The organism is Streptococcus sp. NPS 308, assembly GCF_002355895.1.
GTDB lineage: Bacteria > Bacillota > Bacilli > Lactobacillales > Streptococcaceae > Streptococcus.
Map to the genome: position 1 here is coordinate 1,555,791 of NZ_AP017652.1, position 57,671 is coordinate 1,613,461.

At 40.5% G+C, this 57,671-nt stretch carries 30 protein-coding genes, 1 other RNA gene and 1 pseudogene (1 of these 32 only partly in view); 6 read left to right on the forward strand and 26 right to left on the reverse strand.

The features are described 5' to 3' along the window. Positions 1 to 9 precede the first annotated feature (9 nt). The 4 genes from SNAG_RS08065 to SNAG_RS08080 all read right to left on the reverse strand — a co-directional run bounded on the left by SNAG_RS08065 (position 10) and on the right by SNAG_RS08080 (position 2,588). On the reverse strand, positions 10 to 1,167 hold the full coding sequence (locus SNAG_RS08065; RefSeq protein ID WP_096408278.1) for a THUMP domain-containing class I SAM-dependent RNA methyltransferase: 1,158 nt from the start codon (positions 1,165 to 1,167) through the stop codon (positions 10 to 12). Between the two features lie 84 nt (positions 1,168 to 1,251). Next, positions 1,252 to 1,633, reverse strand: an RNA gene (rnpB, locus tag SNAG_RS08070) — RNase P RNA component class B. A gap of 28 nt (positions 1,634 to 1,661) precedes the next feature. Then, positions 1,662 to 1,991 carry a cell division regulator GpsB gene (gpsB, locus tag SNAG_RS08075; protein WP_000146521.1) on the reverse strand — a complete coding sequence of 110 codons (330 nt, stop codon included), beginning with the start codon at positions 1,989 to 1,991 and terminating at the stop codon, positions 1,662 to 1,664. A 69-nt stretch (positions 1,992 to 2,060) separates the two neighbouring features. Next, the gene (locus SNAG_RS08080) at positions 2,061 to 2,588 is read right to left on the reverse strand and encodes a DUF1273 domain-containing protein (protein ID WP_096408281.1); all 528 of its coding nucleotides are present in this window, start codon (positions 2,586 to 2,588) and stop codon (positions 2,061 to 2,063) included. Positions 2,589 to 2,655: 67 nt separating this feature from the next. Between SNAG_RS08080 and recU the strand changes: the two genes are divergently transcribed. Beyond that, complete coding sequence (recU, locus tag SNAG_RS08085) at positions 2,656 to 3,252, forward strand: Holliday junction resolvase RecU (RefSeq protein WP_000248765.1); 597 nt, start codon at positions 2,656 to 2,658, stop codon at positions 3,250 to 3,252. Further along, the gene (pbp1a, locus tag SNAG_RS08090) at positions 3,249 to 5,402 is read left to right on the forward strand and encodes a penicillin-binding protein PBP1A (protein ID WP_096408283.1); all 2,154 of its coding nucleotides are present in this window, start codon (positions 3,249 to 3,251) and stop codon (positions 5,400 to 5,402) included. The genes recU and pbp1a overlap by 4 nt, the downstream gene beginning before the upstream one ends. Positions 5,403 to 5,572: 170 nt before the next feature. On the opposite strand, the gene SNAG_RS08095 is transcribed toward pbp1a, so the two are convergent. The 3 genes from SNAG_RS08095 to SNAG_RS08105 all read right to left on the reverse strand — a co-directional run bounded on the left by SNAG_RS08095 (position 5,573) and on the right by SNAG_RS08105 (position 22,652). Continuing rightward, a complete protein-coding gene (locus SNAG_RS08095; protein ID WP_096408286.1) occupies positions 5,573 to 13,828 on the reverse strand; it encodes an SIALI-17 repeat-containing surface protein in 8,256 nt (2,751 codons plus the stop codon). Positions 13,829 to 13,968: 140 nt separating this feature from the next. Beyond that, the gene (locus SNAG_RS08100) at positions 13,969 to 20,394 is read right to left on the reverse strand and encodes a SpGH101 family endo-alpha-N-acetylgalactosaminidase (RefSeq protein WP_096408288.1); all 6,426 of its coding nucleotides are present in this window, start codon (positions 20,392 to 20,394) and stop codon (positions 13,969 to 13,971) included. A 275-nt stretch (positions 20,395 to 20,669) separates the two neighbouring features. Further along, on the reverse strand, positions 20,670 to 22,652 hold the full coding sequence (locus SNAG_RS08105; protein ID WP_096408291.1) for a peptide ABC transporter substrate-binding protein: 1,983 nt from the start codon (positions 22,650 to 22,652) through the stop codon (positions 20,670 to 20,672). Positions 22,653 to 22,902: 250 nt separating this feature from the next. Between SNAG_RS08105 and rfbD the strand changes: the two genes are divergently transcribed. Continuing rightward, the gene (rfbD, locus tag SNAG_RS08110; protein ID WP_096408293.1) at positions 22,903 to 23,757 is read left to right on the forward strand and encodes a dTDP-4-dehydrorhamnose reductase; all 855 of its coding nucleotides are present in this window, start codon (positions 22,903 to 22,905) and stop codon (positions 23,755 to 23,757) included. Between the two features lie 60 nt (positions 23,758 to 23,817). Here rfbD and SNAG_RS08115 read toward each other — a convergent pair. From SNAG_RS08115 to SNAG_RS08200, 17 genes and pseudogenes are all read right to left on the reverse strand, one after another. After that, positions 23,818 to 24,048, reverse strand: a pseudogene (locus tag SNAG_RS08115) (dTDP-glucose 4,6-dehydratase); the annotation flags it as partial. Between the two features lie 112 nt (positions 24,049 to 24,160). Next, positions 24,161 to 25,213: a galactofuranosyltransferase gene (locus SNAG_RS08120; RefSeq protein WP_096408296.1), complete on the reverse strand. Its 1,053-nt coding sequence runs from the start codon at positions 25,211 to 25,213 to the stop codon at positions 24,161 to 24,163. A 27-nt stretch (positions 25,214 to 25,240) separates the two neighbouring features. Beyond that, positions 25,241 to 26,344, reverse strand: a complete 1,104-nt coding sequence (gene glf / locus SNAG_RS08125; protein WP_096408298.1) for a UDP-galactopyranose mutase — start codon at positions 26,342 to 26,344, stop codon at positions 25,241 to 25,243. An 11-nt stretch (positions 26,345 to 26,355) separates the two neighbouring features. Next, on the reverse strand, positions 26,356 to 27,768 hold the full coding sequence (locus tag SNAG_RS08130) for a flippase (RefSeq protein ID WP_096408301.1): 1,413 nt from the start codon (positions 27,766 to 27,768) through the stop codon (positions 26,356 to 26,358). A 154-nt stretch (positions 27,769 to 27,922) separates the two neighbouring features. After that, positions 27,923 to 28,876: a glycosyltransferase family 2 protein gene (locus SNAG_RS08135; RefSeq protein WP_096408303.1), complete on the reverse strand. Its 954-nt coding sequence runs from the start codon at positions 28,874 to 28,876 to the stop codon at positions 27,923 to 27,925. 334 nt (positions 28,877 to 29,210) lie between these two features. Further along, entirely contained in the window at positions 29,211 to 30,293 is a 1,083-nt protein-coding gene (locus SNAG_RS08145; protein WP_096408306.1) for a glycosyltransferase family 4 protein, read from the reverse strand. 7 nt (positions 30,294 to 30,300) lie between these two features. Further along, positions 30,301 to 31,137 carry a LicD family protein gene (locus SNAG_RS08150; RefSeq protein ID WP_096408309.1) on the reverse strand — a complete coding sequence of 279 codons (837 nt, stop codon included), beginning with the start codon at positions 31,135 to 31,137 and terminating at the stop codon, positions 30,301 to 30,303. Positions 31,138 to 31,222: 85 nt separating this feature from the next. Further along, the gene (locus tag SNAG_RS08155; protein ID WP_096408311.1) at positions 31,223 to 32,440 is read right to left on the reverse strand and encodes a polymerase; all 1,218 of its coding nucleotides are present in this window, start codon (positions 32,438 to 32,440) and stop codon (positions 31,223 to 31,225) included. 19 nt (positions 32,441 to 32,459) lie between these two features. Next, entirely contained in the window at positions 32,460 to 33,254 is a 795-nt protein-coding gene (locus SNAG_RS08160) for a DUF4422 domain-containing protein (protein WP_096408314.1), read from the reverse strand. Between the two features lie 214 nt (positions 33,255 to 33,468). Next, complete coding sequence (locus SNAG_RS08165; protein WP_096408892.1) at positions 33,469 to 34,062, reverse strand: sugar transferase; 594 nt, start codon at positions 34,060 to 34,062, stop codon at positions 33,469 to 33,471. A 96-nt stretch (positions 34,063 to 34,158) separates the two neighbouring features. Further along, entirely contained in the window at positions 34,159 to 34,851 is a 693-nt protein-coding gene (locus SNAG_RS08170; protein ID WP_061408034.1) for a tyrosine-protein kinase, read from the reverse strand. 9 nt (positions 34,852 to 34,860) lie between these two features. Continuing rightward, the gene (gene cpsC, locus SNAG_RS08175) at positions 34,861 to 35,553 is read right to left on the reverse strand and encodes a capsular polysaccharide biosynthesis protein CpsC (RefSeq protein WP_096408316.1); all 693 of its coding nucleotides are present in this window, start codon (positions 35,551 to 35,553) and stop codon (positions 34,861 to 34,863) included. A gap of 8 nt (positions 35,554 to 35,561) precedes the next feature. Next, positions 35,562 to 36,293 (reverse strand): capsular polysaccharide biosynthesis protein Cps4B, encoded by a 732-nt coding sequence (cps4B, locus tag SNAG_RS08180; protein ID WP_096408319.1) that lies wholly within the window; start codon positions 36,291 to 36,293, stop codon positions 35,562 to 35,564. A gap of 1 nt (position 36,294) precedes the next feature. Next, complete coding sequence (cpsA, locus tag SNAG_RS08185) at positions 36,295 to 37,740, reverse strand: LCP family glycopolymer transferase CpsA (protein ID WP_096408321.1); 1,446 nt, start codon at positions 37,738 to 37,740, stop codon at positions 36,295 to 36,297. Between the two features lie 193 nt (positions 37,741 to 37,933). Next, a complete protein-coding gene (locus tag SNAG_RS08190; RefSeq protein ID WP_096408324.1) occupies positions 37,934 to 39,892 on the reverse strand; it encodes a peptide ABC transporter substrate-binding protein in 1,959 nt (652 codons plus the stop codon). A 155-nt stretch (positions 39,893 to 40,047) separates the two neighbouring features. Then, positions 40,048 to 42,015, reverse strand: a complete 1,968-nt coding sequence (locus tag SNAG_RS08195) for a peptide ABC transporter substrate-binding protein (RefSeq protein ID WP_096408326.1) — start codon at positions 42,013 to 42,015, stop codon at positions 40,048 to 40,050. A gap of 168 nt (positions 42,016 to 42,183) precedes the next feature. After that, a complete protein-coding gene (locus SNAG_RS08200) occupies positions 42,184 to 43,794 on the reverse strand; it encodes a glycoside hydrolase family 13 protein (protein WP_096408329.1) in 1,611 nt (536 codons plus the stop codon). Between the two features lie 152 nt (positions 43,795 to 43,946). Here SNAG_RS08200 and SNAG_RS08205 point away from each other — a divergent pair, with 152 nt between their 5' ends. After that, positions 43,947 to 45,431: a DUF1846 domain-containing protein gene (locus tag SNAG_RS08205; RefSeq protein ID WP_096408331.1), complete on the forward strand. Its 1,485-nt coding sequence runs from the start codon at positions 43,947 to 43,949 to the stop codon at positions 45,429 to 45,431. Positions 45,432 to 45,525: 94 nt separating this feature from the next. Further along, positions 45,526 to 46,008: an S-ribosylhomocysteine lyase gene (locus SNAG_RS08210; protein ID WP_000032557.1), complete on the forward strand. Its 483-nt coding sequence runs from the start codon at positions 45,526 to 45,528 to the stop codon at positions 46,006 to 46,008. A gap of 54 nt (positions 46,009 to 46,062) precedes the next feature. Here the strand turns inward: SNAG_RS08210 and SNAG_RS08215 are convergent, their stop codons facing one another. Further along, positions 46,063 to 48,168 (reverse strand): ATP-dependent Clp protease ATP-binding subunit, encoded by a 2,106-nt coding sequence (locus SNAG_RS08215; protein ID WP_096408334.1) that lies wholly within the window; start codon positions 48,166 to 48,168, stop codon positions 46,063 to 46,065. Between the two features lie 449 nt (positions 48,169 to 48,617). Next, positions 48,618 to 55,091, reverse strand: a complete 6,474-nt coding sequence (locus SNAG_RS09925) for a Spy0128 family protein (protein ID WP_157740124.1) — start codon at positions 55,089 to 55,091, stop codon at positions 48,618 to 48,620. A gap of 429 nt (positions 55,092 to 55,520) precedes the next feature. Between SNAG_RS09925 and SNAG_RS08230 the strand changes: the two genes are divergently transcribed. After that, positions 55,521 to 57,671: the 5' portion of a G5 domain-containing protein gene (locus SNAG_RS08230; RefSeq protein ID WP_096408336.1), read on the forward strand. 3,435 nt of this gene lie beyond the right edge of the window; the window shows 2,151 of its 5,586 coding nt (coding positions 1-2,151); its start codon is at positions 55,521 to 55,523; its stop codon lies off the right edge, out of view.

Below are 57,671 nucleotides of genomic sequence, written 5' to 3' on the forward strand. Positions count from 1 at the left end.
TTCACCTTTCTATTTTAACTCCTGACGTTTCACACGCTGACCAAAGTATTGATACAAATCCACTTTTAAGGTCCCGTTATACAGTTTTCGTTTTTTATCAGCTGGGCTTCCGTACTTACTTTCAAATGCTTCATCACTGGTCAGGATAAATTTACTCCAGGTTTTCAGTGGCTCAAACACCTGTCCCATCTCAGCATAGAGCTTGGTAACTCCTGCATCATCAGACAAACGCTCACCATATGGCGGATTGGAGATGATGACACCATTTACCTTGTCCGAGCGCAAGTCTTGTACCCGCATTTGCTTAAAGGTGATATCACCTGCCACACCTGCTGCTTGAGCATTTGCTTTGGCAATTTCAACCATACGAGCATCTATATCACAGCCCATGATATCCAGTTCCAGTTCACGGTCAATTTTCTTGGCAGCATCCGTACGCACTTCTTGAATTAACCGATCGCTGACCCAGTTCCATTCTTCAAAAGCAAAGGAACGGCGAAGACCAGGGGCCATCTTCTTAGCTATCATAGCAGCCTCGATGCAGAAGGTTCCTGATCCGCAGGTCGGATCAATCAAGGGCTTGTCTGGATACCAGTTAGAGAGTTGTAAAATGGCTGCTGCCATGTTTTCTTTGATAGGCGCTCCACCCTTTTCCGTACGATAACCACGTTTAAAAAGGCTAGAACCTGTCGTGTCAATCATGACAGTTGCCATATCTTTCAGGATAGATACCTCAATCTTAAACTCGGGACCAGTTTCCATCAAGGGAACCCCTTCTGGACGGGCATAATGTTTTTGTAATTTCTTTACAACAGCCTTCTTGGAAATAGCCTGAACACTGGGCTCGTTATGGAGTTTAGACTTCACACATTTTGCCTTTGATATCGGAAAACGTGCTCCTAGCGGGAGATAGTTTTCCCAATCTAGAGCAAAAACGCCTTGAAAAAGTTCTTCAAAAGTCTTAGCTGGAAAACTTCCGACTACAATCTTAATGCGATCCGCTGCACGAAGCCAAAGGTTGGTCTCGATGATTGCCTTCACATCTCCTTGAAAGCGGACACGCCCATTTTCAACCTGGCAATCATAGCCTAGTTCTCGCACCTCACGTCCAACGACAGCCTCAAGACCCGCTGCAGCAGTTGCGATTAAATTAAATTCTTTTTTCATTTTACAGTCTTGTAAGACCTTTCTTTTGTTCACTTTAAAAAATGAGGTTGAGAAAGATTTCTCAGCCCCAACCTATATGCAATTTTCTATAAGCCATGTTTTGTTCCAGAAGTGACTAGGACCACTTCCTTCGATAATCATCTGTCTACCACTAACAGCATCTTGCTACTAGCAGTCAGAGTACTACGTTCGTTTCCGTGCACTCCATGCCCCGACCAAAATTTGGGTTGCTAGCTTGAGGGGTTTACCGCGTTCCACTCTCTCTGTTTCCAGAAAGACTCCGTCACTGTGGCACTTTCAAGCCTAATCTGACCTATCCGAAGACTTAGCCATTTCGACTGCCGTAACGATCTCTCGTCCCTAGGCTTATGGTTTCGCCTAGCACAAACACTACAGGCATCACAGCCTGTGCTAGCATGGACTTTCCTCATGAAAAGAGAATCTCTTCACGCGATTATCCAAAAATTGCATTTATGCACTTGATAGACACTCAATTATACATCTTCATTGTCTAAAATTTGTTTACCAAACACTTCTTTTTCAAGTCGATTCAATCGTTTCAAGATATCAAAGTTTGTCATCGAGGTAGAAGCGGTAACTTCGATAGAATCAGGCTGAGTTGGAACTGACTGTGGTTTACGAGACAATTCGTCCTTCAAATCCGCTATCTCTTGACGAAGAGATTTGACCAAAGCCGCATAAGTCTCATAATCCTTAATCACATCATCAAGGAATTCATCCACTTCTGCTTTGCTATATCCACGAACTTCACGTCCAAAGTCTTGTTCAAAAATATCTTTTGCTGAAAATATAATACTTGCCATGTCTCTCTCCATTCTGGGTTACTAGTATTATTATATAAAAAAAGATAAGTAAAAATCAAGGTCAAAGCCTTACTTTTCGGAAAAATTTTCTACTATTTCATTCAAGTCCTCAAATGTTAATCGTCTTGTAACATAGTCCGCTTGATTTTTCATCATTTGGTAAAAATATCGTAACTTGGTTTCCTTTTCTTCATCGTAAAAAAGATAACAAGTATCTGTATTCTCCAGCAGAAATTTCTGATAATCACGCAGTTGCCCCTTGTGCTCATATTGTGGATAGGCATATTTGACAAAGTCAACCTGCTTGAACTCACTCAATTTGGCTTGATTTGCTTCATTCCAATTACTGCCATGGGTTTCAAAATCAAAAATGGTCGCCAATTGAAATCCATAGTCTTCTTTCATTTCTTTAGCTACTTGAAGCACCCAGTATTCAAAGCCCAGAGTCCCTGTAAAGACAAGCCAGGTCACCCCTTCCTCTGCTAGACCTTCCAAGTCTCTACCAATGGCTTTTTTGATAATGTCAATACGAATATCCTTGTCATTAAAGAGACCAAGGTCGAAGGCGGAATAGCCTAAAATCAAGGCTGTATGCATTTTTTCATCCTTTCTGTATACTTTTATGGTATAATAGAGTGATGTTATTGTACCAATAAGGAGAATTATGGTCAACTATCCACATAAAATTTCATCACAAAAAAGACAACCATCCCTTTCAAAAACTAAAAATTTCGCAAATCGGGGGATGTCCTTTGAAAAGATGATCAATGCTACGAACGACTACTACTTGTCGCATGGGCTGGCTGTTATCCACAAGAAACCGACTCCCATCCAAATCGTACGTGTCGATTATCCCCAAAGAAGTCGAGCCAAGATCGTTGAAGCCTACTTCAGACAGGCCTCAACAACAGACTATTCGGGGGTTTATGATGGATACTACATCGACTTTGAAGCAAAGGAAACTAGGCAGAAACATGCGATCCCGATGAAGAATTTTCATCTCCATCAGATCCAACACATGGAACAAGTCCTTGCCCAACAAGGGATCTGCTTTGTACTCCTTCACTTTTCTTCTCAGCAAGAAACCTACTTATTGCCGGCCATTGACTTGATTCGTTTCTATCATCAAGATATGGGACAAAAGTCAATGCCACTTGGATATATTCAAGAAAATGGATATAGAATTGAGCCTGGTGCCTTTCCTCAGATTCCCTATCTCGATATTATCAAAGAACATTTACTGGGTGGTAAAACAAGATGAACAAACAAATTTTCCTGCGAATAGCTAAGTATGTCAGCATCTGTCTCTTAACTGTATTTATCGCAGCAGTTGTGCTAGGCGGGGGACTCTTCCTCTACTATGTCAGCAAGGCTCCGGCCCTATCTGAAAGTAAATTAGTCGCTACAACGTCTAGCAAGATCTATGACAAAAACGATGAACTCATTGCCGATCTTGGATCAGAACGTCGGGTAAATGCGCAAGCAAATGAAATCCCTACTGAGTTGGTTAATGCCATCGTATCAATTGAAGACCATCGTTTCTTTAATCACCGTGGGGTTGATACTATTCGTATCCTCGGTGCCACTCTACGAAATCTTCGTGGTGGTGGAGGCCTTCAGGGAGCTTCAACCTTAACGCAGCAGCTGATTAAATTAACTTATTTCTCTACATCAACGTCGGACCAGACCCTTTCACGTAAGGCTCAAGAAGCTTGGCTAGCCGTTCAACTTGAACAGAAAGCAACCAAGCAAGAAATCCTGACCTACTACATCAACAAGGTCTACATGTCAAACGGTAACTACGGTATGCAAACTGCTGCCCAAAATTACTATGGCAAGGACCTCAAAGATTTGAGTATCCCTCAGTTGGCTCTCCTTGCCGGAATGCCTCAGGCTCCAAATCAGTATGATCCATACTCACATCCAGAAGCGGCTCAAGAACGACGCAATCTCGTCCTCTCTGAGATGAAGGGACAAGGTTACATTTCAGCTGAGCAATATGAAAAAGCAATCAATACTCCAATTACGGACGGACTTCAAAGTCTAAAATCGGCTAATAGTTATCCTCCACACATGGACAACTATCTCAAAGAGGTAATCGATCAAGTCGAACAAGAAACAGGCTACAATCTCTTAACGACTGGTATGGATGTCTACACCAACGTTGATCCTAAAGTTCAACAACATCTCTGGGATATCTACAATACTGACGAGTATGTCAACTATCCAGATGATGAAATGCAAGTGGCATCAACAATCGTTGATGTGACAAACGGGAAAGTCATTGCCCAATTAGGTTCTCGTCACCAATCAAGCAATGTTTCCTTCGGAATCAACCAAGCTGTTGAAACCAATCGTGACTGGGGTTCTACCATGAAACCAATCACAGACTATGCTCCTGCCTTGGAGTACGGTATCTATGATTCAACTGCTTCAATTGTTCACGATGTTCCTTACAATTATCCTGGAACAGATACTCCTGTTTACAACTGGGATAGAAGTTACTTTGGAAATATTACATTACAGTACGCCCTACAACAGTCACGAAACGTGCCAGCTGTAGAAGCCTTGAACAAAGTCGGCCTGGATAAAGCCAAGACCTTCCTAAATGGACTTGGTATTGATTACCCAGATATGCACTATGCCAACGCGATTTCAAGTAACACAACTGAATCAAACAAAAAGTATGGAGCAAGTAGTGAGAAAATGGCTGCTGCTTACGCTGCCTTTGCTAACGGTGGTATCTACCGCAAGCCAATGTATATCAACAAAATTGTCTTCAGTGATGGCAGTTCAAAAGAATTCTCTGATCCTGGTACTCGTGCCATGAAAGAGACAACAGCCTATATGATGACGGATATGATGAAAACTGTCCTGGCATATGGAACTGGTCGAGGAGCCTACCTCCCATGGTTGCCACAAGCTGGTAAAACTGGTACATCAAACTACACAGATGATGAGATTGAAAACTACGTCAAGAACACTGGTTATGTAGCTCCTGACGAATTGTTCGTTGGCTATACTCGTAAATATTCAATGGCCGTTTGGACTGGTTACTCGAACCGCCTGACTCCTATTGTTGGTGATGGCTTCTATGTTGCTGCTAAGGTTTACCGTTCGATGATGACTTATCTATCTGAAGATGATCATCCTGGCGACTGGACTATGCCAGAAGGACTCTACAGAGGTGGAGAATTTGTCTTTAAAAAAGGTGCACGTCCTGCCTGGACTGCTCCTGCTCCTCAGCAAAGTCCAACACCTGAAAGCTCTAGCTCAACTTCAGAGAGTTCTAGTACACAAGCAAGTACAACAACTCCAAATTCAGGTACAAGCGAGAACAATACGCAACAACCAAATACCACTCCTGGTCAACAAAACCAAAACCAGAACCCGCAACCAGCACAACCTTAAAATATGATCCACCCAAAATTGGGTGGATTTTTTCATACTATACAAACTTTCTTTTTTATTAAATTCGAAAAACCTGAGAAGAAATCTTCTCAGGTTTTTCTATTCTATGAACCTCACTATTATTGATTTAGAGAATATACTCTTAGTCAATCTTAGAAGGTTTTATAATCCTAATCTTTCTTCGTTTTTGCTACAAAGAGAGCAGATAGTGCTAGGCTAACTCCTGCTAGGAAGAGGGCTGTGTCAGATTGACTCTCACCTGTTGCTGGCAAGCTTTGTTCAGCTGTTTCTCGGTTCGTCACTTCTTGTTTTAGATCCGGTGCCGGTTTCTTACCTTCATCTGAAGCAAGTGAGCTAAGTTTAAACTCAGGTTTCTCTACTGTTGGAGCAGCTTGGTCGCCTACCGTTGCTACTGGGCCTGTGTATTCTGGAAGCTCATGTACCAGAGCCATAACAGCATTGACACCGCCCTTGAACTCAGGTTTCTCTACTGTTGGAGCGGCTTGGTCGCCTACTGTTGCTACTGGGCCTGTGTATTCTGGAAGCTCATGTACCAGAGCCATAACAGCATTGACACCGCCCTTGAACTCAGGTTTCTCTACTGTTGGAGCGGCTTGGTCGCCTACCGTTGCTACTGGGCCTGTGTACTCTGGAAGTTCATGTACCAAGGCTTCAATTGCATTGACACCGCCTGTGAATTCAGGAACCTCAAGAACAGGTGCTGGCTCTTCGCCCTTACTTGATTGAACAGGTTCTTCTGTTAATTCTTGATGGAAGCTCGCCAATTCATAAAACTCGGCCTTGCCACCTTCCCAGGCTAATTTGACGTCTAGAAGAGAGCCGCCATTTCGGATAGCGAAGGTTTGGAGACTAGATGTAATGGCACCGAGGTCTGTCCAACTGTCTTGACCATCCTTGAGTGTTCTAGCAAGAACACGTGCCTTAGCTCCTTCAGGAAGACTGGAAACGAGACGAAGGTGGTTAGCATTGGTCGGCTCAGACAAGTGATAAACCAACTCGCCCTTCTCTTTTTCAGACTTGTAGCTGGTCAAGACTTTTCCGTCTACAAGATTATTGTAGAGGTTGCCTTGGCTTTCTCCACCGTTTCCTTCTACTGTTGGATCATTGATTGGTTTGACAAACTCACCATCGTTGATGACCAATTCTGTAAATCCTACAAAGCGGGCATCATAATCCGCTGTATAGAGGACACGGAGATAGTTGGCTTTGACTGGTGTCGTCAATTCACCTTCGATGTAGCGATTTCCTGGCATCTTAGAATCATGTGTCCAACCATCTGTCAGAGAATCATCGTGTGTACTATTAGCTACACCATCTCCAACTGTTACCACATCTGTCCAAGTTTTACCGTCTTGGCTGACTTGGATCTTACCATCACGAAGGTAGTTTTGCGTTCCGTCTTGGATATAGGCTCTGATCTTCTTGATGGTACGTTCGCTACCAAGTTTCAAGGTCACATGACCATCTTTACGAGCATAGTCTGAAAACTCAACGAAGTTGTTGTAAACACCATCAAATAATTGATCTAGGTTGTTCAGTTTACGAACATCATTGCTTCCATATGCTGGGTGAATTCCCATAGTTGTAGATTCTAGTTTGGTTGGTTGCACTTCTTTAGTCGTCACAAGGAGAGAAGTCGCTGTAATAGCTTGCTCCTGATCTGTTTTGTTGACCAGACGCACATAACGTACTAAGTGGCTTGCTACAGATCTGTCTGTCAACTGGCTCGCTGGCAGCCATTCTTGCGCATTTGCAGAGTACTCAAGGCTAAGAGCTGGGTTGGCTTGGCCTTGGAGCTGGATGCTCTTGACCTGATGGATACGGTCAAGTTTCATACCTAGATAGCTATGGGCAGGGAGTTTGGTTCCAGCTGGAATTTGGAGCTCATAATGTCCCAAGCTATCCACTACCGGCGTTTCCTTCAAGGCATCGACGTTGGTGTCCGTTAACTCACTGTTTCCAGAGCGTGTCTCAACAGAGAAGTCTTGGATACGCCACCAGAGGTCGAGGGCCTTGGTATTGCGTACTCGGATATAACGAGCATTGATTGCTCTAGTCACTTCCTTGGTTTGCTCACCTGACAAGCGATCGAGTTCCTGCCAAGTAGTACCATCTGTAGAATACTCAAGCACACCTGCGGCAAGTTTATCACCTGTTCCTTGGCGAAGACGAACTTTAGTGACTGACTTGACTTCACCGAGGTCAAGCTGTGCCCAGGCATCTACTGGAGTGGTATTGCTACCGTCGGCGTTCGCCATCATGGCTTCTGTATTGTCCTTGCCATCAGTGATTTGACGAGCTGAGGTATTTAGTTTGTAAACTAAGTTTGAGCTTAGACTAACTGTCGTTGCTTGTTGGCTACGAGCTTTTTCAACTGGACGGTTGACTGCAATTTCCTGAACTGCAAACCAGGTATTTTCACGATCTGCTGTCGCAATCATGCGAACTGCCTTGGCCTTGATATTGAGATTCTCAAACTTAAGAAGGGATTCATTTCCGACATAGCTTGGCTCTTTCAAAGTTACCCAGTTGTCATTTTCATCTTGATACTGCACTTCTGCCTTACTAAAGGTATCACGTGGATTTGCCTGCGTTCCCATTGCAAAGGTCAAGGTTTGGATCGCTACCGGCTTGTTGAACTTCATACCGATATAATCACCTGTCTTGATGCTGTTTGGTGATTTAATAATCGCATGAGTTGCCAAGTCGCCATCCGTTACTTCTGCCAAACCACCTTCTACACCTGTTCGATTGGTAATAAAGGTACTGATGATTTGATCTGGATGCAAGACTTTTTGAACTTCAGACGCTAGAACTTCTTTCAAGGATAGGATAAATGGACGAATATGTTGAACACCCAATTCAGCTTTTTCCATATGGTCTACATAATGGAAGGTATGAGTTTGAGACTGTTCGTACAATTTCAAACCTTTATAGTAGCTATCCCAGAGTTTGGCTGCATCGTTTGTAGCCATGGCTTCAGTTCCTGTAAGGAAGGCATCGAGAGCATTCATTTGGTCGATTGCATTATCCAACCAATAGTGGATTTGGGCGACCATTTTTTTATCGCCTGATGCTTTATAGAGTTCGGCTGCTTCTTTAATCTTGGCAAATTCTGCACGCAAGGCTGCACGTTCTGCAGTCACATCCTGACCTGCTTTGAGCTTAGTCATGAAGTCTGTCAATTTTGGAGCCAAGTCTACAGATTCTTCTAGTTTGACGACACGATTATCCATGTTTTGGTTGATCATGTGCTTACCAAGTTCGCGGAAGGCTGCTGATACCTTGCTATCTTCAAAATGACCATTTTCTACAAAGTTGAAGGCAATATCATTGATTTTCTTAGCTTCTTCTTCTGATTTCCACTGTTTCCATGAGTATTGAGCTCCTGAAAAGAGGGCAATCTTAGATGGTTCAGACTGTTGCATTGGGTTCAACATGATACCAGATAGCAAGCTTGGATCCACATTCGGATGAAGGAATTTCTCACCACCACCTAGAATCAAGTGTTGTTTAGAGTTATCTGTTACAGGCCAGTTAATCCAAAGTGAAACTGGGCGATAGGTCTTGCCTCCTGCGGATAGATTATTCTTGAGAGTGGAAAGGAAGCTTTCAGAGACTTCACCCCAAATCTTACCACCCGTCAAGGTCATCGATGTTGAACTTGGGAGATTTTCATTGAGGGATTTCAACTCATCTTCACGTCCATTACCCCAATACTGGCCAGGAACAAAGATCATTTCTTTACGAAGACCACTGTAGGTTCCCTGCATTTCAGTCAACCAATCCGTCATGTCTTTCATCAAGCGGTTGTAGCTATTGTAGCCTCCGACTGGGCTCGGTGCATCATCTGCAAGGATACCAAATTCGCGGACACCCACTTTCATCAACTGGGTAAATTTGGCCTTGATGGTTGCCAAATCTTCTTGGTAATGCGCTTCATTGCCAAAACGGATACGGTTGTTCATGAATGGGTGGATGGTCCAGACATAGCGAGTTTTACTTTGATTTCCAACACGAGCAAGTTCACGAATTTCTGCTAGTTTTTCTTCTGGATAGAGTTCACGCCATTTCTTGTTGTGGTATGGATCATCTTTTGGTGCAAAGAAGTATTGGTTCAATTTCAAATCGCCACCATAACGCATGAGCTCTGCACGATCGGCATTAGACCAAGGATTTCCATAGTAACCTTCGATGAAGCCACGGTTCTTGAGTTCTGCGTAATCTTCTACTGTCACATTGCGAAGAACTGGAACTTGGCTTTCCTTGAGCATGTGTTTCAAGGTTGTCAAACCATAGAAGACTGCATCAGTGTCTTTTCCGACGATAGAAATCGAATTATCCTTGATGCTCAAGACATAGGCGTCAATCTTGTCAAAGAAGCCTGCTGAAACATTGGACAAGTTTTGTTCTGCTTGTGAACCTTGTCCATGCACTCCAAGATAGATATTGGTTGCGCCAGCGATTGCCGCCTTACCAGTTGTATAAGATACTTGATTGTCCTGCAAGACACTCTTCAAGCGATTGCGAGTATAGATATCGAGTTGATCGCCCATAACCAGATTGACTTGCTTACGAAGAGCCGTAACACCTTCGCCATAGGTCACTTTTTGTGGCGTTGGGAAGACCTTGTACTCTTTCTTGAGATAGTCTGCGCTCTTGCTAGCAGCTGCAATGCTGTCTTCGCTAGCTGGTTTGCTTGCAGTGAATTGATCCGCCAATTCAACTGTTCCATCACCGGTTTGGTCTACTTTTGGTTTTTCAGGAGTAGATGGTGGTTGAGGTTGACTTGGTTCAGGTGTTTCTTGTCCTTCTTTGGCAGGTTTCAATAGATGAACTTCAGCTGCACTTGCAAAACCACCAACGCCTTCCAATACTTTCAACTCAATCTTGTTGGTATCTACCGCCGCAAAGTTGACTGTTTTTTCTTGGGCGTTGTTGTCCCAGCTTCCTTCTGAAACCTTGACCATTTGGCCATCTTTCTGTGCGTAGATTTCGTAGCGCGTCACGACACCATTTCCACCACCTGGACGTGGGAGGTACGTCAAACCATTGACTTTTTCTGCTTCTTTCAAGGTCATAGTAAGAGTGTATGGCGCAGTGTCACCAGTCCACTTAGTATGCCAGAAGGTATTTGGATCATTATCAAAGGCCTTTTCAACAGCGCCTTCAGTCGCGTTTCCTGGAAGTTGCTGACTGCTTGCGGTTGCCGTAATCTTATCATTTGAAATCAAACGAGGATTTACAAATGGTTTATCTGACAACTCTGCACTATGCAATATTCCTTTGAAACCACCGATGCTTTCAAGCGGTAGAACCAAGCTATTGTGGGCAAAGCGAGGGTATTCTGGATTTGCGATACGCTCAATCTTCTCACCATCCACATAAACTTCCGTTGATTGTGGTTTGGTCACAATAGAGATTTGATAACGTTTGTTCTTCTCCAGTTTTTTCTTGAACTGGATATGGAACTGTTCAAATTGATAAGCAAGATAGCCATCTTTATCAGCTAGATAGATACGGTTGTCCCCACTTGTTGAGAAGGTTTGTTCCCCGTCACCAGTGACAGTCACATCAAACTTCAAGACATGACTTGGACCAACATCACCAGCCAAGCCTTCGATGCTGCTGTCTTTCTCAAATGCCAATCCTTGCTCACTTGCCTTCACCTTCTTGCTTGCATAGTTCTTGACGGTTTCAGGATTGATGGTAAACAAGTCGCTTTGATCAATCTCTTTATCAGGATTTGACTGTGGCGCATAAGGGCTAGCTGGTAGGGTACGTTCTGCAAAGGTCGCAGCTGCACGATCAGATCCCCAAGTGCGCTCCGCAGTAGTTTGCATGCTCTTGAAGAAGCGTTTAAAGATATCATAAGAGGTCAAACCTGTCTCATGAAGGTCGATATTGTCATTCCAAACAGCGTGACCACCACCAATAATACTTGGATGAGAAGCTGCTAGGAGTGGTCCTCCACCTGTTCTGAAATCATTCGGTGTCCAGCTATTGTACTGACGTTCGTAGTTAGCATAGTCCCCGTAGGCTGCTTGACTATTGCTTCCACTTGGTACACTATATGTAGGTACATCCGTGATATTGATAATCTTAGCTCCCTGAGCAATGGCTTCATTTGGTCGTTGCCAGCCAATGCTCCAGATATCAACTTCTACTCCGTTCCAATCAACAGGAGTGTTCCCACGTTTCGCACTGAGCGAGCCCCAGATACGAGGGGTATAGCCTTTTCCTTTAATGTATTTTATAAGATCATTGACAAAGCGACGATAGCTTTCTCTGCTACCATAGTATTCATCCGTTCCGATATGAACAGTGGACACGCCATGAAGCGGTGCATCTGGACCATCGAGGAGCTTGTCATAGACGGATTTGACAAATTTAAGAGTTTCTTCGTATTTATTGTCTAAATCTAGCATGGCAACTCGTTCGACATTGTGCTTGCCTGCATAATCGCTCAGACTACCTTGATACATGAGGTCTGGTCGAACTTTGACAAAGGACAAGGCGTGACCTGGTGTGTCAATTTCTGGTACTAGGTTGATGTGAAGAGCCTTGGCCAATTTAATCAGATTTTGCATTTCTTCCTTGGTATAATGCTCATCTGATGTTAATTTTTGACCATTCTTACCGACAATATCTGTCTCCAAACGGAAACCAGTCTTGGCATGTTCAAGTACATACTTGAGTTGTTCTTCTGGACTTAAATTCTTACCTGCCAAGTGTTCCTTAAGGAAGATATAGTTATCATTAAGGTGCAACTGCAAGTCGTTCATCTTGTAGTAAGCCATGTTGAGCATGATGTCTACAAGAGTGTCATAAGGGATAAATTTACGACCTGTATCCAGCATAAAGCCACGATGACTGAAGCTTGGGAAATCACGGATTTCGCCATTTTGTAGGTTACTTTCTCCCATTTGAAGAAGAGTACGAGTAGCGTAGAAGGCTCCTGTGTTCGTTGCGGCTTCGATGGTAATCACATCATCTTGGATAGTGATGCCGTAGCCTTCCTTACCATAACCTTTGTTTTCAACCTTTTTAAACTCGATTCGTTTTTGAGCCTGTTTGTCACCTGTTGCAAGTTCCAATCCACGGCTTGCAAGGTCTGACTGGTAGAAGGTTGCTGCCTGATCAAATCCTGAATCTCCTGTCGCAAGAACTGTATCTGAAGTGATAGAAGATTGGCCTTCTTTCCCATACCATTGTTGAACAGCTGGTGCTACTTTTGGTTTGACACCCACACCTTCGTCCTGATGTAGGCCCTTGATGACTACTTCAAATTCTTTAGTGAAAGTATGGCTGTCTTTGATTTGCTGCACCATAACCTTAACACGTTGATCTGTCAGAGGTTTATGGATACGATTTTGAAGGTCAATTACACCTTGTTTATTGCTTCCGATGAGACTGACTTTTCCTGGTAAAGTTGGCAAGACAAGAGATTGTCCGTCTTCTGCTACTGTTAGTTCGGTTACTTGGCGGATATCCGTTACCTTACTATGGTCCGGAACATTCGAATAAGCTCGAATTTCTTGGATCCCAACGTTTCTCCAGCCCATTGTTCCCGCTTGGTAATCATTGATCTCCAATTTGAGATACTTAGCTTTGATACTTTCAGCTAGGTCTACTTTCTCGTCTAAAACTGGATCTCCAGTTTTGGTATGAGCGAGTTTCCATTGTTTTTCTCCATTAGCGCCCACGTCTTCTTGACCTGCGTAGTAGAGACTCCAAGATTTGATATTGGGGTCATTTTGCCCATTACGAAGACGACGATCCCAATCAATTTCTACATGTTTGATCAAGGTAGTCTTTGGAAGAGTTAGTTCAAAAGTTGGTTTTACTGCGTCTCTATCTGTAGCCCATCGAGTATTGTCATCTCCGTCGATAGCCTTATCCGCAGTAAAGTTGGTCCCAGTCTCATGGTTGCTCGCCTGAGCAGTAGCACCTTCGAGATGGTTGACATCTTCTCTATCTTCGATTGGCTTTTCAGCTGGTTTTGGTGCGGGCGTAGCAGTTTCAGCTGGTTTATTGTCTGCCTTTGGTGTTTCAACCGGTTTCGGAGTTTCTGCTGGCTTGGGAATTGTAGGACTTGTCTCTGGTTTTGCCTCTTCACTTGTTGCAGGATTGCTTCCTTCGTCAGTCGCAGGAGTTTCCTCATGACTTGCTTCTGTTGCAGCTTCTGCATCTGCTTTTTCAAGCGCAGCGGCTAAATCATCGGGTAACTTATCCAGCGCTTCAACATGGGTGATGCTTCCCTCTGTTTCTGAAGGCGCTGCTGTTTCTGCTGCCTGAACCATATTGGCTCCAAAGATACTAGCACCAATCATAACGGAGGCTGCACCGATTGCAAATTTTCTTATACTATAGTGACAGCGTTTCTCAAAAAAATGTCTATCCATCTTTCTCCTATTCCTTTCATCCGCGTACATGAGTAAGCGGTATCATTTCTCCTTTGAAAAAGGAGAGAACCAAGAGGTCCTCTCCGGCTGTTTGATCCTATTTGATTCTAGATCTTTTGGACTTCTAAAATCAAATCTGTTTAGTCTTCTTTTCGTTTTGTCGTAAGAACAGCAGCAGATAAAGCGATACTCACACTTGCTAAGAAGAGGGCTGCTTCTGAACCATGTTCTCCTGTAGCAGGAAGCTTCTCTTCATCTTTAGCTCTTGGAGTTTTGGCATCAGCTACTGGGCTTGGAGTGAGCGGGTACTCAGGTTTTTCAACTGTTGGTGCTGCTTGATCTCCAGCAGTAGCCAATACACCTGTGTAGGCTGGTTTTTCATTTACCAAGGCCTCAACTGCATTGACTCCACCTCTATACTCTGGAACTTCATTTGTAGCTGCTAGAACTGCATTGGCTCCACCTTTATATTCTGGCAATTCGTTTACCAAGGCTTGAACAGCATTGACTCCACCCTTGAACTCAGGGACTTCATGTACAACTGCTTCTGCTGCATTGACTCCGCCCTTAAACTCAGGTAGGTCATGAACAGCCGCTTCTTCTCCAGCTGTTCCGTAAGGGCCTGTGTATTCAGGAACTTCAAGAACTGGAGGTTGCTCTTCACCCTTGCTGCTTGTAGGAGTGTCTGGTTTAGCAGCCTTATCTTGTAATTGGTTGAGATAGTCTGAGAAGAACTCGACCATTCTTTCAGTCAAGAGATGATTATCCGTCGCATATTTCATGCTGGCCTGAACTCCAGCCACTTCCTCTTGATTTTCTTTGTCTGTCAATTTCTGCGCCTTAGCTAAAGCCACTTCATAGCCTGACAAGTCAAGAGGTGTCTCTGCTACTTGTGGACGAGTAAAGATGAGTTCCGCTGCAGATTGGTATTTATCTCCACCATCTCCGTATGTCTTGGTACCAGTAAGGACAATTTTCTTAGCCTTGATTGTCTTACCAAAGTCAATGTCTTTTGGCTTATTGTTATTTGGCCAATCTGTTACGGTAAAGGTATGTTCCTTGCCAGACTCATCTGTGACAACCAGTTTCACATCTCGCAAGTTTCCATTTGAATCGGATGCACGCGGAACATAGCGAAGTCCTGTGATTTCAGTAGGTTCTTTCAAGACCATGGTTGCAGGCTTGCCTACATCTCCACCATTCCAAGATGTATGCCATAGACTAGACACATTGCCATCAAAGGCATTCTCTAGGCCTTCACCTGGTTGGGCAGGCGCATCCAAACTTTCAAAGTCTTCTGCTACCAAGGCTGTTTTCTTCTGAACCAAAGCATTCTTCAAGGCTTCAATCTTGGCAATCTCTGCACGCGCTTCTTCAACACTGATATCATCATCGGCCTGACTGAGGTTAAAGACCGCCTCTTTCAAAGCATCCATAGACTCTTTGGTGTAGTTGGTCATGGCTACAGTTGGCAAGTAGTTTTTCAGAGCATTTTCTGTCAACATCTTACCTGTTAGGGTAATTTCTTCGATTTGAAGATTATCCATCATGAAGTCGTTATAACCACGGAAGTTAGCATTCCCACCAGAATCTCCACGAGTATTGCTTGCGTTTCCAGTTGAGTAGATACCTACCCAAGTATCGCCTGTTTCTGCACCTGTCACAAGGAAGGTTGCCTTCTTGGCTTTCTTAGAATCCGTCCAAGTATTTGGCAATTCATGCATTTCCAAGTTGCTTGCTTGACTACCACGACGACCTGACTGGAATTCTCCCTTACCAACTACAAAGGCATAGGTATTGTCTGATCCTGCTTCGTATTCAAAGGTTACACGATAAGTCTTACCAGCTTCAAAGCGGAAGTTTTGCGGAATAGTTTGGTAAACCAAGTTACGACGGCTCACTAGCCCATTTGTCTTCAATGACCAATTTCCATCGATAACATCATCAACTTTCTTACCGTTCCAACCACGTTGTGTATATGGATCATGCTTTTCAGACAAGTGAGTGCGATTGTCTTCAACACCTTCGACACCACCCACTACGAATGGGAAGATACCCTGAGCAACATTTTCAAAGTCTTGTTTGAAGGTACCTTTACCTGTATCATGGTTTTCTCCGTACATGCTTGAATTATTTTCAAAGGTACGAATTTCATCAAAGTAAGTTGCTTCATCACCAGCTTCACGACTCAAGGTCAGAGTAACATTTGATACGTCAGATCCAGTTGTAAAGAAGGCGTACATGTTTTGGAAGTAACTTGTATTGTCAACTGTAGCATTTTCACGGCGATTGTTATGAGCATAAGCTTTGATATAGTTGAGTGCGAGTGACTTATTGGTGTAAGTAGTCACTTCTTTTTCGCCAGTATTCACTGTGATACTTGCCTTAGCATTACTACGGTTATCAACACCGACATAAACCGCATACTTGGTATTTGGTTTCAAGCCAGTCAGTTTCTGAGTAAGGCTGACCTTGCTCTTATTACCTTGGATACGAAGCATTTCATTTGCACCCTGTGATTTGACAATTTCTGCCTTAGATGCATCACCAGAAATGGTCCAGTGTTTCAAGGTTCCACTGTTAAATCCTTGGTCATAGATGTGCATGCCTTCGCTCCATGACATTTCAGGATTGGTTTGTTTTGAACGGTAGAGAACGTATGGTTGATTTGCTAGAAGGTCTAGGGTAATCTTGCCGTCTTTTACAGTTAATTCTTTCTCTTCTGTCTTACCTTGGTCAGTTAGCTTGTAAAGGTAAACCTTGCTATTTGCCCAATCGCTTGGAAGTGTCCAAGTTGTTGCACCAGCTTGCGTATTGAAGTAGTACATTTTTTCCTTATCAGTAGGAAGTTTCTTACCATTCGCATCCCAGTTCCAAGGAGTCAAGTAAGCTGAACCATCTTGGATGACACGTCCGTTGAGCGTTACTGTACGTTCACGGTATTGTGGGCTATTGACATCGTTTGACTTACGAGTCACAACAACCTTGTTACCTGCTGCATCGACTAGCTCAACCTTCATTTCTGGAGTCCATTTATAGGTGCTACCGTTGTCTGTCATGGTAACTGGTGTACCATTTTCCCATTTACTTACAGTGAAGTGTTGGAAGTACTTAGTCATGACGTCATGGGCAAAGAGGTTGGTTACATAGCCATTGTAGTCGCTTCGTCCTTGCCAGCCTTCAAAGTCCTTCATGCTGTAACCACCTAGAAGTGGGTAGTCAGCAGCACCACCGTAACTTCTGTAGTCTCCAACCCAAGCATCTTTTTGGTGGTTACGGATAAAGCGTGTGATGGCACTGTTGATACCTTTGTTAGTGTAGCCACCATAGGTCAAGTCAGCTGCCCAATGATGGAAGGTAGAGTCGTACTCACCACCATGGCCCCACTCAATCGCAAAGCGCCAGCCTTGTTTGTTGATTTCTTTAGCAAGAACGTGAGTAGCCCAGGCACCGTTATCACCAGATTGGCCATTGCCCCAAACGTCCACATAGATAAAGTCGAGGCCTTCACCAAGTTTATTTTTCAAATCTTCCCAACGTGCCAAACGACCATGTGCCAAGTCATAAGCCGCATCAATGTTGATACCTTGGTCTAGCCAGTTCCAGCCATAGCTATAGCTGCCATCTGGATTCTTACGAAGAATATTTTCATTGAAGTATTTAGATTCAGGATAAGTCTCAGAAGCGTTAACATGGATACCTAGATGAGCACCATATTTCTTCGCTTTCGCAATCAAGGTCTTGAAGTCTTCAACACCACCAATACGTTTACCAATATCAGCATAGTTCAAGTGACCAGAGTCGTGACCTTCACTACCATATCCTTTAAGGAGAACACCCTGTCCAAGACCATCTGTATGGAGATTGATTTTCTTGATACCATCTAGAGTCATGAGGAATGGGTTTTGTGCTTGAGAACCAAAGTTCATCGCGATACGATAAGCTGTGATATCCTTGACTTTTTCCCAACCTTGAGGGTTGTTCATGATGCTACGATAAGCAATGGCACCATCTTGCCAATCGACTTTCTTGTCTGCGTTGGCATCTTCAGTGATAACAACCTTGGCACTTGGAAGTTCCTTGGTGTATTCTGGGAAGACAATACCCTTATAAGCTTTTTCCCATTGCCACTCAGAGCTATGAATTCCGACATAGTTGGCATTTCCAACCGTTTCTTTATAGGCTGTCAAACGGGTCCAGTCATTCGAACCACCACCATAGCTGTTTTGAGAGTTGCTCCAAACACCTGCAGCAAGCTTATCTGTAGAAACAAATCCATACATGTAACCCTTGGCCAAGTCTTTCATTGGATTGGTTACATCGATATGATCGTCTCCGCTGACATGCGTGTTGTTTGACATGGTTGCCCCATCAAACTTAGCACCAGCTTGATCACTCGAAACAGAGACAAGAGCGTTGCCTAGGAAACTAATCGTAGAAAGCAATTTTCTTTCGTCATCAATCTTTTGACCTGGAGTAACTTGATTGTGGTTGACAATCTTAGTCACATCAAAGTGCAACTGGTTATCTACAACTTGCAGACGGACCGTCATTTCTGCATTGATGAAGTTAGCATCATCACGAAGTTTCATCACGTACTCTGCTGTTGTCTCATTGATTTTTTTGTAAGTAACTTCGGGTGTCACTTCGTGTTTGTTGATAAAGACTCTATTGAATTGTTGAACTTGCCCTGATAAAGTATGGCCATTCAAAGTGTATTCTTTCACACGAGGAAAGGCTTGGTCAATCACTGCCTTGAGGACCTTAGACTGGATCGTATCATAAGTCACTTTGCTATCGTCAACAACCGGACCTGTTTCTTTCTGGGCAGGAGTATCATCCGCTTTTACGCCTTCTTGATTGTCTGTTTTAACGCTGACAACTGTGCGGTCATTGCCATAAGTTCCTGCTTTAAGAAGGATCTTCTTCTCATTTTTCAGATTATCATTGACCGCCCCTGGCAAGGTCACTGTATCAAAGAGATTGACATCGTTATTGCTGGCATTGAGCTGGCCATCTGACTTAAGAGTGATAGATAGACGGTTTACAGAACCTGTTTCTGGTGCTGCTACACGGTTGCCTTTATACCAAGTGCTATTTCCTGGAGTTTTGTATTCCCAGAACCAACCACCTGAGTCGTATCCTACAAAAACATTGTTATTGGTGTCTTTAAATTTCAAGAAGACACCAAAACGTGATTTGCCTTTTTCCGAATCTTCTTTGAAGGTTAGAGCAACAGTCGCATTTCCATTAGCGTCAACTGTCAATCCTTGTTTTTCAAACAAGGCTGGTTTATCGCCATTGTCGTTCTGTGCAGTTGAAGACAATTGGTTATAGCGGACACCCTTTTCTTCGCGAATAGTGACGGTTCCCTGTTGCTCTTTATTCGCTACTGTTTGCCATTCAGGAGTCACTGTCTTAGGTGTTTCAGGTTTAGCAGCTGCAGGTTTATCCTCTTTTGGTTTTTCTTCAGCCGGTTTTTCTTTCTCTTCCAAGTCTGCTGGTTTCACACTTGAAATTCCCTGCATGTGGTCTTGGATCCATTTTAGTTGAGCTGGTGAGAAGAGAATGCCTCCACTACGTTTTCCAACTACACCATTTTGGTGAACACCGACAAGTTTTCCTTCTGTATCAAAGATACCGCCGCCACTAGCACCAGGTTTTCCTCCTTGGTAACCAATTCCTTGAACACCTTCTCCATATGGTTCTGCAAAATCAACTGTAGTATTGACAATTGGTTCCAATTTCCCTTCTGGATAACCAAAGACATGGAGTTTATCTCCGATTTTCTTAACAACTGGCTTTTTAGTCACTTCTACTGGAGTGTTTTCAAGAACCGTACGCAATCTCACAAGCGCCAAATCATTCTTAAAGCCTTTTAGATAGCCCTCACGATCCCAGTGGATGACGTCTTTCTTGCCAAACTTCACATCCGGCATACCTGGGTAGGAAATGCTATAAATATCTCCATCCCCTTGGTCATTGTCAACAACCTTACGGATATTTCCATCTTGGCTGTCCTTGATAAAGTTATGAGAAACAGTCAAAACAAGGTCTTTCCCAATAACAATACCACTACCTTCGCCAGATGGCGTCTTGATTTTAACAGTTGCTCCGTAGTTTAATTCCCCGTTAGTCGTTTTAGCTACATCTTCTGGAACAAGTTTTCCAGTATCTTGGGCCAATTGATCCTTGTCAACTTCGCGTCCATTGTCTTCAGCTTTCTCCAACTTATCTTCTAGTTCTTTTGGAAGATTGCTTGGTTTATCTGACTTTTCTTTTTCTTGAGCTAACAATTCCTCTTCAGTCTTAGGTCCGTCAGTTATTTCATCAGAACCTGGATTCTGAGCAGCAGCTTCCTGATCAAAATCTCGCCCCTCATTACTAGCCCGCTTGTCCAAATCAGCCAGTTCACTCGGTAAATTATTTGTTGAGCCAACAGTTGCTTGATCTGCTAAGACTGGAGCAGCAGCAAAGAAAGTCGCCCCAATCATTACCGAAGCTACTCCAAGCGTAAACTTACGAATACTGAACTTACAGCGTTTTTCAAAAAATCGTTTATCCATGAACTCCTAAATCCTTTCGTTTTCACGTAAGCGTTTACATTTCTTTTTTAAAAAATACTCCTTCCTCCGAAAGTGCAATGCTTAAGCGTAATAAAAAAATAATTGTACTTTTAATATAACAAATAATGAGAAAGAAAGCAATAGGGAAAAACTAAAAATGAAGAATTTCTTCTCTATTCTGAAAAATTCTGTTTCTCATCTTACAGAGTCTTATAGCAATGATAAAAAAGGACCTAACCATCATCTCAATGGCTAAATCCTTTATTTTTAAAAAGTTATTTCACATGGTTTGCGAGATCTTCTTGAGCCTTTTTATTTGACTCTTCTTTTTCTTTCAACCATTTTTCTTGAGCTTTTTGGTATTCATCTGCTGTTACTGCTTTATCTTGTACATCTAGGTATTTATACAAGAGGGCTTCGCTCATACCCTTGTTACCAGAGTATGCAAACGGAAGTGTAAATGGAACCATCTTAGACAACATTGGACGACCAGTTTGGGAAGTTGTTGGGATGAGCAAGGCACTGTCTGTCAACCAAGCTTGGGCAGCAGCATATTTTTCATAACGTTTTGAAACGTCATTCACTTCTTCACCAGCTTCAACAACCATTTTTTCGTAGTCTTCCAAACCAACTTGCTTCGCTGCAGCGTTGTTTGTTCCAGAGTCAAATCCTAGGTAAGTCTTTGTATTTTCCCCTACAGATGGCTTGATGATATCTAGGTATGTAGATGGGTCTGCAAAGTCTGGGGACCATCCAACGTTATCTGAGATATCCCAGTCTTCTCCAGCAGCTGTTTCAGCAAAGTAAGTGATATTCAAGACATCATCTTTTTGAAGTTGTTGGATATCGACAACGACGTTCTCTGCCCCTAGAGTAGCTTCAAGCGATTGTTTGAAGGATTGAACACGTTGAACTTTTGTTGTATTGGTTTGGTCTACAGGCATATCCAAGTGAATTGGGAATTGCACACCTTCAGCTTGAAGAGCTGCCTTAGCTTTGGCAAATTCTGCTTTGGCCTTATCTGGGTTATAGAGTCCATCTTGAGCATCGGCCAAGTTCACGTTGCTCCACTCGTCACCATAAGTCACCAATTTTTCTTTAACCATTTCGCCAAAGTTCTTTCCATCTGCCTGCACGAATGCTGGCGGTACAAACAAGTTACGAAGTAGCTTAGTAGCACCACTTGCACCATTGACTTGAGAAGCATAGGCTGTTCTATCAAAACCAAAGGCAAGTGCTTGACGGAAGTCTTTGTTTAGAAGAGCTTTCTTGGTAGAATTTTTTTGTTCATCAGTTGTTTTAGATGAGTATTGATAAGACTGACGATCGATATTGATACCAACTAAGAAAGTTGATGAGTCTTGTTGTGTATAAACAATATTGTCTTTATATTCTTTTTCAGTCTCTGGGTAGCTAGCGCTTGTTGGGAAGAGACGGGCCATTGTAAAGCTGCCATCTTTGAAGGCTTCGGTTGGTTTGTTGGTATCTTGACCATCCCAGTAGGACAATTTCACTTTATCAAGATGAACATTGTCCTTATCCCAATAGTTTGGATTTTTTTCAAACTCAACAGAAGATTTGGCTACGATAGATTTTAGCAAGAATGGGCCATTATATAGGATGCTACCTGGATCTGTTCCTTTAGCGAAATCATCCCCTTTAGAGTTTAAGAACTCTTCATTAACTGGAGCCATTACCCCCATCGTTGTCTTAGAATTCCAGAAGCTTTCTGGCTTGTTCAAGGTGTACTGAACAGTGTGGTCATCAAGAGCCTTAATACCTACTTCAGCGAAATCTTTGATTTCTCCTTTCACATAGGCATCCAATCCTTTGATTGATTCCTGAACAAGATAAAGACCATCTGATTTTTTATCAGCAGCATATTTTAGACCAGTTACAAAGTCTTGCGCTTTAACCGTTGCATACTCTTCTCCTTCAGAAGTATACCATTTTGCATCCTTCCGAATGGTATAAGTATAAGTCAATCCATCCTTGGATACTGACCAATCCTCAGCCATTGACGGTACAAAGTTACCATAGCGGTCATTTTCTAGCAAGCCATCAACAACGTTACTGGTAATATTTGCAGTAGCCGCCTTACCAGTTGTCAAATAGTTGAGGTTGTCAGGGTCTGTTTCATAGATATATGAGAATGTTTTCTCAGATTTTGCACTCGATCCTGATCCAGAGCAAGCAGCTAGAGTCGCAGCCGCCAATAAGGTTACACCCGCAAGAGCAAATATTTTTGAACTTTTCATTTATTTCTCCTTTAAAACTTTCTCTCCATTATAGACTCTTTTTAGAGAGATGTCAACAGAATTTTCTGAATTTTTTACTTAATTTGGTAAATTCTGATAAAATGATTTTCTATTAAAAAATTTACCTCACATTCATATTTCCTAACACAATTTTTTCTAGCACAAATTCTTAAAATAAGACCGGATAACAGATTTTTTATCATTTTTTTGCTATGATTAGTTAGAGAGAAGAAAAGTGAAGGAGAAGACAATGATATTAATTACAGGTGCGAATGGTCAACTCGGTACTGAACTACGTTATTTACTAGATGAACGAAATGTGGACTATGTTGCAGTGGATGTGGCCGAAATGGATATCACGAATGCTGAAATGGTTGAGAAGGTATTTGCTGAGGTTAAGCCAACTCTAGTCTATCATTGTGCAGCCTACACTGCTGTGGATGCAGCAGAAGATGAGGGGAAAGAACTGGATTTTGCCATCAACGTAACTGGAACTGAAAATGTAGCCACGGCCTCTGAAAAATATGGAGCTACTCTGGTCTATATCTCAACAGACTATGTCTTTGATGGAAAGAAACCAGTAGGACAAGAATGGGAAGTCGATGACCTACCTGATCCGCAGACAGAGTACGGGCGTACCAAGCGAATGGGGGAAGAACTTGTTGAAACCCTTACGTCACAGCATTACATCATCCGCACTGCTTGGGTCTTTGGAAATTATGGTAAAAACTTTGTCTTTACCATGCAAAATCTAGCCAAAACCCATAAAACGCTCACAGTGGTCAACGACCAACACGGTCGTCCGACTTGGACACGTACCTTGGCTGAGTTCATGACCTACTTGACTGAAAATCAAAAAGCATTTGGCTACTACCACTTATCAAATGACTCCACTGAAGACACCACTTGGTATGACTTTGCTGTCGAGATTCTTAAAGACAGTGATATCGAAGTGATTCCAGTAGACTCCAGCAAGTTTCCTGCCAAGGCCAAACGACCTCTCAACTCAACCATGAGCTTGGCGAAGGCAAAGGCGACAGGTTTCGTCATTCCATCCTGGCAAGATGCCCTCAAAGAATTTTATAAACAAGAAGTAAGAAAATAAAAGATTACGACATACATAAAAAGCAAGAGACCTTGAGTTCTCTTGCTTTTTAGTATCTGATTATTTAATCACTTGTTGCGTTTTAGCATAGTTAGCCTCTACCGCTTCTTTCTCAGATTTCCACCAGTCTTGGTTGTCTGTGTACCACTTGATGGTCTCTTTGAGACCTGCTTCAAAGTTGGTAAACTCGGGTTTCCATCCTAGTTCATCACGAAGTTTGCTAGCATCGATAGCATAGCGGAGGTCGTGACCAGCTCGATCTGTCACGTGGTCATAAGTGTCAGCTGTTTTGACGCAGCCCGAGTAAGTGGTACAGGCGCGTTCCCGAACCCGCTACAAGAATAATACCTTTCATAATGAAGTAATCTTTCTAACGAACTGATTAATGAGTAGCTTCAAATTCTTACTTCAATTTAGAAATAGCCGATTTCAGATAATCACCATTTCGAAGCGCTACTCCTACTTGTCTAGCATTAGCTGACAGTTCCATGTAATCTCGATCTGTCAAATCGTCCAGTGCCTTCTGGAGGTCATTTAGAGAATCAATTGCTATACCACATTGCTTATCTAGCACAAAATGCGCAAGGGCAGACTCTTTCCAAACAACTAGAGGAAAGCCCGAAGCCAAATAAAGAGAAGCCTTGTGGGAGTTGTTAATACGTAGGTAATTTCCGAAAGAACCTTGGCAAGTTTCTGAACTATCACCATCCCACACCAAACCAAAACTACCTTGAAGAGCATTTGGGAGGTCATCTGGCATAAAGGAACCAAAGTAGGTGGTATTTTTCAATGCACGACTTTCATCGTACCCCATTCCATAGAGATTATAGGCTGGCTGTTCTGGCAAATTATAAAGATAGCCTGATTTTGTTGGAATTAGATTTCCGGCGATGATAATCGCTTCTTCTTTTTGTGGAACACTTTTTTCCTCAAAGTTCGGAATCAGATAGTCAAAAATCTCCAAGCTAACCATTTTATCTGATGGTATGCCTTGAATTGTCAAAGCATTTTTCATGATATCATTATGAACGATAATGCCATCCACTGATGTAAGAGCTGCCTTCTCTTGGAAGTAATTTCTCACTTTATGACGAAGTTTCACTGCTGAATTTCCTACATGACGCAAGGTTTCAATATCATGAATCACAAGATAGAATTTGACCCCTCTATTTTGCGCCTGCTTAATGAGTTGTGAGATGAAAAATGTATGGTGGATAATTGGGAACTGAATCAGCAATTCATCCCCAGCTCCCAACTGATCAAAGACAGACTTGAGCGCACGATATTTGTGTTGCTGAGCTTTAAAGAAATTCATCTTATACCAATTCTCAACCTTGAGTTCCAACCCCTTATAACCCTCTGAGACTAGAATAGCTTCTACGTCATTTCGTGCCTTATTTCCTGCATTCTTTTCATATTCATTACTCAGAAATGAATCCTTCAGATAATATTTCACCTTTTCTCCCCTTTATCTGTGATGTTCTTAGATACTTCCTAGTTCTTTCTCTACCACATCCAATGCACGTTCAACAGTTACATGCATATCATAGTATTTATAATCTGCCAAGCGACCACAGAAGATAACCTTGTCATTTTTGGCTGCTTCTTCTTGATACTTAGCAAACATGGCATTGTTTCTCTCATCATTGATTGGATAATATGGCTCATCTCCACGTTTCCAATCAGCTGGATACTCACGAGTGATAACCGTCTTTGGTTGAGTACCATACTCGAAATGCTTGTGCTCGATGATACGAGTATAAGGAATCTCACGTTCTGTATAGTTGACCACAGCATTTCCTTGATAATTGTCTTCATCCAAGACTTCATGCTCAAAACGAAGGCTACGGTATTCCAACTCCCCGTGTTTGTAGTCAAAGTACTGGTCAATCATCCCTGTAAAGACAACTTTTTCAGCTGATTCTTCTAGCTCTTCACGATTGGCAAAGAAATCAACACCAAGCTCTACTTCTACATCGCCAAGCATGTTTTCAATGATGACGTTATAGCCACCGATTGGAATACCTTGGTAACGGTCGTTAAAGTAGTTGTTATCAAAGGTCAAACGCACTGGGAGGCGCTTGATAATAAATGGCGGAAGGTCTGTTGCAGAACGTCCCCATTGTTTTTCTGTGTAGCCCTTGATCAACTTTTCATAGATATCTGGACCAATCAACTTGATGGCTTGTTCTTCCAAGTTCTTGGGCTCAACATCTTTCATATCAGCCGTTTGCTGGGCAATCTTGTCCTTGACTTCTTGTGGTGTCTTAGTCCCCCACATAGCGTAGAAGGTGTTCATATTGAAAGGAAGATTGTAAAGACTCCCCTTGTAGTTAGCCACTGGCGAGTTGATATAGTTGTTAAACTCAGCGAATTGGTTAACATAGTCCCATACTTTTTTATTGGAAGTATGGAAAATGTGGGCACCATACTTGTGGACATTGATGCCCTCAACATTTTCACAGTAGATATTTCCACCGATGTGATCACGCTTGTCAATCACTTTAACTTTTTTACCGCGTTTTGTAGCTTCGTGTGCGAAGATTGCTCCAGACAAACCAGCACCAACGATAAGATAATCGTACATAGTTAACTCCATTATTTCTTAATGATTTGTTTTAATTCTTTTACATCTACCACTTTCAAAGATAGAATTGCAAAAAGATAAATGATTCCACCAAGCACTGCAAATACTATAACATTTATGGTTGGTGAAAAATGTATAACTGTTTTTAAACCTAGCAATATACCATACATGATAGCTGATGCTAGGACTATTTTTGTCAAAGATCCGATAATTGGAACTTCTTTTAGGTATCTACGGGTAAAGTATAATTGTATCGCCCATACCAACGCCTCTGTCAAAACAGAAACAATGGCTGCTCCGATATATCCAAGTTTAGGAAGGAATAGTAAGTTCAAACCTACACTGATAATTGCGGGAGCTGTTGTTGAAATCATGAATTCTTTATTTTTATTATGAGGAATTAAAATCTGAATTCCCATGATGTTGGTCCAACCGATAAAGAACATACGGAAGATCATAATGGCAATTGCATAACGTGCATCCTGAAAATCCTGCCCAAGGAAAAACTGAACAAAATCATCATTGACGATTAAAATTCCTGCCATTATTGGAAAAATCACTAAATTATAAATGAGGAAGGACATTTCATGCATCTTATTGACTGCTCTATGATCTCCTGTTGCTAATAAGTTAGCTACTCGAGGCAACATAACACTTCCCAAGGAAGTTACCAAGGTCAGAAGGATATTTACTAATTTTAGGGCCTGGTCATAAATTCCTACATCTTTTGTAGAAGCTAAGGCTCCAAGCATGGTACGATCCAGCGTAATGTACAAAGAAATAGCTACTTGAGGAAGGAATAATAATATGACCGGCTTTAAATGATGCCTAGCATATTCTATGCTAAAATGAGAACTGCCGATAAACTTCCGAGCAGGTAACCACATACTTAGTTGCCCCAAAAGTTCAAATATGGTTAGCAAAAAAACATAGAGATATAGGTCATTTGCAGATTTGACAAAGAGGAAGATTGAAATGACTCCAACAAGTTTAACTGTGATATTTCGAACAGTAATCTTTCGAAAATCTTCTAGCCCTTGAAAGAGCCAGGAAATGTCTAAACCTTTTGAAACTAAACTCAAGCCTAGAATGTAGGCTACCGGATTTTGCATAAAGGGAAGGGTCAGACAAAGAAGAGCATATAAGGACAGAGAAAGAACTGTTGCCCCTAATTGTAGAGAGTAGATACCCCAAAAGTTTTTATTAATCTCATTACGATGTCCTGAAATGACCTTAGTACCATAGTTAGCAACTCCTAACGTCGCTAAGAGAATAAAGTAGGTGACAATGGAATTAAAGTATCCATACGTCCCTAAATCATCCGAAGAAAAGACCCGTGTTACATAGGGAGTCGTAATAATCGGAAGTATAATTACCAACAATTGATAAGAAAGATTGTAGGCGTAGTTTTTTAATACTTTCATTTCAAGTCATCCAATTTAGAATTAATCAGTGAAAACAAAAAGCTTGACTGGTCATACTTATAATGGTCAATTATTCTAAAAACTTCTTTCATATTTCCTCTTTCCTACATTTTTTTGACACTTGTTGCAAATTAAATTGGATCTATGCACGAGACTATCGTAGCAACAAATACAATTTAGGGCTAAAAATAAAAATAAGGTATTTCAGTTTTAGTTTCCATGATAACTTATTATTTTTTAACAAGTTACCCATTTCGACTCTCAACAACTCTTTATCTTTTGAAAAATCTTTTAAGCCTGAGTCAGCTTTTGCACCAATTACTACAAAACCACCTAATAATTTTTTAGCTTGCAAAGCTTGCTTTAATTCTGGACTCTGAATGTACTCTCTTTTAATAACTTCCTCATTTTTTGCAACAGCTTCAAAGAAATCATATCTTTTTTCAGTAAAAGTTGAACGAACTATACTCCCTTCCCTACGATAGTAATTGTAGGTTTCAAGTGGACTGATCACGATTCTTTCAGCTAAGGCAAGATGTTCTGCTACAACATAAAAATCCTCATAGATTTTCCCGACTGGAAATGGAACGCGTTCCAAGATGCATTTCCGATAAAGCTTAGCACAAGCAGAAACCGTTGCAACTTTGTCATCCAACATTAGTTCCAGAGCCTTTTCTTTTGTAATCGGAGCCAAATCTTTATAGTCTGAGTCTTGCAATCGATAAGAAGTATAAGCATTATATTTTGAAGTGGCTTTTACCTTTGTTGAAATCAAGTCTGCTTGATGTGTTTCCTGAATTTTCACGATTAACTCTAGAGTATATTCTTCAAGATAATCATCCGGATCTAAAAAGAAAATCCAGTCTGAGTTGGCTTTCGCCACTCCAAAGTTACGTGCATCAGATAATCCACCATTTTCTTTGTGGAAAACATGGATATTTTCATATTGCTTTGCATAATCTTCGCATAATATAGGAGAATTATCTGTGGAACCATCATTTACAAGGATTATCTCAAAGTTTTGATAGGTCTGTTTAATTAAGCTTTCTATCGCAAAATGCAGATAGTCTGCAACATTATAAACAGGAACAACGATGCTGATAAACATCTTAAACGCCCCTCTCTTTTTCTTTCTTTTTAGAGTATTTCTTCAAAATCGGATTAAAAATTATTCCCAAAGCAAAGTTAGTCCTATAATTTAAGTAAGACAATCTGTCAAATTTTTTCGTAGGAACGTATTTATATGAGCTTTACTCAAGCTTTCTATATAGTTCCTTTAACGACCTTTCAGAATTATTGACCATCCATGACAACCAGTACTTCAAATTTATTTTTATAATTCGGAAGCACTTGTTGAAAAGACTCCAGCCCTTTTGAAATGTAGTTCTAAATATTATAACTAGGCATTACAATTGATAACAAGCAATCCTTCATCTTATCTCTTAAATCGTCTCAATTAGTTCAATCCACTGCTTGAGAATTTTTTCCTTATCGAATTTATCCATATTATCCTTGGCATGATTGGAGAGGGAACTTCGCAAGTTCGAATCTTCCATCAGTTCAAGCAATTTTTCACTCAACTTGTCCGTATCATAACACTCAACCAGATAGCCATTAACTCCATCATTAACAATTTCGTTCGGTCCTGTCGGACAACTAAAGCTAACTATAGGAAGATTGTATTGCTGTGCTTCCAGTAGAACTAGAGGTAAACCTTCATAGCGAGATGTCATGACATAAATCCCTTTATCTCCATAAATCAAATCCTGATTTTTTTCAAGCCCTTTGATGACTAACTTATCCTGTAAATCATTTTCGTTGATTAGATTTCTGATTTTGTCCACTTCATCTTGACTTCCGGAACCGTAGATTTCCCAAGTCCAGTCAGACCTTTTCGCTAACACTTTTTTCGCGACTTGAACAAGATAATCATATCCTTTTTGATAATCGAAACGGCCAACCGTCACGATTTTAGTTGAATTTTTATTATAGGAGATATCTGGAAGAGCAGCCTCTTTCCAATTATAGATGTAGCAAATTCTTTCCTCAGAAACACCGTATTTTTTTATATAATTTTCACGGTCTTCTTGAGTAAGGGTCACGAGTTTATCAGCAAATTTCGCTCCAATATACCTTTGTATCTTCTTAACTTTCGTATCAATATCTACTATAGAATTTGTATGGTCGCAGGAAACAAATTTTGTTTTCAAACCAATTGTGCTTGCTACACCAACTGTATTCATACTCATTCCGATTCCAAAAACAATATCAATGTTCTCTTCTTTCAGATAGTTTCTCAACAACTTGACCGCTTCGAGAAAATTTTTACTCATAGATATTTTCTTTGATGATAAATTTTGATATCGAACCGATTGTTTCAGCGAGAAGAAATTGTTTTCTGTAGAAATCATCGAGAGAAGATGAACTTCATACATAGTTGATAACTCATTTGCAAGGCTGGTTGCTACTTTCAGTCCTCCATCTGTTCTATCGATACTCCATTTCACTAAAGCGATTTTTTTCATCTTTAAACTACACTTCCCCTTCATTTTCACCCAGTGATATAATCTCGTAGTGGTGAAGAGTCCTTTTATCTTCTGGCGGCAATTGCATATAATCCGCTCCGTAAATGGCTGTTAGATATTCTTTGTATTTGCAAGGACAACAAAGTTTAAGATCTTCAAACTGTAATAGGACTGGTTCTCCAAAGTAATCACTTGGTACTATCTCTTTTAATTTGTAAGCTCCCGTATAATTTCCTGCATAAGCTTCATCAAACGAATATTTTTTTATCGTTTGTAAATATTTTTTCTGAGCCCAGGTAAAGGAAATAATCTTCTCAATATTAACAGCATTCGCAAAAGCAATAATTATCTTTTCAATGAATGGTCGATTTTCTTTTTTCTGATTCACCAAACTATTGAATTGCGAGAGTTGAACCATCATCCTTGCGTACAAGTATCTCAAAGAATGAATTTTTTTCTTTAAAGCATTAGACGGCATACCATCTAGCGGAAAAATGTCTATCCACAAACTTTCTACCAATTCTTCTTTACTATAATTCATGATGATTTTTGTAGAATCATCTCGGATCACAGAGAAAGCTTTTTTATAATTTAATGTACCTTCGCTTAAAAACTTGTAATTTTCTGGCAAGACATTTGAAGCTATTTTTTTGAACTTTTCATAATCTTCCCTGGGCATTCCAATATCAATGTCATCATCCCAAGGAATAAAACCTTGATGACGAACAGCACCTAGTAAAGTCCCACCTAGAGCATAGTAGGTTAGGTTATTTTCTTCGCAAATAATAATAAACTCTTTCAAAATAGATAAAATCTTATCTTGAATGATTTTGATATCCGACATACTTTCCTCCTATATAAATCGAAATAAAACCGTCTTTCCAGTCTATGCTCTCTTAAGTTCTTGTTAAATACTTCTTACCATTTCACTATACAATTTTTTCAGACGAACGTCCCCCTAGATCTTCATCGCTTTCATCAGAAAACTGATAATCCGGGTTTATTAAAACACCTACCAATATCCAAAAAATATTATTATGAAGATACAAATTCAAATCATCAACCATAGAGTGAAAACTCATTAATATCAAAATCAGAGCAAGAATCCACTGTCGTTTCTTAATGACTTTAAGTAGTGTCAAAGATAGAACTGAGACCATTAATCCCAGGATGAGTAGACCAAATCTCTGTAAAATTTGGACGTACAAATTGTCCACATACAGATAGGTCTGATAGTTTCTAACACCTTCAACAGTCAGACCATTCCCATTCCAGTAAACTGGTCGTCCAAAAAATCCAAAACCATAGAGATTTAAAGATTTATTAGCCAAGTATATCCGACCACCTAACATATGATTCACTTTAAAAAGAAGATCATTGATAAAAGAATGACTTGAATTGAGATAGGTAACGGAGATCCAAAAACTAATAACTGCATTTACAATAAAGGTTGGTTTAAAAGCTTTAAACACATATCCTAACTTTGAAAATAGTTTCGGAAACCATTTTATTAACAAACTGCATGTCAGCAATACACAGGAACTATAAAATGTTAAACGAGAATCCGTTTGATCATATACCCAATAAACAGAAAGAGCCAACAGTAACCATTGCCAGTATTGGATTTTGTTTTGCTTTAAATAAAACACAATAGCAACTATATTCATCAGTAAAATCGAAGGAAATAGAGCATATCTAAAACCTAGGTAGGTCCGCACTCGAGGACCAGAAATTTCTACATAGTTCGTTATGATTCCTAATCTTGCGCTTATGATAACAAAAAACAACAGGCACATACTAACGACTAATGATGTTTTCGCCACCTTCTTAAAGGGAATATCTCGTAAAGTATAAATAAATAATATACTTACAGGAAGTTCTGAACTGAGAGCTGTTATTTTCCCCACTATAAAATAAATTAAAATCGTTGCAAACAAACCAATGAGAGTTCTATAATCATATTTTCTCTTAAACGACTCTTTTATAACCAAAAGAAAGAGGGAAAAAGCTATCGCTAATTTATAAACTGTTCCAGGCAGATACCGAGCATAAAAAGTTACATTTAATATCGAAACCGTTAAAAATATCCCTAAAGCAACAAGAGCCAAAAGTTCTGGTACAGATTTTATTTTTAGTACTAATTTCATTCTTATTATTCATCCCTATCTAAAAACTCTGTCCATATTTTTTTCCAAAGAATTTTGCTTGTAAAAAGGACTTCCCTTTTTGAATCAAATCAATTTTTTCCATATAAATGAACGGAATCTCTTTTACCCGCAAATCTTGTTTTGCCAACCAAACATTGAACAAGCGTTCACTGATACGACCAAATAATCTAGCGTCAAAAGCAGAATAGTCTGTAATGTCTAATCTTCTATAGAGTTCATCGATAATTGGGAACAACCATTCACAATAGGCTGCTACATTTTCTTTGGACATGATAAACATATTGAACATATAGCCACTGCGTTGTTTCATGACCTGATCAAAAGCATCGATATAATCCGGTCTCAACTCGCTAACAATCTGACGTGTCACGTCTAAATGATTGGCATCGTGAGTATGTGCATAGTGAGAGTATAGCGTTTCAATATAATATTTCCGTTTTTTAGGAACGACAACATCGTATTTTGACAGCAAGTTTTTAACTTCTGACTTTGAAAGAATAATATCATCCATACTAATTGCTTCTCTATATGAGTGTCGTTTTGATGTGAAATATCTACGGTAATGTACCAATCCAAGATAATCACATTCTAAATTTTTCCAAGCCCAATATAATCCTGTTAATTCACAATAATAAGGATTAAGGTGAGAAATATGGACTCCTTGATTATCTGGTTGATAACCTAAATCTTCCTTACCCTCACTACCAACTTGGATAGGGATATACAAGTCCTTATCCTCTGGCATTTGAAATTGTTTATGTGTTGCAACTATGATTCTATACGTTTTAGACATTTCTATATCCTAATTCAATTCCCTTCATCCATAACTAGCTCAACTACCTTTTAATCAAAATTGTAATCATTCTCTATTAAAAAATATCCAGCCAAAATAGATTTTCACTAAAACTATCCTGACCCAAAAAGATAAAATTGAATACCAAAGATATCCTTTTTGTATTCAATTTTATCTTTATATATTCCACTTCATACTGACTCAGCTTGAATTCTCAATGAGCTCCGTCACCAGATAACACTCTTCTAATAGTCAAAAAGAAAATTTTGATGTCTAGCCATAAAGACTGATTTCTAGGATAATACAATTCCATCTCACAACGTTCAGGATAATATACTTGACTCCTACCTGAAACTTGCCATATCCCCGTAATTCCAGGACGAACAGACAATAAAACTTCCTGCTCTTCCTTAGAATATTCATCTAGTTCATTTTCAAGAATTGGCCTTGGCCCAATAAGACTCATATCACCTAGTACCAAATTTATAAACTGAGGAACTTCATCAATACTTGTTCTTCTTATAAAATCTCCAATATTTGTAAGCCGTGGATCCTCGTTTGGTGGCAATTTATAGCTATTGTTTTTATATTTTTCATAAAGTTCCTTATTCGAAATCAGAATTTCTTCTGCGTTTTCGACCATTGATCTAAACTTAATGATTTTAAATTTTTTCCCTCTGAGACCTGCTCTATATTGTGTAAAAAATATACTTCCTTTATATCCTTTAATCTTGTAGATTGAAAAGATGATTAGAAAACAGGGTAACACAATAAATATTGTTCCACACAAGCCGATAATTACATCCATAAATCTTTTAAAACAAAAATAGATGATATTATTTTGTTTCACCTAAACTCCCCCTTGTAATAACATCCTCAGAAAATTTTTAAACTACAAGAGCCCCTATTTTCTCCCATAATTTCCGTAAGAGCCATAAGCACCGTAGGAACCATATTTTTCAACAGATGTATTCAATTTATTGAGCACAATTCCTAAGAATGGTTTGCTTGTTTGTTCGAGCTGCCCTTTCGCCTTTTGAACATCTCTTCTATTAGCTTCACCTACTGCCGTTACCAAAACAGAAGCATCACATTTTTGAGTGACGATAGCTGCATCGATGACGACTCCGATTGGCGCTGTATCCACGATGATGTAATCAAAGTACTTACGCAAGGTATCAAGCATGGTTGCAAAATTTTCACTTTGTAGCAAGGCTGTTGGGTTTGGTGATATAGAACCCGCTTGAATAACAAACAAGTTTTCAACATTGGTATCACATAGCCCTTGTGATAGGTCTGTCGTCCCAGATAAGAACTCTGTTAGCCCAGTAATCTTCTCGCGCGATTTAAAAACACCTGACATGACAGAATTACGAATATCGGCATCGATTAACAGCGTCTTATAGCCCGCACGCGCAAAGGCCCAAGCAATATTTGTAGAAGTAGTTGACTTCCCTTCACCCGGTTTCACAGACGTGATCGAAATAACTTTCAAATTATTCCCACTCAACTGTATATTGGTACGAAGCGCATTGTAATACTCTTCAGCTTTTCTTGCCAAATCTAATTTTTTTTGCACAATCTCTAATGTTGGCATCTCTCTCTCCTATTTCAATTTATCCAAATTTGGAACTACTCCCAATAGCGCAATTTGCATCACATCTTCGATATCTTCTGGACGTTTCACTCGTGTATCTAAGAGTTCAACTAGGAGAACCGTAACAACCATTACAACCGCTCCAGCAAGAAATCCAACCATGGTATTGCGACGGATATTTGGAGACGATGGGGATGTTGCAGGACGCGCTTCTTCAAGTGTTGTCACATCTGAAACTCGCGTGACACTGATGATTTTTTGAGCAGCAACCTCTCTCAAAGAGTTAGCGATACGGCTCGCTTCCTCAGGTGCACGATCAGTAACAGAGATAGAAACAATACGCGTATCCACTGGAACTGTTACCTTAATTTTACCAGCTAGACCTTTTGGAGGGAGATCTAATTTCAAATCAGTCGCAACTTTTTCTAAAACGTCTTGCGAGAGAATGATTTCACGATAGTCTTTTACCAAGTATGATCCCGCTTGCAAGTCTTGGTTGGTCAAACCAGGCTTATCTCCCTGATTACGGTTGACCACATAAATGCGGGTAGTACTGGTAAACTCTGGTTTCACAATAAAACTATTGTAGGCAAATGTTACTGCCCCTGTCACGAATGCTACCAAGACAATCAGCAATTTTCGTTTCCATAGAATTTTTAACAAGTGGAATACATCAATTTCCATAATATTCTTTTCTTTCATTTTTTCTCCTAAATTAGTTGATCCATTATGATTTTTCTTGGGTTCTCTTTAAAGAGTTCCTTGGCCTTGTTTTCACCGTATTTTTTGGCAATGATATCATAGGCTTCTTCCATATGAGGCGGTCTATGATCCAAGTTGTGCATATCACTAGCGATTACATGAACGAGGTCACGCTCTAAGAAATACTGAGCTCTCTTTTTCATGAATTTATAAGTTTCTCCGAAGAGTTTAGGTTTCAAGACATGAGAACTATTGACTTGAGTATAACACCCCATGTCAATCAGCTCTTGCACGCGCTTTTCATTATTTTCTAAAGCATCGTAGCGTTCAATGTGGGCAATGACTGGCGTAATACCCAGCATTAGAATATCACTCAACCCCTTATGTATATCTCGATAGGGTGTATTCATGCTAAATTCAATCAAGGCATAGCGACTATCGTTTAGCGTGGGGATTAATTTCTTTTCCAACTTCTCAACGACATCCGGAGTATAGTAGATTTCAGCCCCATAAGCAATGATTAGGTCATTAGCAACTTCCTTAGCCATTTCCCGTACCTTGAGAAAGTTGGTTGCAATCTTTTCTTCAGGAGTTTCAAACATTCCTTTTCGTCTATGCGATGTTGAAACGATTGTTCGCACTCCTTGACTATAGGCCTCTCTTAGAAGGTTTTTACTTTCCTCTATCGACTTCGGACCATCGTCCACATCAAAAACGATGTGCGAATGAATATCGATCATTCTACTTCCCCTCCATCACATCATTGATAGCAGCTTTCGCAGCAGCCAAACTACTATCGTCGATTTCCATCATGTAGAGGTTACTATCTGGCATGGCGTAAGAAGGAAGATCCATACGACCAGTCCCCTTCAAGTCTTGAGAGTTTACTTTATAATTTCCTCCACTCTCTAACTGAGTATTGACTAGATCCATCATGGTTTCCAAAGGCATATTGGTTTGAAGAGAATCTTGCAATCCTTTAATGATATTGTCATAGTTCTTCAAAGCCTCAGTTGACGTCAATTTCTGAATAACAGCTACAATAACCTTTTGTTGGTTTCGTCCACGGTCTCGATCTCCATCTGCTAGAGAGTAGCGCTCACGAACAAATCCCAGAGCCTGCTCAGAATCTAAGTGGACATTTCCTACTGGATAGTGCTTCCCATTAGTGTGTGCGGTAAATTCTTGATCATTATAAACATCAATCCCTCCTAAAAGGTCAATCAACTTCAAAAAAGAAGTGAAGTTCAAACGGACATAGTAATTGATATCAACCCCGTATAGATTTTCCAGGGTATGAATCGACGAGTCTACTCCATAAATCCCTGCATGGGTCAATTTATCCTTTTGATTGTTTCCTCCATCTGCGATTGGTACATAGGAATCACGAGGAGTTGTAGTGAGAAGGATTTTTTTGGTATCACGGTTCACCGTCATCAAAATATTTACATCTGAACGCGAAACTGAGCTGATTGGACCGTAGGTATCAATACCACTCACATAAATATTGAAAGCTTTATTCTTCGATACCTTAGGCGCAGCAACTTCTTTAATCAAATTTTTAGTGTAAATCTTCTTGATTTTAGAAGCATAGTCAGGATACTCTGCTTCAATAATATTTTCAAAGACACTATTTAAGACGATTGCTTTCGTTTCACCAGAAAGCAGGCTCTTATAAGCTGCTAGGTAAGAAGTCGCATTCTCAACTGTCAAGTCCTTACTTTGGCTGGTCTTAATATCTGCTAATAACTTTTGAATATTGTCATTGTCTGTCTCTGTTGGCCCCGTAACCGTATCTAGTTGGGTCACATTATCGATCTCACTATCTTTCAAAACGACCACACTAATCGAATACTCTGAGTAATTTGACGTCGAATTGATATGATTGGTAAAACCGACAAACTGTTGCAAAGCATAGAGAGAAAATGAACTAACTAAGATGGCAAGCATCAAAAAGAAGACCGTAAACTTCTCGGCTTTTTTATAAACAATCAGCAGTAGTCCTACTAAAGCAGCTAATAAAACGAGAACTGCAGAAATAATATTCAGGTATCTAAAAGCTAAAATGTTGTGTCTAAAAATCAAGAACAGCAAAAAACCACCCAACAATAGATAAATGGTTAATAAGATTATGTTAATATTTCGTTTCATGTTTCCAGAACGAGTTCTCTTTGAACGTCTATTCATGTTAATCCCCTATACGTTAATAATTAGGATTATTATATCACAATTATGAAAGAAATTCCAATTATTCCCACCATTCTCAGCGTTTTCATTCACTTCTATATGCTTTATTTACTTTAAAAGTATACTAACTTCATTTCTCGATGACAAATTAAAAAGACAAGGGCATTTTATCTTGCCAGCTTGTCTTTCATTTTTATTTAACGTGGTTAGAAAATTCTTTTTGACTCTTTTCGATAGCCTTTTTACTTTCTTCTTCCCACTTAGCCTTAGCTTCATCAAATTGTTTCTTGGTAACAGGATCTTTTTGCAGTCTCATGTACTTGTAGTTATTTCCATCACCTTTGATTCCCACTAGAGAATAAGCACGTGTAAAGGGAGTTACTTTGGTTACAGAGGCTGTACCACCATTTGACATCGTAGACATGATCAGAGAACTATCAATCATCCAAGCTTGAGCTTCAGCGTATTTTTCATAACGCTTAGCGACATCTTGATTCTCAGTGTCTGCTTCTTTTAAAAGTTTCGTATAGGTATCAAGTCCTAGACTCTTGATGAGTTCTTGATCTTCCTTAGCATCTAGACCGAAAATTTTGAGATAAAAACCATCTTCGGCATTAAATGGATCCAGATAAGTTGACGGATCTTGGTAATCACCAACCCAGCCATCAAAGTTTAGGTCGTAGTCACGAGCTGCTGGATTTGGTGCTAGGAAAGCAACATTCCCAAATTCATCCGTTGAAAGTTGCTGAACATCAATAACGACATTATCAGAACCTAGTACTGTTTCAAGTGTTTGTTTAACCGAATTCATACCTGAAACCGCATTTTTATTGGTTTGATCAACTGGGATGTCCAAATGAATCGGGAAGGTCACCCCTTGGGCTTCCAATTCCTTTTTAGCTTCCGCAAATTTGGCTTGAGCTTTTTCCTTGTTGAAATAACCGTCTTGGGCATCCGCCAAGTTGATTCCTGACCACTCTGTTCCATACTGAACAAGTTTAGAAGAAACGACTTCTCCAAAGCTCTTATCTCCCACCTGCACAAATGTCGGGGGAACAAGGGTATTACGAAGGGTCTTACTTGCTGCTTCTTGCCCGTTAGATTGAGCAGAATAGGCTGTCCGATCGATGGCAAAGTTCAAGGCCTGACGGAAATTTTTATTTAAAATCGCTGTTTGCGTTGATTTCTTTTGCTCATCCGTCGTTTTTGCAGTATGGTTATAGGCTTTACGGTTTACATTAAAGTTGAAGTACCAAGAAGTCTTGTCTTGCAAGCTATAAACGATATTGTCTTGGTATTTTTCTTTTGTCTTGGCATAGCTCGAGCTATTTGGATAGACTCCCGCAAGCGTATAGGCGCCACTTTCAAAGTTTCGAATGGTCATCTCCTGATCAGAGCCATCAAAGTAAGCCAATTTAACTTTCTCAATGGTGACTTTCTCATGATCATAGTAGTTAGGATTCTTCACATACTCGATTGAAGATTTTGATGTGAAATCTTTTAACAAGTAAGGTCCATTGTAAAGGATGCTGTTTGGCGTCAAGGTTCCAAATTCTTTATCCTTTGATTTCAAAAACTCTTCGTTAACCGGGAAAAGGATACTATTGGTGGTCTTTGAGTTCCAGTATGGCTCTGGTCGAGTCAAAGTGTACTCAACCGTATAGTCATCCAAGGCTTTCACACCAACTGTTGTGAAGTCATTGGTCGCACCTGTCACATAGTCATTCAATCCCTTGATAGAGTTTTGGACGAGATCCATGGCTTGACCCTTGTTATCCGCAGCATACTTAATCCCAGTGACAAAGTCCTGGGCTTTGACTGGAGCGTACTCTTCTCCATCAGCAGTGTACCACTTGGCGTCTTTTCTGAGTTTATAAGTATAGGTTAAACCATCCGCCGAAACTGACCAATCTTCAGCTAGAGCTGGCGTTAGATTCCCATAGCTATCATTTTCTAACAAACCATCCACAAGATTGGTAATCACTGAAGTGTTATCTGCATAATAGTCTAAAAGATAGTTAAATGTCGTCGGATTTGCACTAAATGTTGATGAGAAAGTGCTTGTATCAGTATTTGACTGTCCACAAGCTGTCAGTAAAATCCCTGTAGCTAGGACAAGACCAGTTCCGATGAGTCTTTTTTTCATGTTCATCCTCTACTCCTTTATGTCACTTTTTATAACATAGCCATATTTTATCAAATTTATCCTAAATTGTAAAGTTTCCGACTCTTTTATAGATGAATGATGAACCTAGTCAAATAAAAAGAAAGGAAGCGCAAGCAATATGCACCTTCCTTTCTTATAGATTATTTAACGTGTTTTTCTAGCTCTTTTTGGTATTTGGCATTTGTTTCAATCTTTTCTTTCTGCCATTTCTTGAGAGCTTCTTCGTATTCTTTTGTAGTCACGACATCATTTTGCAATTCCAAACCTTTGAACACAAATGGATCTCCCTTGATTCCGACTTGAGAATATGCTTTTGTGAATGGCACAGTACGGCTAACAGTTGGAGAACCACCTGAAGAAGCAACTGGGATCAAGAGCGAGCTATCCGATACCCAGGCTTGCGCTTTAGCGTATTTTTCGTAACGCTTATTGAGGTCGCTTGTTTCAGCTGCGGCATCATCCAAGAGTTTCTTGTATTCGTCTAGACCGACTTGAGCCATTACTTCTGGATCTTTTCCACGAGTGATACCCAAGTGTTTAAGGGCAGAACCCTTCTTAGCATCAAGAATGTTTAGGTAGGTAGCTGGGTCTTGATAGTCTGGTCCCCAACCAGTTCCATTCAAGTCGTAGTCTTTTTGTGCTGGAACCTTAGCTTGAGAAGTAATGCTCATTTTCTCATTATCGGTCATTTGAAGGACATCGACAATGACATTCTCGGTACCCAGTGTTGATTCGATAGACTGCTTGAGTGAGTTCGTCTGTTGAACGGCAATGACATCGGTCTGCTCAACTGGAACATCCAAACGGATTGGGAAGGTCACACCCTTAGCCTGCAATTCTGCCTTAGCCTTTGCAAAGGCTGCCTTGGCTTTTTCAGGACTGTAAAGCGTATCCTTACCATCAGTAAGGGCTACATCTTTCCATTGGTCTCCATAAGAAACCAACTCTGCCTGTGCCAACTCTCCAAATGTCTTTTCACCTACTTGAACGTAGTCATGAGGTACTAGACTGTTACGGATAATTTTATCCGCACCTTCTTCACCATTCAACTGAGCCGTGTAAGAATGACGATCAAGGGCAAAGTTCAAGGCCTGACGGAAATTCTTGTTGAGAAGAGCTTCTTTTGTTGATGTTTTTTGAGCCTCGTCTGTTTTGGCTGTTTTATTGTAAGACTGGCGGTTTACGTTAACAGTGAGGTAGTAGCTTGTCGCTTCTTGTGGACTGTAGACAATCTTATCTCCGTACTCTTTCTTAGTTGACTCAAAGTTTGAGCTTGTTGGGAAGAGACGAGCTGTTGTATAAGCACCCTGCGTAAAACTTCGAATCAAGGATTCTTGGTCGGAACCATCATAGAAGGTTAGTTTGATGTTGTCAATCTTAACATTGTCCTTGTCCCAATAGTTTGGATTCTTTTCATATTCAATGACTGATTTTGAAGTCAATGATTTCAAGAAATAAGGACCATTATATAGGATACCTGATGGGGTTGGTGCACCGTAGTCGCTCCCTTTAGAATTCAAAAATTCTTCATTAACTGGGAGCATGGTCGCAGTTGTGACCTTAGAGTTCCAGAAACTTTCTGGTTTGTTGAGCGTGTATTCTACCGTGTAATCATCGACAGCCTTAACTCCTACAGTAGAGAAATCATTGCTTTCTCCACTGATATACTCTGCCAACCCTTTGATAGAATCTTGAAGGAGAGAGAGGCCGTCTGATTTGCCATCAGCTGCGTGTTTCAGACCAGTAACAAAGTCCTTGGCCTTGACTTCAGCATACTCTTCTCCTTCAGAAGTATACCATTTTACACCTTTACGGAGTTTGTAGGTATAAGTCAAACCATCTTTAGAAACGGACCAGTCTTCTGCAAGTGATGGAATTAAGTTTCCATACTTATCATTTTCCAAAAGGCCATCGACAACGTTGGCTATAACGTCAGAAGTTGAGCTCTTGCTCGTCACGCTGTAGTCCAAAGATGATGGATCCATAGCGTAGACATATGAAAATGTCTTGGGAGCATCAGCCTTTTTTTCACTTTGCCCACAAGCTGTTAACAGAAGGGCTGCACTCAAAACAGCACCTGCTCCTAAGAGCCACTTTTTCGATCTCATAAGTAATCTCCTTTAAGATAGTATTTTCACCATTATACCCTATTTTTTTATAAAAGCAAGGGCTTTCGCATAATTTTTTAGAAAATTCTAACAAATATTTTTTAAAGATTTTTCAATACAATTTTTAGTAAAAAACCTCAAGCTTCAAAAGCTTGAGGTTTGTTCTTTTTAGTCAGTCAGTTCCACACAGAAAGCATCCCATGGAGCCAAGACCTGTTTTTCAACTGCTTCTTGAGTCACAGTGTTTTCAATCAAGACAGATTTAACTTTTCCTTCTACTGAAAAGTTTTGTTTTTCATTGGACAAGTTAGCCACAACTAGGAGGCGACGGTCACCGTCCTTACGGATATAAGCAAAGACCTTATCAGCTGTATCAAGCAATTCAAAATCAGCTCGAATCAGCCAGTTGTTCTCCTTACGGATTTGAACCAGTTTTTGGTAGGTATAAAAAATAGAATCTGGATTTGCTAGTGCTTCTTGAACGTTGATTTCTTCGTAGTTTGGATTAACTGCCAACCAAGGTTGACCAGTTGAGAAACCAGCATTTTTGCTTTCATCCCATTGCATCGGGGTACGGGCATTATCACGTCCGATGACACGGATACTATCCATAATTTCCTCTAGTGGAACACCTTTTTCAAGAGCCTCACGCGCATAGTTGAGGGATTCAATATCTTCTACTTGGTCCAGTGTTTCAAAAGGATAGTTGGTCATCCCAATCTCCTCACCTTGGTAGATATAAGGAGTCCCTCTCATGAGATGAAGCAAGATTGCAAAGGCTTTGGCAGATTTTTCGCGGTATTCTTGATCATTTCCCCAGATAGAGACGATACGAGGAAGATCATGGTTGTTCCAAAAGAGGGAATTCCAACCATCTTCAACTCCCAACTCTGTCTGCCATTTGTTGAAGATTTCTTTCAACTTAGCAATATTCAGTTCTTTTTGATAGTGCCACTTAGGTTGCCCTTCCTGATACTGAAGACAGATATGCTCAAACTGGAAGACCATAGACAATTCTTGACCCTTTGGATCAGAGTAGAGTTTGGCAATTTCTGGTGTCGCCCCCCAAGTTTCTCCCACTGTCAAGAGATCTTTATCCCCAAAAGTTGCCTGATTCATTTCCTTGAGATAAGGATGGAGCATAGGACCGTTATTGACTACTTTCTCATCAGGAATCTTACCAATCATATCAATGACATCCATACGGAAACCACCAATACCTTTATCAATCCAGAAGTTCATCATCTCATAAATTTTCTGGCGAAGTTTTTCATTTTCCCAGTTGAGATCAGGCTGTTTCTTGCTGAAAAAGTGAAGATAGTATTGACCTGATTTTTCATCGTATTCCCAAGCAGACCCACTAAAGATAGACTCCAAATCATTGGGCTCATCTCGCCAGATATAGTAGTCACGTTCAGGGCTGTCAGGATTTTCACAGGCCTCGACAAACCAAGCATGCTCATCCGAGGTATGATTGACCACCAAGTCCATGATGATACGAATATCACGCTTCTTAGCTTCTGCGATGAGTTGGTCCATGTCCTCCATAGTTCCGAAAATAGCAGCAATCGCTTGATAATCAGCAATATCATAACCATTATCATCCATAGGACTGTCATAAACGGGAGAAAGCCAAATCGCTGTGATTCCCAACTTAGCTAGATAGTCTAACTTACTCGTAATTCCTGGCAAATCACCAATCCCATCTCCGTTGCTATCCATAAAACTCTTTGGATAGACTTGATAGACTACGGCATTGTGCCACCATTTTTCTTGCATCTGTTTACCTCATTATTTTAATATTCTACAATCTATGATAGCGCTTTTTAAAACTTTGTGCAAGCGTTTGCCTAATATTTTTGATTTCTTTTTTAGCTCCGTAGTTTCCTAACTCCCATTTTTTTTATATAATAGAGGTCAGAGGTAAAAAAATGAAAAAACAAGCTTTTAGTTCTGAACAATATTTAAATCTACAACGCGACCACATTTTGGAGCGCATTAACCAATTTGACGGCAAGCTTTACCTAGAGTTTGGCGGCAAAATGTTAGAAGATTTCCACGCTGCTCGTGTACTGCCTGGTTATGAACCTGACAACAAAATCAAGCTCTTGCAAGAGTTGAAGGAGCAAGTTGAGGTTGTGATTGCCATTAACGCTAGCAACATCGAACATTCCAAGGCACGTGGCGACCTAGGCATTTCTTATGACCAAGAAGTGCTTCGTTTGATTGACAAATTCAATGAACTGGGAATCTTTGTCGGTTCGGTTGTCATCACACAATACGCTGGTCAACCCGCTGCAGATGCCTTCCGCAACCAGTTAGATAAAAACGGGATTGATTCCTATCTCCATTATCCAATTAAAGGATACCCGACTGATATGGACCACATCATTTCTCCAGAAGGTATGGGGAAAAACGACTACATCAAAACCAGTCGCAACTTGATTGTCGTAACCGCTCCTGGACCTGGTTCTGGAAAATTGGCCACTTGTATGTCCAATATGTACCACGACCAACTCAATGGCATCAAGTCTGGTTACGCTAAGTTTGAAACCTTCCCAGTCTGGAACCTGCCCCTTCATCATCCAGTCAACTTGGCCTATGAGGCTGCCACCGCAGACCTTGACGATGTCAATATGATTGACCCTTTCCATCTCCAAACCTATGGAGAAACAACGGTCAATTACAACCGTGATATCGAAATTTTCCCAGTGCTTAAACGTATGTTGGAACGCATTCTCGGTGAATCTCCATACGCTTCACCGACAGACATGGGTGTCAACATGGTTGGCTTCGCTATTACAGATAATGAGGCTGCTATCGAAGCTTCTAAACAAGAAATCATCCGCCGTTACTATCAAACAGTTCTTGACTTCAAGGCTGAAAAAGTTGGGGAATCTGCTGTCAAGAAGATTGAACTTCTCATGAACGACCTCGGTATCATACCTGCAGACCGTAAGGTTGCTGTCGCAGCACGTCAAAAGGCTGAAGAAACCGGTGGTCCTGCCCTGGCCCTTGAATTGCCAAATGGGGAAATCGTAACTGGTAAAAACTCTGAACTCTTTGGGCCTACAGCTGCTGCCTTGATCAATGCCATTAAGAAATCTGCTACTATCGACAAGGAAGTAAAATTGATTGAGCCTGAGGTTGTTAAACCAATTCAAGGACTTAAAATCAATCATCTAGGTAGCCGCAATCCGCGCCTGCATTCAAATGAAATTTTGATTGCACTTGCCATCACAGCTATGGAAAACCCTGACGCCGCGCGTGCCATGAAAGAACTGGGTAATCTAAAAGGAAGTGAAGCCCACTCAACCATCATCTTGACCGATGAAGACAAGAATGTCCTTCGCAAATTGGGTATCAACGTAACCTTTGACCCTTACTACCAATACAATCGCTTGTATCGTAAGTAAAGATTCAAACCTCTCCACCCTCGGAGAGGTTTTCTCTCTATCTCAACAGCATCCTTTATGTTATAATGAAAGAAGAAAACTGAAAGGAACGACCATGTCAAAAGAAGTTATTGTTGAAAGTTTTGAACTTGACCACACCATTGTTAAAGCACCTTATGTTCGCTTGATTGGGGAAGAAACAGGGCCAAAGGGAGATGTTATCTCCAACTTTGATATTCGCTTGGTACAACCAAACGAAGACTCTATCCCTACCGCTGGCCTTCACACCATTGAGCACCTCTTAGCCAAACTCATTCGTACCCGCATTGACGGCATGATTGACTGCTCACCCTTCGGTTGCCGTACTGGTTTCCATATGATTATGTGGGGACGTCACACCAGTGCTGAGATTGCAGCTGTTATCAAGGATTCTCTAAAGGAAATTGCTGAAACTACTACTTGGGAAGATGTGCCTGGAACAACCATCGAATCTTGCGGAAACTACAAAGACCACAGCCTCTTTTCTGCTAAAGAATGGGCTAAACTCATCCTAGAACAAGGTATTTCAGATGATGCCTTTGAACGCCATGTCATCTAAACGCAAAAGAACCAGTTACAATAACTGGTTCTTTTTTATTCTCAAAATCTTGATTTAGGCTTTCTCGCGAATGACCAAGACTCCATCTTCCATGTCTGCTTCCAGATGTTTGGCATCTAGGTGTTCCAAGTGGAAGTCCGTCACCTTATCACGGATTTGTTGTTCAACTACACGACGGAGAGGACGAACACCCATGATTTCATCATAACCTTCTTCTGTGATAAAGTCCTTAGCTGCTTGGCTGACTTCCAAATCAATGTCTTTCTTAGCCAAGGTTTGGTTGACCTCAGCCAACATCAAGTCCACAATCTTAGATAGATCTTCCTTATTTAAGTGTGAGAACTCGATAACAGCGTTAAAGCGGTTAAGGAACTCTGGACGGAAGAATGGTTTCAAACGATCCATCAATTCTGGTTTGTCCGCATCTTCTGTCAAGTTGGCTTCATAACCAAATCCAGCATTTGATGTTGCGATAATGACAGTGTTTTTAAAGTTCACGGTATTTCCTTGGCCATCTGTCAAACGACCATCATCCAAGACTTGGAGGAGAAGGGTAATGACTTGAGGATCCGCCTTTTCAATCTCATCCAAGAGAATGATAGAGTAAGGATTACGACGAACACGTTCTGTCAAGGTATTGCTATTGTCATCATACCCCACATAACCAGCTGTTGTACCGATTAGCTTAGATACAGCTGTGCGGTCACTGTATTCAGACATATCTAAACGGATAATCGCATCCTTAGTTCCAAACATATCGAGCGCCAATTGCTTAGCAAGCTCCGTCTTACCAACCCCAGTTGGCCCTACAAAGAGGAAGCTACCGATTGGGCGATTGCCTTCATCAAAACCAGCACGGTTACGACGAATAGCACGAGCCACTGCTTCTACTGCCTTATCTTGACCGATAACCTTGTGTTCCAAACGATGAGCCATATCCTTGAGACGTTCGATGTCTGACGCTCCCATTTGAGATACTGGAATACCTGTCATTCGTTCCACAGATTCGGCCACATCATTGACAGTGGCAGTCACTTTCATATCTTCTGTGTGGTTTTCGACTTTTTTCTCCAATTCTGCAATGCGAGTCTTGGCATTAAGAGCTGCTTCAAAATCTTCTGCCTCAACAGCTTTCTCTTGCTTGTCTTTTTCTGCCTCAATTTCACGTTCAACAGCATGAACATCTGTTACTGGATGTTGAGCTGCCAAGTGAGCAGCCGTTACATCGACAAGGTCGATAGCCTTATCAGGCAAGCTGCGTTGTGGAATGTATTGAATCGAATAATCCACTGCTTCTTTCAAGACTTCATCAGGCAAGATAACATTGTGGTGTTGTTGATAGAGGTCACGAATTCCTTGAAGGATTTTAAAGGTATCCTCTGCCGAAGGAGCATTGACCTTGACTTCGTTGAAACGACGAGCAAGAGCCGCATTCTTCAAAATCGTGTTACGGTATTCGTCCTGAGTTGTTGCCCCAATAACAGTCAACTCACCACGGGAGAGAGCTGGCTTGAGAATATCCGCAAGCCCTTTAGATCCACTATCTCCACCAGTACTACCAGCACCGAGGATTTGGTGAATTTCATCAAAGAAGAGGATAATATTCCCTGCTTCTTTCACTTCGTTGACTAGATTTTGCACATTTTCTTCAAAGCTACCACGGTATTGAGTACCAGCCTCAAGACCTGAGATATCAATGGAAATGATTTCCTTGTTCTTAATAGCAGCTGGAACATCTCCGTTCACAATGGCTTGCGCTAGACCTTCGACAACTGCAGTCTTACCAACACCTGCATCTCCGACCAGAACAGGATTGTTCTTAGTACGACGTGAGAGGATTTCAGATGTTTCTTGAATTTCCTTATTTCGTCCGATAACAGGATCCAATTTGCCCTCACGAGCTTCTGCAGTCAAGTTACGACCTAGTTTAGCAAGGACACCGTCTTGTTTCATACCTGAAGCCTGTTGTTGCATTTGTCCATCAACTTCTGCATTTCCTGGTAATTTCCCAGTTGCACGATAATGAGCAAATTCCTCATGTGTCACTTCACGTCCATTAATCAAGTAGCGACGGTTTTCAGAACTGTATCCTCGCATACCACCCATCAATTGGTTAAATAAATCATCCATGTTGTTAAAGTTATTAAAGTTGTTGTTCATATTTTTTACCTCGTTTAATATTGATTATTTACGATCTCTGATATTGACTAACTTTGACCTTTGTTTTAAAAATTTTAGACTAGCTAACTAGCTACTCTACGTATAATTTCTGGTTTTTCTTTTTTACATAAGCCTTTTATCATCTTCTTTTCAAAGTCTGTTAGATTAAACATAGGCTTCACCCCTTTCTTGGGATTCTATAGCTCATTCTCAAAGACTAATTTCTTGAAAATGAGTTTTTTAAGGAATTCATTTTCCTTATGTTTCTACTATATCACATTAGTCAGTAAAAGTCAATAACTTTTTGACCAAATTTGACTATTTTTAAAAAATTTTTTGAAACACAAAAAAAGCCCCTAGAAAATAAATTTTCTAGAGACTTTCTCTATCAAGTTTAAGAGAGAAGTAGAATTCTCACTTACCAAGTTTCATGTTTCTTCTACAAAAGCTTAAGCTTTACGTTTTACGAAGAATACCAGTCCACTCAATGCCAAGACTACAAATCCAATTGCTGAGAAGATAGATGTTGCTTCACCTGTTTTTGGAAGTTCAGCTTTACCTTTAGTCTCCGTAGCTGGAGGTGTTGGTTTTGGTTCCTCTTTTTGTCCTGGAACATTTGGTTTTGTTCCTGGTTCATTTGGATCTGGCGTTGGTGCCGGATCTGGTGTTGGATCCGGTGTTGGTGCTGGATCCGGTGTTGGATTTGGATTTGGTGTTGGGTTTGGATTTGGTGCTGGGTTTGGATCCGGTGTTGGATTTGGATTTGGTGCTGGGTTTGGATCCGGTGTTGGGTTTGGAACAGTGTATTTATTTGTAAATACAACTGCTTTACCATCCGCATACGAAACAGTCGCAGTCAAGAGACCTTGACCATCCGCAACTACAGTGACTGTTACAGTGTGCTCAGTCTTATCATATTCAACACCCTCTTCAGTACCAACTTTTTCAACCAAGGTATAAGTGTGAGTACCTGCTTCTTCGAATGAACGAACAAAGGCTACTTTACCTTCGGCAGTATTCTTAGCTTCTGCTACAACTGCACCATTTTCTTTCAATTCGAAAGTATAAGCATCAGCCGCAAGTTCTTTACCTTCAAGTTTCTTAGTTGCTTCAATCGTAGCTTCTACTGCTGGTGCTTTGAAGCTATTCGTGAAGACACTACCTGCTGGGTATTCAACAGTTGCCTTCAAGGCATTTGTTGCTGCATCTTTGGTTACTGTTACCACTGCAGTCTTTTCTGTGTCGTAAGTAATACCAGTTGCTCCGGCATTCACTTCTTTTACAGTATAAGTATGAACACCTTCTGCATCATAGTTGATTGCATTAAATGTTACTTTTCCACCTTGGTTTGTTTTTGTATCAAGTAGTTTTGTACCTTCATACAATTCAAATTGGAATTCACCATCAACCAAAGCACGACCAGTCAATTCTTTCGTAAACGCAAGTGTTGCTGATGTAGCTGTTGGAGCCGGTGGAACTGGTGCTTTATAAGTGTTAGTGAAGACACGTTCTGCATCCGCATTTTCTACAGTCGCAACCAATTGGCCTTGACCGTTATCTACTACAGTTACTTTAACTGTGTGAGATTCTGCTGAGTATGTCACACCTGCTTCTGTTCCTGATTTCTCAGTAATAGTGTAAGTGTGCTCTCCTGCTTCTGTGTAGTTGACGTTGAAGACAACTTCGCCTGAAGCAGCGTTCTTAGCTTCTGCTACAACTGCATCTTTTTCTTTCAATTCGAAAGTATAAGCATCGGCCGCAAGCTCTTTACCATTCAAGACTTTCTTAGCTTTGATTGTCGCACTTGTTGAAGCTGCTTTATAAGTGTTAGTGAAGACACGTTCTGCATCCGCATTTTCTACAGTCGCAACCAATTGACCTTGACCGTTATCTACTACAGTCACTTTAACTGTGTGAGATTCTGTTGAGTATGTCACACCTGCTTCTGTTCCTGATTTCTCAGTAATAGTGTAAGTGTGCTCTCCTGCTTCTGTGTAGTTGACGTTGAAGACAACTTCGCCTGAAGCAGCGTTCTTAGCTTCTGCTACAACGGCATCTTTTTCTTTCAATTCGAAAGTATAAGCATCGGCCGCAAGCTCTTTACCATTCAAGACTTTCTTAGCTTTGATTGTCGCACTTGTTGAAGCTGCTTTATAAGTGTTAGTGAAGACACGTTCTGCATCCGCATTTTCTACAGTCGCAACCAATTGACCTTGACCGTTATCTACTACAGTCACTTTAACTGTGTGAGATTCTGTTGAGTAAGTCACACCTGCTTCTGTTCCTGATTTCTCAGTAATAGTGTAAGTGTGCTCTCCTGCTTCTGTGTAGTTGACGTTGAAGACAACTTCGCCTGAAGCAGCGTTCTTAGCTTCTGCTACAACGGCATCTTTTTCTTTCAATTCGAAAGTATAAGCATCGGCCGCAAGCTCTTTACCATTCAAGACTTTCTTAGCTTTGATTGTCGCACTTGTTGAAGCTGCTTTATAAGTGTTAGTGAAGACACGTTCTGCATCCGCATTTTCTACAGTCGCAACCAATTGACCTTGACCGTTATCTACTACAGTTACTTTAACTGTGTGAGATTCTGTTGAGTATGTCACACCTGCTTCTGTTCCTGATTTCTCAGTAATAGTGTAAGTGTGCTCTCCTGCTTCTGTGTAGTTGACGTTGAAGACAACTTCGCCTGAAGCAGCGTTCTTAGCTTCTGCTACAACGGCATCTTTTTCTTTCAATTCGAAAGTATAAGCATCGGCCGCAAGCTCTTTACCATTCAAGACTTTCTTAGCTTTGATTGTCGCACTTGTTGAAGCTGCTTTATAAGTGTTAGTGAAGACACGTTCTGCATCCGCATTTTCTACAGTCGCAACCAATTGACCTTGACCGTTATCTACTACAGTCACTTTAACTGTGTGAGATTCTGTTGAGTAAGTCACACCTGCTTCTGTTCCTGATTTCTCAGTAATAGTGTAAGTGTGCTCTCCTGCTTCTGTGTAGTTGACGTTGAAGACAACTTCGCCTGAAGCAGCGTTCTTAGCTTCTGCTACAACGGCATCTTTTTCTTTCAATTCGAAAGTATAAGCATCGGCCGCAAGCTCTTTACCATTCAAGACTTTCTTAGCTTTGATTGTCGCACTTGTTGAAGCTGCTTTATAAGTGTTAGTGAAGACACGTTCTGCATCCGCATTTTCTACAGTCGCAACCAATTGACCTTGACCGTTATCTACTACAGTTACTTTAACTGTGTGAGATTCTGTTGAGTATGTCACACCTGCTTCTGTTCCTGATTTCTCAGTAATAGTGTAAGTGTGCTCTCCTGCTTCTGTGTAGTTGACGTTGAAGACAACTTCGCCTGAAGCAGCGTTCTTAGCTTCTGCTACAACGGCATCTTTTTCTTTCAATTCGAAAGTATAAGCATCGGCCGCAAGCTCTTTACCATTCAAGACTTTCTTAGCTTTGATTGTCGCACTTGTTGAAGCTGCTTTATAAGTGTTAGTGAAGACACGTTCTGCATCCGCATTTTCTACAGTCGCAACCAATTGACCTTGACCGTTATCTACTACAGTTACTTTAACTGTGTGAGATTCTGTTGAGTATGTCACACCTGCTTCTGTTCCTGATTTCTCAGTAATAGTGTAAGTGTGCTCTCCTGCTTCTGTGTAGTTGACGTTGAAGACAACTTCGCCTGAAGCAGCGTTCTTAGCTTCTGCTACAACGGCATCTTTTTCTTTCAATTCGAAAGTATAAGCATCGGCCGCAAGCTCTTTACCATTCAAGACTTTCTTAGCTTTGATTGTCGCACTTGTTGAAGCTGCTTTATAAGTGTTAGTGAAGACACGTTCTGCATCCGCATTTTCTACAGTCGCAACCAATTGACCTTGACCGTTATCTACTACAGTCACTTTAACTGTGTGAGATTCTGTTGAGTAAGTCACACCTGCTTCTGTTCCTGATTTCTCAGTAATAGTGTAAGTGTGCTCTCCTGCTTCTGTGTAGTTGACGTTGAAGACAACTTCGCCTGAAGCAGCGTTCTTAGCTTCTGCTACAACGGCATCTTTTTCTTTCAATTCGAAAGTATAAGCATCGGCCGCAAGCTCTTTACCATTCAAGACTTTCTTAGCTTTGATTGTCGCACTTGTTGAAGCTGCTTTATAAGTGTTAGTGAAGACACGTTCTGCATCCGCATTTTCTACAGTCGCAACCAATTGACCTTGACCGTTATCTACTACAGTTACTTTAACTGTGTGAGATTCTGTTGAGTATGTCACACCTGCTTCTGTTCCTGATTTCTCAGTAATAGTGTAAGTGTGCTCTCCTGCTTCTGTGTAGTTGACGTTGAAGACAACTTCGCCTGAAGCAGCGTTCTTAGCTTCTGCTACAACGGCATCTTTTTCTTTCAATTCGAAAGTATAAGCATCGGCCGCAAGCTCTTTACCATTCAAGACTTTCTTAGCTTTGATTGTCGCACTTGTTGAAGCTGCTTTATAAGTGTTAGTGAAGACACGTTCTGCATCCGCATTTTCTACAGTCGCAACCAATTGACCTTGACCGTTATCTACTACAGTTACTTTAACTGTGTGAGATTCTGTTGAGTATGTCACACCTGCTTCTGTTCCTGATTTCTCAGTAATAGTGTAAGTGTGCTCTCCTGCTTCTGTGTAGTTGACGTTGAAGACAACTTCGCCTGAAGCAGCGTTCTTAGCTTCTGCTACAACGGCATCTTTTTCTTTCAATTCGAAAGTATAAGCATCGGCCGCAAGCTCTTTACCATTCAAGACTTTCTTAGCTTTGATTGTCGCACTTGTTGAAGCTGCTTTATAAGTGTTAGTGAAGACACGTTCTGCATCCGCATTTTCTACAGTCGCAACCAATTGACCTTGACCGTTATCTACTACAGTCACTTTAACTGTGTGAGATTCTGTTGAGTATGTCACACCTGCTTCTGTTCCTGATTTCTCAGTAATAGTGTAAGTGTGCTCTCCTGCTTCTGTGTAGTTGACGTTGAAGACAACTTCGCCTGAAGCAGCGTTCTTAGCTTCTGCTACAACGGCATCTTTTTCTTTCAATTCGAAAGTATAAGCATCGGCCGCAAGCTCTTTACCATTCAAGACTTTCTTAGCTTTGATTGTCGCACTTGTTGAAGCTGCTTTATAAGTGTTAGTGAAAGTTGGTTCTGCTGAAGTAACAGAAGCTGTCAATACTCCACCTTGGAAAGCTGCTGTTACAGTAACTTCCTTACCTGCTTCATCAAAAGTGATACCATTGATTGCTGCTGAAGTATCTTCTTTGATGACGTAGTGGTAAGTTCCCGCACCTTTTACTTCAATGTTCTCGAAGGTAATCGTTCCATCAGCTTTTGATTTCGCTGTGGCTACTGGAGTCTTCAAGTTCTCTGCTGTATATAGGTTAAAGGTAAACTCATCCGCTTTTGGAAGTTTATCTGTACGACCTTCTACCACTTTCTTAGCTGTTACATTGAACACAGCTGGAACAGGCTCGTCCTTAAGGTTGATCGTAGAACCTGCTGCTCCGAGTTTAACTGTATACTCTTTTTCATCTAGCTTATAACCAGCTGGAGCAGTCTTCTCTTTGATCTTGAACGTTTTACCTTCCCATTTCTGATCATAAGTTTTAGTAAGCGCTACTCCTTTTTCATTCGTAGTCACTTCTGTTGTTTCACTTGCATCATCTGCTGCTGTCACAGTATAAACTGCTCCTTGAACAGGTGTAAGAGTGAACGCGTCTGTCTTATTAATCTTAATTTGGTAGGCTGTAGATGCTACAATTGTACCAGAAATCAAAGATGTTGCTTCCGCTTTCATGCTAAGAGCACCTGGGCGACTTGTATTTTGTGCAAGTTTTGTTCCATCTGCTAGAGACAAAGCTACAATATTTGCTACTTTCGTACCATCATTTGGAGTGGTAGTACTATATGTAACGAAGTAAGATGTTGTTCCGTCCTTAAGCGTAACATCAAATGATGTATAGTTTGAGTTCCAAGCAACTGTATAGTCAGTACCCTCTACCATGAGTTCTGCTCCTGGAGGAACAGCAGAAGTACCGCCTGTAATATCAGCCTTGTAAATCTTCAAGCTTTCTGGAATGTATTGAGCTGGTGTGTAAGATGTGTCATCATTTGGAATTGTGTCATGAAGCACAATGTTTTGTCCAAAATCTTGTTTTTCTGTGTTCACACGTACACGCCAGTTTGACATCTCATTACCTGAGCTTACTGATCCGATTGCTGCTAGTTTTGGAGAGTTCCAGCTTTCACGAGAAGCTTGTCCACCAGCTTTCGCATAGTTTTCAGTACCAACTTTAGGACCTGTGATTGTCTTAGAGGTATATGTATGAGTTACCTCTTGCTTCATAGAAGAAGAATTAAAGCTAATTGGTGTCTTGTTCTGGTCTGTTAGGAAGCGGAATGAAGCCGCAAAGTTACCCGATACATCCTTAACTTTATCTCCACCGGTTTTAGCTAGGTACTTGTCCAAGTTTTTCAAGGTAATTTTTGCTTTACCACCCTTGTCATTACCATTTGATGTTACAACTGCTTCCCCAATCGTTACTTGCGTAGCTGGGTCAACCAAATCTTGAGTGCCGTTGTAGACTGTCATTGGTGCAGGAATGTCGAAAGTGAAATAATCACCATTGTTCAAGTTTTCATTGTATTGTTTGAGATCAAACGTTACACGAAGCTTGTAGGCATTCCCTGTACGAACTGCATAATCTCCCTCAGAAGTTACATTCTGTTTCGTATCTGAAGCATCCAACAACTCAACACCTGTAATAACTTGCGTTAATTCCTTTGGCGTTGGGTCATCAGCTTTAACAGTATTTGTCAAAACAGATGTAAGTGTCAAGACAGAAAGAGCTGCAGCTGAAAGTTTTGAAAGCAATTTCAGCATTTTGCTTTTTGCCATGTTTTCCCTCTTTTCTATATTTTATTTTCAATGTTCTTAATCCCTCTCCTGAGAAATGAAGAAGAAATCACAGATTATTTGATATTTACTAGTTAAAGCCCTCCAAACACTTCAAATATTAAACATAAATAACCACCTACATTCTAGCATTATACATACTAATTTGTCAAGTAAAATAAACTCAATATTAACTGTTTTGTAAATAAAATAATTTGAATTATTAAATAATTGTAATTATTCTGTAATTATTTTATAATTTTCTAGTTTAATTTCTTGACTCAAACTACTTGATTTGTTAAAATAGTAGAGTCGTAATATATTTCTATATATTATTATTACAGTTATTTGTAGGAGAAACTAAATATAAATTATTATGAATAATTGCGACCAAATTACTTAATATATACATTATAAAAGGGAATTATATTTATGAAAAAGTTACGTAAAGTAAAGAAGCACTGGGTTGCTGTTTCAATTGGAATTGCCACATCAGCCTTATTAGTCAATAACGTAGCCGCTAATGAAGTCGGGGGAGGCACTTCAGAAATACTACAACCGACTACGGTGACATCTTCAGCAATTGAAAAAACCAATGAAATCGAAAATACTCCAAGCTCTACTGAGAATGGTGATAATGCCAGTACAGCTACTGTTCAAACTACTGCTCCTTCTTCCAATGTATCCGATAGTGCTAGCACTGTAACTGAAACTCCTACGAAGTCAGCAGATAGCAAACAGATAGGACGAAGTGTTTTCCGAAGTGTAAGCGCATCCACTCCTGCGGAAGCAAATAAAAGTCAGTCTAAAGAATCTGTACCGACTGAGCCTGCTGAATCTATCGAACCTGCTCTAAAACCAGAAGTAAAAGCTGACGAGGAAGCAATCAAAGCAAAAGCCATTCCTGAAATACCAAAAGAAAACCAATCAAAGAAAATTCAAGATGCCATCACAGAAGATGTAAGAACCGTTGTTTCAAAACCAACTGTTGAAGGTGTTGAGTATGATGTTCACTATGATCATAAAAACAAATGGTACTATGTCAATGCTACTGATTTTGGCTTGAATGTAGCTGATAACCAAGATGATACTCTCGCTGTTAATAAAGCACTAAAAGCAGCAAATGAAATTGTAATGGCTGATCCAGATGGTAAACAACATACTGGTGTTGCCGTCAAACTTTCTGGAATCGTCAATGTAGCTCGTGATAAAGGCGAAATTGATCACTATAAAATTTTAACATACGGATCAGGTGTCCCTATGCCTATACAAAAAGGACGAATTGATGGTGTTCAGAATCTTTCGCATGTTACGAAAGAAGAATATGAAAATCTCCGTGTAGACTCGGATGGACTTGTTCGTTATGTTAGTTCTAACGGAGAAAACCTTACAGGAATAGCACTGCCTATCTATCGCAAAAGCGAAAGTGGCTCCTTTAATCAAATTAAAATCGGTTCTGAGCATTCAAATGTAACTGGTCTGTTTGGGGATGGGCCGGGAACAACCGTATTAAAAACAAATTTAGTTCAGCTAGGAAACCCTTGGGATAGCAACGAGAATGATACTGACAATCGCGACCATGCTGTTTTGCTAGTTGAAAATCAAAATGGATTCCTTGTGAAAGATTTATCTGTTTCTATCCAAAACTTAAAAGAAGCTTTTGGAGAACAACACGATGGCTTCTACGTCAAAGGAATGCCTTACTATGGAAAAGTCGACGGCGTCTTCGTCAATGACTCTGATAATGTAACTGTTGAAGGTGTTGAAGCAAGTGGAGCTAACAAAGCTGGAATTCGTTTTGGTTCCACTCATAATAGTGTTTCAAATATTTCTCTACCTGGTTGGGGTCGCCCTCGCTCTGTGAGTAATTTGATTGCTGGAAAAGCTCCTGGTTATACTTTCAGTAGTCTAAACTTAGGTGAAAACAATAAAGTATTAAACAGTAATACTCACAATAACCGAGTGGCTGGAGTTCAATTCTCTTACCAAACCAATATCCTTATTGAAGGAACAACCACTTCTGAAAATGGACACAAATTAAACGGAAGTACAGGTTATGGTTTCGCTTCAGAGGCTGGATCCTACAATAATGGAATTGTTTTCCGAAACAATACGAGTACCTATAACTATCGTAAAGGTTTAGATATTCACGACGGTGACCGAATTTTAATCGAAAACAACATTTCATACGGAGATCGCTTGTTAGGTATCTCTGTATACAACCGAAACTTTAAAATGGAAAATGTTGTCATTCGAAACAACGTTGTCACACAAGATAAAACAAATCGTCTAGTACGAGATGACTTGAAAGTTGACGGAAAATTCACACATGGTCATGATTACCTCCAGTATGAAGCAATTCATTTGCAAACGAATGAAAAATCTCAGGACTTGAGTGCAGACGGAGCCGTAGGTTATTTTGAAATTAGTAATAACCGCATTCAAGATTTGGATTCATCAGGTAGAACCGCTACAAACCAAGACTATAATACAAATGCTATTCTTGTTCGTATGCAAGAACCTTACCTAAACTATGTACTTAATATTAAAAACAACCAAATCACTGGACACTCAGCAAACGAT

Coding starts and splice junctions, on each gene's coding strand:
- SNAG_RS08160 (WP_096408314.1), bottom strand. CDS start 33,254: ATGTCTAAAACGTATAGAATCATAGTTGCAACACATAAACAATTTCAA.
- SNAG_RS08065 (WP_096408278.1), bottom strand. CDS start 1,167: ATGAAAAAAGAATTTAATTTAATCGCAACTGCTGCAGCGGGTCTTGAG.
- cpsA (WP_096408321.1), bottom strand. CDS start 37,740: ATGAATAGACGTTCAAAGAGAACTCGTTCTGGAAACATGAAACGAAAT.
- SNAG_RS08155 (WP_096408311.1), bottom strand. CDS start 32,440: ATGAAATTAGTACTAAAAATAAAATCTGTACCAGAACTTTTGGCTCTT.
- SNAG_RS08215 (WP_096408334.1), bottom strand. CDS start 48,168: ATGAACAACAACTTTAATAACTTTAACAACATGGATGATTTATTTAAC.
- SNAG_RS08165 (WP_096408892.1), bottom strand. CDS start 34,062: ATGGATGTAATTATCGGCTTGTGTGGAACAATATTTATTGTGTTACCC.
- SNAG_RS08210 (WP_000032557.1), top strand. CDS start 45,526: ATGTCAAAAGAAGTTATTGTTGAAAGTTTTGAACTTGACCACACCATT.
- glf (WP_096408298.1), bottom strand. CDS start 26,344: ATGTACGATTATCTTATCGTTGGTGCTGGTTTGTCTGGAGCAATCTTC.
- SNAG_RS08195 (WP_096408326.1), bottom strand. CDS start 42,015: ATGAGATCGAAAAAGTGGCTCTTAGGAGCAGGTGCTGTTTTGAGTGCA.
- SNAG_RS08095 (WP_096408286.1), bottom strand. CDS start 13,828: ATGGATAGACATTTTTTTGAGAAACGCTGTCACTATAGTATAAGAAAA.
- SNAG_RS08150 (WP_096408309.1), bottom strand. CDS start 31,137: ATGTCGGATATCAAAATCATTCAAGATAAGATTTTATCTATTTTGAAA.
- SNAG_RS08130 (WP_096408301.1), bottom strand. CDS start 27,768: ATGAAAGTATTAAAAAACTACGCCTACAATCTTTCTTATCAATTGTTG.
- cpsC (WP_096408316.1), bottom strand. CDS start 35,553: ATGAAAGAAAAGAATATTATGGAAATTGATGTATTCCACTTGTTAAAA.
- SNAG_RS08100 (WP_096408288.1), bottom strand. CDS start 20,394: ATGGATAAACGATTTTTTGAAAAACGCTGTAAGTTCAGTATTCGTAAG.
- SNAG_RS08200 (WP_096408329.1), bottom strand. CDS start 43,794: ATGCAAGAAAAATGGTGGCACAATGCCGTAGTCTATCAAGTCTATCCA.
- cps4B (WP_096408319.1), bottom strand. CDS start 36,293: ATGATCGATATTCATTCGCACATCGTTTTTGATGTGGACGATGGTCCG.
- pbp1a (WP_096408283.1), top strand. CDS start 3,249: ATGAACAAACAAATTTTCCTGCGAATAGCTAAGTATGTCAGCATCTGT.
- SNAG_RS09925 (WP_157740124.1), bottom strand. CDS start 55,091: ATGGCAAAAAGCAAAATGCTGAAATTGCTTTCAAAACTTTCAGCTGCA.
- SNAG_RS08145 (WP_096408306.1), bottom strand. CDS start 30,293: ATGAAAAAAATCGCTTTAGTGAAATGGAGTATCGATAGAACAGATGGA.
- SNAG_RS08190 (WP_096408324.1), bottom strand. CDS start 39,892: ATGAACATGAAAAAAAGACTCATCGGAACTGGTCTTGTCCTAGCTACA.
- gpsB (WP_000146521.1), bottom strand. CDS start 1,991: ATGGCAAGTATTATATTTTCAGCAAAAGATATTTTTGAACAAGACTTT.
- SNAG_RS08170 (WP_061408034.1), bottom strand. CDS start 34,851: ATGCCAACATTAGAGATTGTGCAAAAAAAATTAGATTTGGCAAGAAAA.
- SNAG_RS08205 (WP_096408331.1), top strand. CDS start 43,947: ATGAAAAAACAAGCTTTTAGTTCTGAACAATATTTAAATCTACAACGC.
- rfbD (WP_096408293.1), top strand. CDS start 22,903: ATGATATTAATTACAGGTGCGAATGGTCAACTCGGTACTGAACTACGT.
- SNAG_RS08105 (WP_096408291.1), bottom strand. CDS start 22,652: ATGAAAAGTTCAAAAATATTTGCTCTTGCGGGTGTAACCTTATTGGCG.
- recU (WP_000248765.1), top strand. CDS start 2,656: ATGGTCAACTATCCACATAAAATTTCATCACAAAAAAGACAACCATCC.
- SNAG_RS08135 (WP_096408303.1), bottom strand. CDS start 28,876: ATGTTTATCAGCATCGTTGTTCCTGTTTATAATGTTGCAGACTATCTG.
- SNAG_RS08080 (WP_096408281.1), bottom strand. CDS start 2,588: ATGCATACAGCCTTGATTTTAGGCTATTCCGCCTTCGACCTTGGTCTC.